This is a genomic window from Plantactinospora sp. GCM10030261 (genome assembly GCF_042666615.1).
Lineage (GTDB): Bacteria > Actinomycetota > Actinomycetes > Mycobacteriales > Micromonosporaceae > KBS50.
Genome location: NZ_JBHTDD010000037.1, coordinates 1 through 54,739 on the forward strand (window position 1 = coordinate 1; position 54,739 = coordinate 54,739).

Genomic DNA, 54,739 nt, shown 5'->3' on the forward strand with positions numbered 1-54,739 from the left:
TGACCCCCCCACCCACCCCGTCCCCCCCGCCCCCCACCGCCCACCCGTCCCCCCCCGTCGCCCACCCCGCCGATCTAGATCGACGGGACGGGCATCGACGGGACGGGCATCGACGGGACGGGCATCGACGGGACGGGCATCGACGGGGTGGGCGGCGACGGGGGTGGGTGGGCGGCGACGGGGGTCAACGGGTGCGACCTCGGTTGCCGGCCTTCGACGCCCTGGCCTTGGCCGGGCTACCGGCCTTGGACCGGGAACTGGCCTTCTTCGCCGGGGCACCGGCCCTGGACCGCCCGCCAGACGTGTTCGTGGCGCGCGCCTGCGCGGTCTTGCGGGTGCTGGCCTTCTGGAGCGCCTTGACCAGTTCCGGCTTGGTCATCCGCGACCGCCCGGGCAGGTTCAGCTTCCGGGCCACCGCCATCAGGTGCTCCTTCGGCGCGTTGGCGTCCACGCCGCCCGCCGTCGGCGCCCGCCGCGCCGGGCCGCCACCGGCCGCCTGCCGGTCACTCGGCCCCTTGCGCCCCTTGCGTTCCCAGTGGTCGCCCACCTTCTCAAACGCGTTCTTCACCGCCGCGAAGGCGGCGCGGTGCGCCCGCTCCCCCTCGCCGTACGTCTTGACCGCCGAGTCGTGGGTCTCGGCCCAGGTGCGCTGCGCCTTCGAGTCGGAGCGCCGCAGCGTGCTGGGCAGTACCTCGCGTCCGGGCATGCCGATCCCTCCTCACCCGTCCGATGGACTCCCCGGCGTTCCCGCCCCGGCCGACGGCAAACAACCGGCTCCGGTCAGCACGCCCTCGCACGCGCCGACCTGAGCTGCGTCACCGGACCGGCACGGTCCCCCCGTCCTGGCGCGGGATGGCGTTTAGCCGGCATACCGCCGGGTAGCGCAGCAGACATGGAACGTGGCAACAGCAAACACGGACCGCGCGTCGACGAGCAGATGAGCAATGAGGTCAGCGGCATGGTGCACGGCACCGCCGGCGGCCGGGCCGAGGAGTGGCACACCCCCGAGCCGTCCGGTGAGGACCAGCCGGAGGTCACCCGGGCACCGGACGGCCGTACCCGCAACGGCCCGCCGCAGGGGATGACAAGCGAAGAGGTCGAGGAGCGCAGCCGGCTGGGCCGCTTCATCACCCTCTCCGCGCTCCCGGGGGACCGCGCGTCGCTCCGGGAGAACGCCGAACGCAACGAGGCCCCGGCCGACGTGCTGGACGAGTTGGACCGGCTGCCCGAAGGCGTGCGGTTCCAGACCGTCTCGGAGGTGTGGGCCGCGTTGGGTCATAGCAACGAGTCGACCCGCTGGTAGAACGGTCGGGTATGCGCCCGCAGGAACGGCCGCCGGATCCCCATCGGATCCGGCGGCCGGGGCGTTTCACGTCCCCGACAGCCGGCCGTGTGTTCCCGGCGGCCGCGGTGTGCACGGCCGCCAGGGGTGTCACCGGCGATCCGCGGCAACGGTCACGCCGTCCGCGGCCGTACGGTCCACCTGCCCGTTTGGCTCACCGGCCATAGGGTACGGCTGAGGACATGACCGACAACGACCGAGCCGTATGGCGGGACGAGGAACAACTTCCGCTCAGTGACCTGGAACGGGCCATGGCCACCTCCGCCGAGGACGGCCAGGTTGACGACGTGACCGGCAACGACGCGGGCGCGGAGGCGGCGTTCGGGCACGGGCCGGAGGCCACCGACGAGACCCGGACCTCGTCGACGGAGCCCGGCGCGGTCGACGACAGCCGTCGGGAGCCCACCGACCCGGACCGCCCGTTCCGCCCGTCGACGACCGGCCGGTCCGGCCCGCACTGACTGCGCAGGAAAGGCTCCCGTGTTGGCAGCCCGGTGCAGATACGCGAACCTTCCGCGCCTCGGTTGTCTGGAAACTCAATGCTGATCATCGACAGGCCCGGTCCACACACGACGGCGCTCACCTGTATGGCTCACCGACGGACCGGTAGCCGCGAAGCGGCCAGGTAGAAGACGCACATCAGCAACGACAGCACGGTGAGCAGCGGGCCCAGCGCCTCCGGACCGTACCGACCGAGCAGCACTCCGATCCCGGCGGGTAGCAACGCGCCGCCAAGACCGGCGGCACCGATCTGCACCCCGATGGTCCGATCCGCGTGGCCGGCACCGACCCGATCCCTCGTGGTCAGGGTGATCAGGGGGAACACCGGCGCCGCCGCGAAGCCGATGACGGCCATACCGACCGCCGCCAACCAGCCCGGCCCGGGTACCGCGACCACCGCCGCGCCGGCCGCCATGCCGGCCAGACTTGCCCACAACACCCGTGTCGTAGGTCAGGTAGCCGACAGTGCCGGCGGTCAGCAGGAGGCCGACGGACTCGGTGGACACCGCGAAGTCGGCACTCATCGACGGCCAACCCACCCCGAGCAGACCGTCTGGCAGTCCGAGACTGACGAAGGCCAGATAGGCGAACAGCAGGAGAGACCCGCGTGGTGGCACCCGGGACGGCCGGCCCGCCGTGGTCACCGGGTCCCGGCCGAGGACGGCGTCCGACATGACCGGGCGCACCTCCGAGCTTCGCGTGACGGTTGGCCGGCGGGCCGATCCGACTCGCCACGAACGGACGGTACGGGGCCACGCCCCCGCCGACCGTCAGGGTCGCGAATTTGTACGATGGGTAGGACGGACGGCACGGTCGTCACGCGACACCGGATACTCGACCACGGAGAGTCGCCGACCCGCCGCGCACGATCACCATCTAACCGACAATTCACCCGGAAAATGGCCCGATCGGCTGACGGCATCCGACCCGAGAGCGGGCAGACTTGCCGGAATGCGACAGGGTTCCGGATTCTTCTCTGTGCGTCAGCGTCGCCTCGCGTGGCTGGGCTTCCTCTTGGCCGCCATGCAGGCGCCACTCTCCGCCCGCCTGGTGGCCGACGAGTCCTGGCTGTTCAGCGTCTGCGTCGCGCTGCTGGTGGCCACGGTCATTCTCGCCGACGACGCGGCGCGACGTCGTCCGGCGAGCGCGGACGCCACCGACAACTGAGACACCGTCCAGCGGGGCGCCGTCGTCACCGGCGGCAGGACCCGACGTGAGCCGTCGCCACCGGCGGCAGGACCCGACGTGAGCCGTCGCCACGGCACGTGAGAACCCGCCGTCCGGCCGAGGTCGTTCCGCCGTACGCGCAGGTAGCCTCAGTCACCATGACCAGCCCCGACGCTCGCCTGACGAGCCGGAAGCCGCGTCGACGGACGCACCCGGTGCTCGCCGCCATGCTGACCACGTTCGGCTCGGCGGGGCTGGCCGCCGCAGCGCGGCAACCGGCCCTGCTGGCCGCGGTCGACCAGCACGCCGCCGCGGTCCGCGATCGGCTCGCCCCGACCGCTGGGCGGCTGGACGGGACGCTCGGCCGGCCGGCCGTTCGCGCGTCCATCCTCGCCGCGTACGCCGAGGGTGTGCGGGACAGCGCCCTGGACCTGGGCTGGCGACCACCCGCGTCACCGGTGCGCTGGGTGGAGGCCGACTGGGTACTCACCCGACTGCTGGCCGTCTGCGCATTGGCGCAAGAGCCGGCGCCGATGCCGCCCGCCGCTCGCCGGCCGCGCGAGGCGGGTCAGGGCTGGCGGCCGGAGCCTTAGCTCCCGACCGCCAGCCGTCAACCGGGCGAACTCGGCACACCGGTCACAGCGACCCCGGCCAGCCCAGCACACCGGCCGCGGCGACCCCGGTGAACTCAGCGACCGGTCGACTCAACGCCCCGGCATGCCGGGACCGGTGGCCTCCGTGCCGCCGCTCTCGCCACCCCGGTATGTGCCCGGGGCTGACGTGCTCGTCGGCTCTCGCGCACCCGCGCCGGTCCGGTCGGCCATCTGCCGGTCGACGTCGCCGCGACCCGCCTCATAGGCCCGCCCGCGCCGCTGCCGGTTCTCCTCCTCGATCCGCTTCAGCCACCCGTCGGTCCGCTGCTGCATCGGGCGCACCAGTCCGCCGCCGACGCCCACGATCAGGATTCCGGCGATGGTGGCCAGCACGGCGATCAGGACCGGCGTGGTGACCGTCGTGGCGACGCCGACCTGGTTCAGGGCGGCGATCACACCCAGCGCGATGATGAAGACGGCGGCGACGTCGGCCAGCAGTCGACCGTACGACAGGCCGCCGAGCGCGCCGGTGACGAGATCCCGTACGGCGCTGGCGATGGCCGCCGCGATCACCACGATGACGATCGCGATGAAGGCCTGCGGTAGCCATCTGACCACCGAACTGATCAGGTCGCTTATCGGGTTCGGCCCCCAGATGCCGAACGCGAACTGCAGCGTGAACAGCAGCACCGCGTAGTAGGCGAGTCGGGCCAGGATGTCGCTCGCGTCGTACCGGGTGCGTTCGAGCATCCGGCCGACGCCGCCGCGCTCCACGGCCCGGTCGAAACCGACCCGTTCCAGCACCGCGTCGACACCCTTCAGGACGAGCCGGGCGATGATCCAACCGACGATCAAGATCACCAAGAAGCCGATGGCGCGCGGCACGAAGAGCACCGCCGCTCGCCAGAAGTCGTTCCACCCGGCCGCGATGTCCACCTGTTGAACCGCGACGGTTTCGGGCATGATGTCCCTCCTGTCACCTGGGCTGTGCGCCCGGCGCTTACCCGTCCTCGGCGCCGACAACCTGCTGGTGACGAGGGAAAACGACGGCCCGTGCCGTCCCGCGCCACGGCCTGCCGCCCATGGTCGTCCTGGCCGGTTAGGCTTCTGCCATGCCAGGTACGGCAGGGTCGGTCCCTGCGCCTTCCGCTCCGGCGCACGACGCGCCGGGTCGGGGCGCCCGCCAGCCGGCCACCCGCGCCTGGTCGGAGACGCCGCTCGGTGAGCCCGGCACCTGGCCTCCCGCGTTGCGCGCGGTGGTGGAGGCTACGCTGGCCGCCGCCGTCCCGATGGCCGTGGCCTACGGCGAACGTCACATCCTGGTCTACAATGACCGTTTCGCCGAGTTGCTCGGCCCCCGGCACCCCGACGCGTTCGGTCATCCGGCCGCCGATGTGTTCGCCGACGCCTGGCGCCATCCGGGCATCGGGGACCTGGTCGAACGGGCCTACCGCACGGGCGAGGCATGCCACGACTCCGATCAGGTCCTTCCCCTGGCGCCCACCGGCGGCGGCCGGCCCGGCTCGCGGGTCTTCACCCGGGGGTGCTCGCCGATCCGCGACGACGACGGCGCGGTGCTCGGAGTCCTGGTGGTCGCGGTGGAGACCGCGCCCCTGACCCGGCGGCTCGAGAACCTCAGCGCGTTGACCTCGGCGCTGTCCGGCACCCTGACCCTCAATGACGTCGCCCGCGCCGGGTTGCGCTATGCGATCGACTCGTTCGAAGCCGACCAGGTGGCCTTCGGGGTGGACGACGGCCCCGGTTGGCGGGTGGTCCGCCGGGTCCGCGGCGAACTGCTCGACGAGGTCGACGAACGGCTGCCCCCGCTCTGGCGCCGGCATCCGGCCGACTCCGAGGCTCCGCTCGTGACCACCGCGGGCACCGGTCGCGCCAGCTTCGAAAGCGACGGTCAGCCGCTGGCGCAGTCCGCCACGGACCGCCACGACGAGCGCATCAGGGCGCTGGCCGCGGTCCCGTTGCGCACACCGTCGCTGCGCGGCGCGCTCACCGTCGGTTACCGGGATTCCCATCCGTGGACGCCGTCCGAGCGGGCGCTGCTCGCCGCCGCCGCCGAACTCGTCGCCCAGGCCGCCGAACGGGCTCGCCGGTTCGAAAACCAGCACGGTACGGCGCAACTGCTGCAACGCAGCATGCTGCCGGAGTATCTGCCGGAACTGCCGCGGCTGCGGTTGGCCGCCCGGTACGAACCGGGCGTCGACGGCAACGCCGCCGGCGGCGACTTCTACGATGCGTTCCTGCTGCCGGGCGGGCAGCTCGCCGTGGTGCTCGGCGATGTGGTCGGTCATGACGTGCAGGCAGCCGCCCTCATGGGCCAGGTCCGGGCGGCGCTGCGCGCGCTCGCGCTCAACGATCCCGACCCGCCGGCCGTGCTGCGCGGCCTCGACCGGCTGGTGGGAAGCCTGGGCGCCGAGGCACGTAGCGATGAACTCTTCGTGACCGTGGCGTACGGGGTGATCGACCCCGCCGACGGCACCATGACGCTCTCCAGCGCGGGGCACCCCGCGCCACTGGTCCGGCGGACCGGCACCGACGGCCGGGCCCGCGCCGACTTCCTTGACGTACCCCCTGGTGCTCCGCTCGGTCTCGGCGGCCGGCGCATGGCGACGGACCTGCGACTGGCCCCCGGCGACACGCTCCTGCTCTACAGCGACGGTGTGGTCGAGCGCCGAGGTCAGGGGCTGACCGAGGGCTTCGCCGGGCTCGCCGGTGCGATCGCCGCGGCACCGGCCGGGGACCCCCGCACGCTGTGCGCGGTGGCGAGCACCGCCGTGCCGGGCGCCACCGACGATGACGTCGCGGTGCTGGCGGTCGAGCACGCGGTCACCCCGAGCCGGTCGGCGGCCATGGAGGTGCCGGCGGAACCCACCGCGCCGGGCCGGGTGCGGCACTGGATGACCGACCAGCTCACCGCCTGGCAGGTCCCCGACCAGGTGGTGGGGGCCGCGGTGCTGTGCACCAGCGAGCTGACCACGAACGCCCTGCTGCACGCCGGCACGGCGGCCCGGGTCGAGATCGACCTGAGCCCGGAACGCCTGCTCGTCTCGGTGGCCGACAGCGGCACCCGGGGCCGGGTGGTCCGGGCCCGCACCGAAGCGTTGAGCAGCCGTGGCCGGGGCCTGGGCCTGATCGAACAGCTCAGTGACGCGTGGGGAACCGACCCGACGGTACGCGGCTCAACGGTCTGGTTCGAGATGTTGATCCCGCCCGGTGACCGAGCCGCCGACCCGGACGGGTGAGAAAGGCATCGCCGGAAACCCGTCGGGTAGGAGATGGCGATGACGGCTAACCAATCCGCGGGAGTGCTGTTCGACGTCGACGGCACCCTTGTCGACACCACGTACCTCCACTCGGTGAGCTGGTGGCAGGCGTTTCGACAGTTCAGCCACGACGTACCGATGGCGAACATCCACCGGGCCATCGGGATGGGCTCCGACAAGCTGCTGGACCACCTGCTCGGGTCCGACCGGGACCGGTCCGCCGACGGCAAGGTCGTCGACGGACACAGCGCCCACTTCGCCACGTACTGGGATCGATTGCGGCCGCTGCCCGGCGCCGCCGACCTGGTACGCGCCTGCGCGGCTCGCGGCCTGAAGGTGGTGCTGGCCACCTCGGCGTCGGAGCCGGAGGCGGCGGCGCTGCGCGCCACGCTCGGCGTGGACGACGTGCTCACCGCGGTGACGTCGGCGGCGGACGCCGAGCAGAGCAAGCCCGCCCCGGACATCGTCGCCACCGCCCTCGCCAAGGCGGACCTGTCCGCCGATCGGGTGCTGTTCATCGGCGACTCTGTCTGGGACGTGCTCGCCGCGGCCCGGCTGGACATCGGTTGCGTGGCGCTGACCTGCGGCGGCACGGGTCGGGCGGAGCTGGCCGGGGCCGGGGCGACGGCCGTCTACGAGGATCCGGCGGACCTGCTGGCCTCATTGTCCGAGTCACCACTGGCCCGGCTCGGCTGATCCTTTCCCGGCGCGACCCGCCACCTCACCCGGCCCGCGACCCATCCCACACCGGCCGGCCGGTGTGAAAGCCCGTTGGTCCGGAAAAGAAATCACGATCACGATGATGGGTGGGATGGGGGCGGCGTGGATCCAGTCGATCTGGTGTTCGCGGTGGCGGGGGTGGGCGCGTTGCTCGCCGGGGTGCTGCCCCGGCTCGTCGAACGCCGCCCACTGTCCATGCCGATCGCCTTTCTCGGGCTCGGCATGCTCGTGTTCGGCCTGCCACTCGGCCTTCCCTGGCCCGATCCGCTGACCGACGCGAAGCTCGCCACCCACCTCACCGAGATCGGGGTGATCGTGGCCCTGATGGGTGCCGGTCTGAAGATCGATCGGCCCTTCGGGTGGCGGCGGTGGTCCTCGACGTGGCGGCTGCTCGCCATCACCATGCCGGTGTGCATCGCGGCGGTCGCCGTCCTCGGCTGGTGGTGGGCCGGGCTGGTGCCGGCGGCCGCCCTGCTACTGGGTGCCGCACTGGCTCCCACCGATCCGGTGCTCGCCTCCGACGTCCAGGTCGGTGAGCCGACCGAGACCGAGGACTCGGAGGACGAGGTGCGGTTCGCGCTCACCAGCGAGGCCGGGCTCAACGACGGGCTCGCCTTCCCGTTCGTCTACGCCGCGATCGCGATCGCCACGGTCGGCCTCGCGCCGGGCGGTTGGCTCGGCCACTGGTTGTCGATCGACGTGGCGTACAAGCTGGCCGTGGGCGTCGGGGGTGGCCTGCTGATCGGGTGGCTGCTCGGCAAGCTGTTCTTCCGGGCGCCGTCGGAGACCCTCCGGCTGGCTCGGCACGCCGAGGGCTTCCTCGCCCTGGCGGCCACCTTCCTGGCGTACGGGGTGGTGGAGGTGATCGGCGGCTACGGATTCCTGGCGGTGTTCGTGGCGGCTCGGGCGATCCGGTCCGCCGAGCGTTCCCACGAGTTCCACCAGGTGCTGCACGACTTCGCCGAACAGGTGGAACGACTGCTCACCGTCCTGCTCCTGCTGCTCTTCGGCGGCGCCGTGGTGGGCGGCCTGCTGGAGCCGCTGACCTGGCCGGCGGCCCTCGTCGGGCTGGCCCTGGTCCTGGTGGTCAGGCCGCTGGCCGGCTGGTTGTCGCTGCGCGGTGCGCCAGGGCGGCCAGCGGAACACTGGGTCATCGCCGCGTTCGGCATCCGCGGTGTCGGATCGTTCTACTACCTGGCGTACGCCACGTCGCACGCCGCCTTTCCGCAGGCCGACCTGCTGTGGGCCACAGTCGGACTGGTGGTGATCGTGTCGGTGGTGCTGCACGGTGTCGCCGCCACCCCGGTGATGCGGTGGCTGGACCGGCAGGGCGAGCGGACCGAGACGGCCGGCCAGCGGTTGGCCGGCTCCGCCGCGAGGGGCTGACCTGGCTGACCTCAGGACAGCCGGGCGGCCAGCGCCCGACCCAGGTCGCGGCCCGAGCGCCAGGCGGTCTGCACCCGAGGCTTGCCGAACGCGTCCCCGGCCAGGCCGATGTTGTCGTCGTCGAGGTGGTACGGCACGGTTCCGGCCGGAGTCCGTTCGGGCCGGGCGTACGTCCACCGGTGCACGAACACGTGCTCCGCCTTCGGCAGGCCGAGCAGCTCGCGTACCGCCGCCTCGCCGGCACCGGCCGCGGACGTCGGCTGCGGGAGGTGGCTCTGGGCGAACTCGGCAGTCGTGTGTGCGACAAGCACCGGAGCCCGGTCGCCGCGCCGGTCGCCGTCGTCCCAGACCGAGCTGAGCACCGGATGGTCGTTGACGAACGCACCCGCGAAGTCGTCCCAGCACCGCTCGGTGTAGCGCAGCACCACGGCGAGGGCGGGCTGCCAGCGCTGCGCCTGAGCGGCGGCCAGTGCCGTCCCCAGCCCTGGGTCGAGCAGCCAGGCGGCCTGCGGTCCGGGCATCGCCAGCACCACCGCCTCGACCGGCTCGCCGTCCACCCGCGGCCCCGGCTCGACCATGCTGACCAGCCGATCGGTGGTCACCGGCAACTGGCTCGCCAGATCGGTGACCAACGAGCGGAGCCCGGTGGGGGCGCTCCACCGCATCGGGCCGGTCTCGGCGCGCCGGCCGGTCGACTCGTACACCTGGAAGGCGTCGGTCCACTGCCGGGCCAGGCCCGTCCGCCGCCAGCGGTCCACCACCTCGGCGAAGTCCGGGTCGTCGACGGTGAAATAGGCGGCACCGAGATCCGCCGGGCGGCCGTCGAACCGCCGGCTCGCCATCCGGCCTCCCGGCACGCGCCCCCGCTCCCGCACGCCGACGGGTATTCCGGCGGCGGCCAGCTCACCGGCGCAGGCAAGCCCCGCGATGCCGGCGCCCACCACCACCACACCAGCCCGGCCATCGTTCATTCGAGCGATCTTAGAGGTCGGGTGAGCAGAGGCGGTGGAGGACGAGGCGCGCCCCGCCGGTCACCTCGGCAGCCGGTGCAGCGTCGTCCGGCGCAGCGACCCGTCGGTGACCTCGGCGGTGAGATAGGTGGCGTACGGCTGTGCGCGCCGGTCGGTGGGCGAGCCGGGATTGAGCAGCCGCAGGCCGTTCGGTGCCACGGTGTCCCACGGGATGTGCGAATGGCCGAAGACCAGTACGTCGACATCGGGAAAGCGGTCCGCGCACCGCTCCTCCCGTCGCTGTTTCGGCCCGGTCTCGTGCACCACGGCCAGGCGCACACCGGCCAACTCGGCGCGCGCCACCTCGGGCAGCCGGGCGCGCAGGTCGGGACCGTCGTTGTTGCCGTACACGCCGATCAGCCGGCGGCTGCGGGCGGCGAGGACGTCGAGCAGCGTTATGTCGACCCAGTCGCCCGCGTGGATCACCACGTCGGCGGCCTCGACGGCTGACCACAACGAGGCGGGCAGGTCGCGGGCCCGCTTCGGCACATGGGTGTCGGCGGTGATGAGCAGACGCACGCCGTCATTCTCCGGTACCGGACGGACGCCCTGGCCAGCGGCGCCGCGACGCACCGGACCGGCAGCCGTTGTCGACAACCTCGCGAAGGCGCGGAGACGGATCAGCGTGTGCCGCCCTAAACCGGCAGGGTGACCGGCCGAGCCATGGCGGCGAGGCGGCCATGGGCGAGGGCGACCGAGTGGCGACGGGACGTTACCGCCGCGCGGTGCCGGGAATCCCCCAGCGACGAAGGAGGCAGCTCATGACCAGGAACACCACGCCGGGTTGGGTGCCTGGACGGTCGCGGACGGGTAGTACCAGCACGTTTCCTCCGGGGCCCAGTGGGCGGCCCGCCGGCCCGCCCAGCGGCGACGGTCGACCGGAGGCGAGCCGGCCGAGCGTCACCATCGGCTCGTTCCCGGACTACGCCTCGGCCCAACGGGCGGTCGACCACCTGGCCGACAACCGGTTCCCCGTGGAGCACACGGCGATCGTCGGGACGAACCTGCGTCTCGTGGAAACGGTCCTGGGCCGGTTGGATACCGGCCGGGCGGCCCTGGCCGGAGCCGGTACGGGCGCCTGGTTCGGTTTGTTCATCGGCCTGTTGTTCGGCATCTTCACGGCCGGCAACTGGCTGGCCATCATCGTCGTCGCGCTGGTGATCGGCGCCGTGTGGGGAGCGATCTTCGGCGCCATCGCCCACTCGATGACCGGGGGTCGCCGGGACTTCAGCTCCGCCAGCACGCTGCAGGCCAGCGAGTACGCGGTGACCGCGGACGCGGATTTCGCCGAGCAGGCCCGGCAGATGCTGGCTCGGCTGAACCCGCAGCCGTTACCGCCCGAGCAGACCGCTCATTGATCGACAAACGTGGGCGAGGGCTGTGCCGCACGGGTCGCAGCCCTCGGCCACGGATCAGACACGTTCGCCGGCTCGGATCGGGTCCGTCAACCAGTTCTCCCGCGGCGCCAGCGGGCACGCCCAGCGGTCGTCGTACGCACAGCTCGGGTTGTAGCCGTAGTTGAAGTCCAGTCGGATCCGCTCCCCCGGCAGGACGGCCACCCCGCGCCCGAAGGTGCCCTTCACCGTGTCGGTCAGGTAGCGCCCACCGCCGTATGACTCCTTCCCGCAGGTCGCGTCCCGGAACGGCAGGAACAGGCCGCCCCCGTACGCCTCGATCCACCACAGCGTGAGCGGACCCCACGGGGTCTCCGCCACCCCGACCCGGCGGTAGGTGATGACGCCGTCCGGCCCGCCGGTGTCGATCGACTCGGTTCCGGTGGCGGGTCGCAGCGGCACCTCCACCACGGCTGCCGGTTCGGGTGGGAAATACGGCAGCCCGGTGAAGTCGGCCCGGCCGGCCACCGGTGACTGGGGGTGCTCGGCGAACAGCCGGTCCCGCGCCGCGCGGAACTCCGCGAGGCCCAGATCGGACACGTACAGCCGCGCCACCCGTTCCCGCCAGTCGGCCAGCTCAAGATCCTTCATCCGGACACGGTACCTCGCCAGCGTCATCGTCGACCGTACCTTCAAATTCTGAACACCTTTCCTGAAGCACTCGTGATGGTCGGGAATAGGCAGCGCACGGAACAGCTTCTTGAAATTTGAAAGGAGTGCTACCGTGGCGCCATGACGGAAAGCCTGAGCCCGACCGAACTCGCCTGTTGGCGGGCATACATCGAGTCGAGCCAGCGGCTGCTCACCCAGATCGAGGACGAGCTTCGCGCGACCAGCACGCTGAGCTTTGCCGACTACCACGTTCTGGTGCTGCTCTCCGAGGCACCCGGGCAGCGACTCCGGATGGGCGAGTTGGCCGGTCGGCTCGTCTTCTCGCCCAGCCGCCTCACGTACCAGATCTCGGCGATGCAGCGTCGCGGCCTGGTCGTCCGGCAGGCCTGCCCGGCGGACCGGCGTGGCCAGGAGGCGGTGCTCACCGCCGCCGGCCTGATGGCACTGCGGGAGGCCGCGCCGCACCACCTGGCGTCCGTCCGGACGCACCTGATGGACGACCTCGACGAGAGCGAGGTCGCCGTCCTCACCCGCGTCTTCCAACGGCTCGGCGACCGGCTGCGGACCACCCACTCCGCCGCGCCGACTCACGGTTAGGAGTTGCCCCATGCCCGCCATCACCGTCGACGACGTCCTGGTCCTGCCCCGGCTCCCCCGGCAGGACCCGGCCACCACCAGCTTCCGGCCGGTCCGCCGGCTGCTCACTGCCCCCAGCGGGTACGAGGGGGAGGGCTTCCCGGTCCGCCGGGCCTTCGCCGGAGTGCCGATGTCGGAGCTGGACCCGTTCATCCACCTCGACCAGATGGGCGAGGTCGACTACGCGCCCGGCGAGCCGAAGGGCACCGCCTGGCACCCGCACCGGGGCTTCGAGACGGTGACGTACATGATCGACGGCATCATGGACCACCAGGACTCGACCGGCGGCGGTGGCACGATCACCAACGGCGACACGCAGTGGATGACAGCGGGCAGTGGCCTGCTGCACATCGAGGCGCCGCCGGAGCACCTGGTGACCAGCGGTGGCCTGTTCCACGGCCTGCAGCTGTGGGTCAACCTGCCCCGGGTGGCCAAGATGAGCCCGCCGCGTTATCAGGACATCCGGGGTCGGGAGGCGGCCCTGGTGACCACGCCGGACGGCGGCGCCCTGGTCCGGGTGATCGCCGGCGAGATCGGCGGTCATCGTGGCCCCGGCTCGACGCACACGCCGATCACGATCAGCCACGTCACGGTGCAGCCCGGCGCCGAGGTCGACCTGCCCTGGCGGTCCGACTTCAACGCGCTGGTCTACGTGCTGGGCGGCAAGGGCACCGTCGGCACCGGCCGGCGTCCGGTACACACCGGGCAACTCGCGGTGTACGGGTCGGGCGAGGCGATCCGGTTCGCCGCCGCCGACCGGCAGGACGCGCACACCGCGGCGCTGGACGTGTACGTTATGGGCGGGCTGCCGATCCGGGAACCGGTGGCGCACTACGGGCCGTTCGTGATGAACACCCGGGCCGAGCTGATCCAGGCCGTCGAGGACTACCAGGCCGGGCGTCTCGGTGTGGTCCCCGCCGAACGAATGCCGCACGCCGACCGCTGAGGCACGGAAGAGCCCCCTTTTCGGTTAAAAAGGGGCTCTTCCGTGCGAGGACCTCAGGTGGTAACGAAAATGCCGGCCACCCCGAGAAGCACCATCACCAGCATGGCGAGCATGAATCCCCGCTCGCCCTCCACGGCGTCGTGGTGCTGCGCGGAGTCCGACTGCTGTGGCGTCTCCGTGGTCATCCTGGCCTCCCCAGCCTCGGTGGTCACTCCAGGGCAGGACGACCGGCGCCGCGCCCACAGGCCGGGTCGCGGGGCTTGCGAGCCGGCGTGCGGACCGGGGTCGACCGTCCTACGGTGAGGTATTCCCGACCTCGAAGGGGCTGCACGTGGCGATCGAGGAATGGTTCCTCTCCGCGCGGGAACGCGCCAACCCCGCATCCGGGATACCCACCTGGAGCCGGGGAAACCTCGCGGTCCCGCGGATCCATGGGGCCGAGTACTTTGACCGATTGGTTACCGAGGTGGCCGAGTTGTCCGCTGGTGACCACCTCTTCTTCACCGACTGGCGCGGCGATCCCGACGAGCGCCTGCGTCCCGACGGCCCCACCGTCGGGGAACTGTTCGCCGCCGCCGCCCGACGTGGCGTCATCGTGAAGGGACTGATCTGGCGGTCCCACCTCGACCAGTTCCAGTACAGCCACGAGGAGAACCGGAACCTCAGCGAGACGATCTCCGAAGCTGGCGGCGAGGTGCTGCTGGACCAGCGGGTACGCCGCCTCGGGTCGCATCACCAGAAGCTGGTCGTGCTCCGCCATCCCGCCGCACCGGAACGCGACGTGGCGTTCGCTGGTGGGATCGACCTCTGCCACAGCCGGCGGGACAACTCCGACCACCGTGGCGACCCCCAGCCGGTGCGGATGTCTCCCCGCTACGGCGACCGGCCGCCCTGGCATGACGTGCAGCTCGAGTTGCGCGGGCCGGTGGTGGGCGCGCTGGATACCTCGTTCCGGGAGCGCTGGACCGACCCGATGCCGCTGGACTCGGAGAATCCGGTGGCTTACCTGCGAGATCGGTGGCGCGGCGCGGATCTGCATCCTGACCCGCTGCCGGACCAACCGGCGGATCCGCCCGAGTGCGGCCCGCACGCCGTTCAGGTGCTGCGCACCTATCCCTCGGTGCGACCGTCGTACCCGTTCGCCCCCGACGGCGAGCGCAGCATCGCCCGCGGTTACACAAAGGCCGTTCGCCGCGCCCGCCGACTGATCTACCTGGAGGACCAGTACCTGTGGTCCCGGGAGGTGGCCGAGTTGTTCGCCGAGGCGCTGCGGACCAATCCCGAACTGCACCTGGTGGCGGTGGTGCCGCGGTATCCGGACGTCGACGGCCGGTTCGCGCTCCCGCCCAACCAGGTGGGGCGGGAACTGGCCCTCGAACTGTGCGGCCGGGCCGGCGGTGACCGGGTTCACGTGTTCGACGTGGAGAACCACGCCGGCACCCCGGTCTACGTGCACGCGAAGGTCTGCGTCGTGGACGACGTCTGGGCGAGCGTGGGCAGCGACAACTTCAACCGACGGTCGTGGACCCACGACAGCGAGCTGTCCTGTGCGGTACTCGACGACACCGCGGACGATCGGGAGCCGACGGACCCGGCGGGTCTCGGCGACGGTGCCCGCCGGTACGCCCGCGACCTGCGGTTGCGGCTGTGGCGGGAACACCTCGACCGGGCGCCCGACGGCAGCGAGGACACCGACCTGATCAATCCGGACCGGGCGGTGGCGGCGATCACGGCCGCCGCGCGGGCCCTCCAGGAGTGGCACGAGGGTGGTCGACGCGGCCCGCGGCCACCCGGCCGGCTCCGGCCGCACCAGCCCGAGCGGCTCGGCTGGGCCACCAAGCTGTGGGCATTGCCCGCGTATCGGATGGTGTACGACCCGGACGGGCGACCGGTGCGGGCCCGCCTTCGTCGAACCTGGTGAGCCCGGATCTCTCCGCTAACAAAAGATCTTGTGACCTTTTTGTGCAAGAATTATCCCTATGAGTAATTTATCCATCAGCCTTTCGGCTAGATTTCTGCGACCCGATCAGGCTAAGGTGACACTCGAACGGCCAACTGAAGCTTGCCAAACGCACCACCTTTTTCGTGCATCGGCGGACGAGGTGCAGGGAGGACCACCATGACCGCAACGATCACCGAGCAGACCACGGCCAGCCCGGTCGCGGCACCGACCCAGGAGCCGAGCACCGACAGTGCCACCGAACTGCTCAAGGCGATGGCGGCGCTGCCGGCGCAGCACCCGTCGCGGGCCACGCTGCGGGCGAGGGCCATCGAGGCGTGGTTGCCGCTGGCCCAGCACCTGGCCCACCGCTACAGCGGCCGGGGTGAGCCCAGCGACGACCTGGTGCAGACCGCCTCCGTCGGCCTGATCAAGGCGGTGGACAAGTTCGACCCCGAGCGCGGCGTCGACTTCGCCGGGTACGCCATCCCCACCATCATCGGTGAGCTGAAGCGACACTTCCGCGACCGGACCTGGGACATCCGGGTCCCCCGCCGGCTCCAGGAGCTGCGCCTGAGCATCTCCGAGGCGAACAGCTCGCTGCTGCAGACGCTGGGCCGCTCCCCGACGGTCGCCGACATCGCCGCCCACCTGAAGATCACCGAGGAAGAGGTCCTGGAGGGCCTGGAGGGCGCGCGGGCCTACAACGCCGTGTCGCTGTCCACTCCGACCGGTGACGGTGAGCGCGCCACCGAACTGGGCGACATGCTGGGCGGCGAGGACGGCGAGTTCGAGCTGGCCGAGCTGCGCGTCGCCCTCGGCCCGGCGCTGGCCACGCTGGACGAGCGGGAGCAGAAGATCCTCACGCTCCGCTTCTACGGGAACCTGACCCAGTCGCAGATCGCCGACCAGATCGGCGTGTCCCAGATGCACGTCTCCCGCCTGCTCGCCCGCGCCCTCACCAAGCTGCGCGGCCAGCTCGCGAACACCTACTGACCGACGCCCGAGGGGCCGGACCGTTCATTCGGTCCGGCCCCTCGGCATGTCCACCCCCGGGGTGGTTGGTCCGGGTCGATCATGGGGGGACGGGGGGTGGGGGGTCAGGGTTCGGGGGGTGTGTCGTCGGCGACTACGTCGGCCACCACGACGGTGATGTTGTCTGGTCCGCCGGCCCGCAGCGCCAGGTCGACCAACCGCTTGGCGCACGACGAACGGTCCGGGTACGAGGTGATCACCTCGACCAAGGTGTCCGAGCGCACCACGTTCGTCAGTCCGTCGCTGCACAACAGCCAGCGGTCGCCGGCCAGCGGTTCGACCGTACGGTAGGCGGCGTTCACCGTCTCGCCCTGCAACGCCTGCGTGACCACCGCCCGCCTCGGGTGGCTGCTGGCCTGCTCGGCGGTGATGACGCCCTCGTCGACCAGCATCTGGACGAACGTGTCGTCCCTGGTGACCTGCGTGAACGTGTCCCCGCGGAGCAGGTACGCGCGAGAGTCGCCGATGTGCGCCAGCGCGGCGCAGGTGCCGGTGTCGGAGAACAGCAGCGCGGTCAGGGTGGTGCCCATCCCCTGCCGCCCCGGGTCCTCCTCGACGGCCTCCCGGATCCGGGCGCTCGCCACCTCCACCGCCCCCTGTAGAGCGATGACGAGAGCGTCGTCGGGAGTCGGCACGTCCAGACCGGCGATCGCCTCGATGGTGATCTTGCTGGCCAGGTCGCCCGCCGCCATCCCACCCATCCCATCGGCGACGGCGATCAACCACGGCCCGGCGTGCACCGAGTCCTGGTTCCCACTCCGCACCAGTCCGCGGTCGCTCACCGCCGCCGAACGCAGCTTGAGGGTCATGGCAGGCAGCCTGCCATCACGAGGCCCCGTTGTCTCTAGTCGATCAGCGCGGGTCGCCCGGCGATCCATGGAATAGTCACCTCCATCCATCATGCTGGTCCTGGTAGCCGTCCGGCGCACCGGGGATCCGGATCGGCGGGTGGGCGCCGAGGCATCACCCAGTTGAGCGCCGTCTCCTCCACGGGCCAGCCGTGTACCCGCACCGCGCTGAACGGGATCGCCGCGGTCTCGGTGCACAGCACCTGACCGCGTACCCGTTCGTTGGGCACGAACCGGACGGTACCGCGCCGGTCGAGCACAATGGTCATCCGGTCGTTCACCGTGATGACCTGTCCCAGCACCATCTCACCCGACGTCGACGCCGCCGGGTCGCCCACCTCGATCGCGGCGCCGGGCAGGATCGGCGCGCGGAGGAAGACCGCCCCCATCACCAACGGCGCGACGACCGCCACCAGGTAGGCCGCCACCTGGGTCACCGCCGGCGCGGCGCGCGCCGGGATCGGCCCGGTGAGCGCCGGCCCGGCCGCGGGCGGCACGGCCAGCAGCAGGGCGGTCACCGCCTCGCCGGCACGCACGGCGGCCGCGATGGCCGGACCGAGTACGAGGTACGCGCCCGCCGCGGCCAGCACCGGCAGCACGACGCAGAACACCCTTGCGCGCACCCGACCGTCGGGGTACAGGTGCCGGGTGCGCAGCGCCATCAGCCACACGGCGAGCATCAACAGCATCGGCAGGAACCGCAACTGCCAGGTGAGCGCCGCGAGCGCCACCGCCGCCGCGTAGACCCACCCGGGGGTACGGGTCACGGCCGCGGCCACCAGGGACCGCTCCGGATTGAACCGCTCGGGTGCGCTCACCCGCAGCAGCGAGCCGAGAACGCCCAGCACCAGCACACCGAGCGGGAACGCCCACACCAGCGCGATGAGCAAGGCGCTGAGCAGCCCGAGCGGGCTGACGTACTGGACCAGTAGCAGCATGGTCGACATGTCCTGGCGACTGAGCTGCCACAGCCGCAGGACCAGCAGCAGCACCGGAAAAGTCGGCAGCAGCGTCAGCAGCCACTGCTGCGCCGGCCGGGCGCCCGCCGGGCGATCCCGGCCGTCCGACCGGGCGGTGGGGCCTCCCGGGCCAGCCTCTCCCACGGCCACTGCCGCACCTCCACCTTCCGGGGATCGGGCTGCCGGTCCACCGCCACCTGTTGCGGCAGGCTGGCCGGCTGTTCCCAGCGCAGATGCCGGTCGAAGGCGTCCTCCCAGCGGCGGTCCTGCGGATCGGCCGCCGAGGTGTACAACGCGAGGTCGACCAGGTCGCGCAGCGCCGTGTTGCCGCCGGTGTTGATGCCGTAGAACTCCTGCGCGTCCTCGCCGATGTCCCACAGGCGCAGCGGTTTCTCGTTCCGCAGCGGCCACGGGTCCTGCGGCCGGTGCGCGACGAAGCCGGCCAGGATCGCGGCGTCCGTGGTCACCGCGTCGACCCGACCGTCGAACAGGTCCTGCACGCACTCGCTGACGCGATTCTTGCTGCTCACGTCGGCGCCGAGGCCCCGCAGATTGGCCTCCGAGGTGGAGGTGGTCAGCGTGCAGACCTTCCGCCCGCGCAGGGCGCCGAGGTTCGCCACCGGTCGCATGTCGTCCTCGCGGGTCAGCACGGTCTGCTCGGTGCTCAGGTACGGCGCGGAGAACGTCGCGCCCTGCCGGGTCCGCTGGTCGGTGACGCTGTAGGAGGCGATCACCAGGTCGACCGTGACGAATCCGGACCCGTCGCGGGCCTGCCGGCGCGAGCGGTCCTCGCTCTCGATCGGCAGCAGCCGCACCGAGGCGCGGTCGAACCCGAGCTCCGCGGCGACCAGCAGGGCGATGTCGATGTCGAAGCCGACGAAACTGCCGTCCGGCAACTGCTGCGCGATGCCGGGCTGGTCGTCCTTGACCCCGATGAGCAGTTGCTGCCGCCCGGTCAGCCCGGCCCGGTCGAGCAACTCCTGCCGGGTGGGCGGGCCAGTCGCGGTGACCAACCGGGTCACCGCGACGGCCGCCACGACGACCACGACGACCAGGGCCACCAACCGGAGCACCCGGGGCCACGACACCGGTCGACCCCGCGCCGCGGCCAGATCGCCACTCTGGTCGGCCCGGTCGCGCGCCGAACCGGCCGACTCGCCGTCCTGGCTCACCTCTGCCCCCACCTCACGTCGCTCGCGACCACTCATTGTGGCGGACGGAAAGCCGTCAGCAACACCCACGCGCACCTGATCCGGTCAGGTGTGGACGGTCGCCAGACCAGCGGCAGCACGGGCGGATTCCGGACCATCGGCAGCACGGGTGGATTCCGTGGCCGCGGACCACCGGGAGCGGGTCCGTGGCCGGTACTGGCAGGATGGCCGGATGATCAACGATGATGGCGACGCCGAACTGCCGGGCGCTGGATTCGGCACCGGCGAGTCGTGTCCGCACCACGCGCCGGACACCGGGACCACCGAGGACACCGGCACGGAAGACGTGATCCGCGCCGGTACACCCGCGGACGTACACACTGTGCTGGCACTGCAGGACGCGGCCACCGAGTGGCTGGCGGCCCAGGGCCGGACCGGTCAGTGGGGCACCCGGCCGCATTCGATAAGTCCGCGCCGGATCGCCCACGCCACCGGCTGGGCCGAGAGCGGTGGCCTGTACCTCGCGTCGCGGTCGGGTCGAGTGGTCGGCGCGCTGGCGGTCGGCGACGCCGTACCGTACGTCTCACCGGCCACCGAGCCGGAGCTCTACATCAACCTGCTGGTCGCCGATCCGCGCCGGCGGGGATCCGGGACCGGCGCCCGGCTCCTCAGGTACGCGGCCCGGCTCGCCGAACGGCGCGGGGTGCGGCTGCTGCGGGTGGACTGCTACGCGGGCGACGACCAGGCCCTGGTCCGCTACTACGAGCGGCAGGGGTTCACCGCGACGGAGCCGTTCACGGTCGAGTTGCCGGACCGTCGCTGGCCGGGCCAGGTCCTGGAACGTCGGCTGCCCTGACCCCGCCTGCCGGCCCGGGACTGCCACCCGCGATCGGGCGATCAGCCGTGGTTCATGTGGTACGCAGCTTCGGCAGCACCTCGGAACCGAACGCCTCGATGAACTCGCGCTGCTGCTGGCCTACGTGGTGCAGGTAGATCTCGTCGAAGCCGAGGTCGGCGTACCCGCTCAGGACCTCGGCGTGCCGGCCGAGGTCGGACGAGATGTTGACCACCTCGGCGACCTGCTCCGGTGCCACCCGCTCGGAGACCACGTCGAAGTGGTCGACCATGTCCAGGTCCCAGCAGACCGGCGGCGCGAAGATGTTGCTGCGCCACTGGTCGTACGCCAGCCGGGCGGCCTCCTCCTCGTCCGGCGCCCAGCTCAGGTGTACCTGTAGGTGCAGCTTGCCCCGGCCGCCGGCCCCCCGGTACGCCTCCACCATCCGGCGCAGCCGCTCGGTCGGGGCGTTGACGGTGATCAGGCCGTCGGCCCACTCGGCGCACCACCGGGCGGTGGCCTCGCTGACCGCCGCGCCGATCAGAGCCGGCGGCTGCTCGGGGCGGGTCCACAGCCGGGCCCGGTCCACCCGGACCAGCCCGTCGTGGCTGACCTCCTCGCCGGCGAGGAGCGCCCGGATCACGTCGACGCTCTCGCGCAACCGGGCGGTGCGGACGTCCTTGCGCGGCCACCGGTCCCCGGTGATGTGCTCGTTGCTGGCCTCACCCGAGCCCAGCGCCGCCCAGAACCGCCCGGGGTACATCGCGGCCAGGGTGCCGATGGCCTGCGCGATGATCGCCGGGTGGTACCGCTGCCCCGGCGCGTTCACCACCCCGAACGGGAGCGAGGTGGCCTGGAGGGCGGCGCCCAGCCAGGACCAGGCGAACCCCGACTGGCCCTGCCGGGTGCTCCACGGGGAGAAGTGGTCCGACGACATGGCGGCGTCGAAGCCGGCGCGCTCGGCGCGTACCACCGCGTCGAGCAGTTGGGTGGGGTGGATCTGTTCATGCGAGGCGTGGATCCCGTACGTCGTCATGCTGGCACTTCGTACCCCTGGCGACCGTCCGCTAAGCCGACCGGGCCACTTACTCGGTGTGCGCGCCAGCGTCCGCGCCCGCCGTGCCCTCCCCCATCCAGACCGTCTTGATGTTGCAGAACTCCCGGATCCCCCAGGCGGACAGTTCGCGGCCATAGCCCGAGTTCTTCACCCCGCCGAACGGCAGATGCGGGTACGACGTGGTCATGCCGTTGACGAACACGCTTCCGGCGTCCAGGTCGACGGCGAACCTCTCCTGCTCCGCCTCGTCCCGCGTCCACACGTTGGAGCCGAGGCCGAAACTGGTGCCGTTGGCCAGTTCGATCGCCTCCTCGTACGACGCCACCCGATACATCCCGGCCACCGGCCCGAAGACCTCCTCGGACCACATCCGCATGTTCGGGGTCAGGTCGGCGACCACCGTGGGCGGATAGAACCACCCGGCACCGTCCGGCCGCTGGCCACCGCAGAGCACCCGGGCGCCCTTGGCCACCGCGTCGCGGACCTGTTCCTCGACGTCGGTGCGGCCCTGCTCGGTGGCGAGCGGACCCACATCGGTCGCGTCGTCCAACGGGTCGCCCATCCGCAACGCCGACATCGTCGCGACGAACGCCTCGGTGAAGGCGTCGTAGACGTCGGCGTGCACGATGAACCGCTTCGCGGCGATGCAGGACTGCCCGTTGTTCTGGCAGCGGGCGGTGGCTGCCACCTCGGCGGCCCGGTCGACGTCGGCCGACGGCATCACCACGAACGGGTCGCTGCCGCCGAGTTCCAGCACGGTCTTCTTCAACTCCCGACCGGCGACCTCGGCCACCGAACGGCCGGCCCGCTCGCTGCCGGTAAGCGTCGCGGCCCGAACCCGCGGATCGATCAACACCCGCTCCACCTGCTTGGAGCCGATCAGCAAGGGCTCGAACGCGCCCTCCGGAAACCCCGCGGTGCGGAACAGCTCACCGAGGAAGAGCGCGGTCTGCGGCACGTTGGACGCATGCTTGAGCAGCCCGACGTTGCCCGCCATCAGGGCCGGCGCGGCGAACCGGATCACCTGCCAGAGCGGGAAGTTCCACGGCATCACGGCGAGCACCGGGCCGATCGGCTGATAGCGGGTGAACGCCCGGGTCGCCGAGACGGCCGCCGCGTCGGCCGGTTCGTCGGCCATGAACTCCGCCGCGTGCTCGGCGTAGAACCGGCAGGCCGCCGCGCATTTGGCCACCTCGGCCTTAGCGGCGGCGAGCGTCTTGCCCATCTCGAAGGTCACCATGCGGGCGATGTCGTCGGCGTCGGCGTCGAGCCGGTCGGCGGCCGCGACCATCCACCCGGCACGCTGGGCGAAGCTCGTTCGGCGCAGCTTCCGGTACGCCGCGTCGGCGCGCCCGATCGCCTGGTCGATCTGCTCTTCGGTGTGCTCGTCGAAGGCGCGGAGGGTTTCGCCGGTGGCGGGGTTCACACTTGCCATGAACATCTCGTACTCCCGTGTCGAATGGCCCGTCACTCGAAGATCGAGTGACGGGTGCCCTCCGGTTCGGCCCGCCGTCGCGCGGCCCGCCGGCGCTGGATCACCACCAGGTCGACCACCGCGGTCGCGGCGATGACGAACAGCAGCGCCGCCGGCACCCAGTAACCGGCCCGCGCGGTGAGTACGCCGAACAGCACGCTGAGCACCAGGCCGATGGAGGCGAGAATCAGCCGCATGTTCAGTGCGCTGTAGGCGTGTCCCACCGTCCCCCGGGCCCCTCGGGGTTGCTGTTTCGCTGCCATGCCTCGGCACTACCCGGAAACCGCCCGGATAACCTGTCCGGCGCACGTCCCGACCCTTCCGACACCACGCCTTTCTCGCATAGAGTAACCGAGATGTCGCGTACCGTTGACTCCGGGGAGTCGGATGCCGCGCCGCTGGAGCACCGCCATCACCGCCGTGGCGCTCGCCGTGGCCGCCCTCGCCTGCGAGGGCTCGGGACCCGGCGAGCCGTCCCCCGATCCGAGCCGGTCCCGACCGGCCCGTTCGGCGTCGATGGCCGCCCTCGGCGACTCGATCACCACTGGGTACGGCTCCTGTGTCGCCCTCGTCTCGTGTCCGCGCAACTCCTGGTCGACCGGCACCGGGACCAGGGTGAACAGCCTCTATGAGCGGCTCGCCGACACCGACGCGGACCGCCGTTTGACGGCGCACAACGAGGCCGCGCCGGGCAGCCGGGTGGCGGCGCTGCCGGACCAGGCGAGCGGGGCGGTCCGGCACAAGGCCGACTACGTGACGGTGCTGATCGGCGCCAACGACGCCTGCCGGCCGACAATCCAGGAGATGACAAGCGTGGCCACCTTCCGGGCCGAGCTGACCCAGGCGTTCCAGGTGCTCAGGAAGGGCCGGCCGAAGGCGCGGGTGCTCGTGGTCAGCATCCCCGACCTGCACCGCCTGTGGGAGGTGGGACGCACCGACCGGCTCGCCGTCCGGGTCTGGTCACACGGCGTCTGCCCGGCGCTGCTGGCCAACCCGACCTCGACGGCGACGGTGGACGTACGGCGGCGGGCGGCGTTCGCGGCCCGGATCGACGCGTACAACAGGGAGTTGGCGGCGGCCTGCGAGCGGTACGGACCCCGGTGTACCTATGACGGCGGCGCGGCCCACCGGATTCCGGTGACTCTGGACAAGGTCAACCCGCTGGACTTCTTCCACCCGGACGCCGACGGGCAGAACGCCCTGGCCGCGGCCGCGTGGGCGGCCTGGCGCCGGGCGCTGTAGCCAGAAGCGCCGGAGTCATCGCGACCCGGAACCAGTTCGCCAAGGCCGGAGCCGCCACGACCGCCTCGGTCAGGGCCGACGCTGCTCGGGCGCGGAACGGCCCCCGCCATACATCTCTCGCGCCCGGCGGGCCAACTCGGTGGTGGCCGAGGAGTTGGCCCAGGTGCCCAGGAGGATGGCGGCACCGGGAACCGCCTTGGCGAACAATCTTCTGGCCGCCCGTATCCCGGCCATCCTGGCGAGCCGGACACCCAACCGCAGGAACGCCTGCCCCATGGGCGCCCCGGAGCGAGCGAACACCGTCCCCGCCCGCTCCCGCCCCGCGGCCACTCCCAGCGCCAACCGCGCGGCCTCGGCGACCTTGTGTACCCGCTGCAGGACCAGCAGGTCGGTGGCCCGCTCCGGCACGGTCGGGTCCACTCCGTAGGCGGCGGCGATGTGCAGCACCATCCGCGCCTGGTTCCACGCCAGCACGCCGATGTCGACGATCGCGCCGGGCAGGCCGGCGGCGCCGGATACCGCACCGGAGAGCCGGGCCAGGTTGACGAACCGCTTGACGGCCAGCCGGGCCAGCTCCTCTGGGGGCAGCTCGGGTCGTTGGGCACGGACCCGCGCGGCCCAGGCGGAGGCCTCCGGGCCGAGGCGGCGCACCGCCTCCAGGGCGAGGTGCTCCGGAGCGTACTGCGGATCGTCCCGCATCTTGTCCCACAAGCCGGACGGCGGTCCGATCGGCTCGGCGTCCGGTTCCGGCGGTGCGGAGCCGGGGTCGGTGGTCGGTGTTGCCTCGTCACCGGGTCGGGTGGTGTCGGTCACGGACGGCCTCCCTGGCTCGGACGGTCGGACGCCCGCCATGGTGCGGCACGGGCGCCAGTGGGACGCGCGGGCGGCCTACCGGGGCCGGCGCTTCTGCGAGAACCGGCCGGCGATCTGCCGCAGCTTCGCCTGGTTCTGCGGCTTCGCCATCTCCCGACGGCCACGGTCGATCAGCTGCTGGCCACGCGGCGAGCGCAGGAACAGGGTGATTCGCTGCAAGATGGACATTGACTGTCCTCCGATCAGTACGGGGGTGGGCCTGTCCAGGAATACCCTGCGCCGTCCTCGACCACACCCGACACAGTCCAGCATGACCGATCCGCGCCACCGCGCGGCCCGGGCAGCCACGCGGCGAGCCTGGCTGCGGGGCGCCGGACCAGCGTGATCGCCCGGCCGAGGCCGGGCGATCACGGCCGCCGATCAGGCCCAGCCGGGGACGATCGCGTCCACCACCTCGGTCGCCCTGGCCTCGTGCCTGGCGTACGCGTAGGGGAACGCGGACACCTGCACCGCCTGCGCGGCATCGGTGAGGGCCAGCCGATGCCAGCCGGGCACCTGCCGCAACGCGACGAGGAACTGGGTGGTGGCGTACGCCGGCTGCATCAGCCGGCGTACCGGGCCCCACCCGGTGCTCGGGCGCTGCTGGAACAGGCCCACCGAGTCATGGTCCCAGCCGATGGCCTGATGAGGGTAGTTCTGCGACTCGGGCAGCACCCCGCTGGCGTAGTTGTAGAGGTTGCTCTCCTGCATGGCGGTGGCGACCGCGATGATCAGCGCACGACGCGGCATGCCCATGTCCCGACCGGTACGCACGATGGCCTTGGCGTTGTTCATCTGGGCCACGGTGAGCCCCGCCACCGGCCCGGGATCGATTGTGTGTTCGATCTTGGTTGGCCCGGTGGACCCGGCGGGGATGTCCGGATCGGGGCTGGCCGTCGAGGTCGGATCACCGGTCGCCGGAGCGGTCGCCGACGGTTCGCCAGTGGCGGTCGTCGGTCCGCCGGCGGAGGTCGTCGGTTCGCCGGCCGACGTCGCCGGTTCGCCAGCGGAGGCCGCTGGTCCGCCGGACGCCGGTCCCGGATCACCGGTGGCCGACGGGGTCGCGGCCGGACCGAAGCTCACCGGCTCGATGCCGCCGCGGGCCGCCCGCTCGGCGCTGGCCTGGACGAACGTCGCCAGGCCGAGGCAGCCCACCAGCCCGACCACGGCGGCGCGCCGGCGGTTCGGGCGGTCGACGAGTCCCGCGAGGCGGCTCCGGACCGGCCGGTGCCGGGTCGCCGGGGCGGTCGGTGTCCGGCGGGCGTACGGGAGGGTCCGGTCCCCCGGGGACCGCCACTCTGCGTCGTGAAGGGGGTCGTCATTCCGCATTCGACGAGGCTAGACAGACGAACGAGCCAATCACTGTGGGTGATCATGTGGTCCTGCCCACACTCGCCGGAGGGTTCCGGATCCTGGTGACGAAACAGCTCAGAACGCCGCATCTGGCGACCGGCGTGGTGATCGCGGGGTGGAATGGACGAAGATGGCCGCAGCGTTCTGCACGAAGGGTGGGCGTCGCCCCGACGCGACCCTTCGGCGTTGAGGAGGTCCTGACCGGTGCGTGATCCGCACGAGCTGTACGAACTGGCCGACGACCTGCCCGAACTGGGGCAACCGGTGCTGATCCAGGCACTAACCGGTTTCGTCGATGCCGGAAACGCCACCCGGCTGGCCCGCCAGCACCTGCGTTCCACCCTGGACGGGCAACTCATCGCCACGTTCGACGCGGACCAGTTGATCGACTACCGGTCGCGCCGGCCCGTCATGATCTTCGTCGAGGACCACTGGGAGCGGTACGAGGACCCCCGACTCGAACTGCGGATGCTCTCCGACGACGCCGGTACGCCGTTCCTCCTGCTGGCCGGCCCCGAACCGGACATCCAGTGGGAGCGGTTCGTGGCCGCCGTGATCGCGCTTATCGACCGGCTCGGCGTCCGGCTCACCGTGGGCCTCAACTCGATCCCGATGGCCGTACCGCACACCCGGCCCGGCGGGGTGACCGCGCACGCGACCCGCAAGGAGCTGATCGCCGGGCACGAGCCCTGGCTGCAGCGGGTGCAGGTGCCAGGCAGCGCCGGTCATCTGCTGGAGTTCCGCCTCGGCGAGCGGGGCCGGGACGCGATGGGCTTCGCCGCCCACGTGCCGCACTATGTCGCCCAGACCGAGTACCCCACCGCCGCCGAGCTGCTACTCACGTCGGTCTCCCGCAGCACCGGATTGCTGCTTCCCACGGACGCGCTGCGATCGGCCGCCGAACTGGTCCGGGCCGACATCGACCGGCAGATCGCCGAGACCGAGGAGGCCAGCACGCTGGTGAAGGCGCTCGAGGAGCAGTACGACGCGTTCGCCCGCGGGCGTTCCACGGAGAATTTGCTGGAGGCGCAGACCGGACCGCTGCCGACCGCCGACGAACTGGGCGCCGAGCTGGAACGGTTCCTGGCCGAACAGAACCGCGGCGACCAGACCGGCGGCTGACGCGCGGCGGGGCGGAATCGCGGCGCGGCGCCACATCGGGCAGGCTGTCCGCATGCGGTTGGCAACCTGGAACGTGAACTCGGTGAAGGCCCGGCTGCCCCGGCTGGTCGACTGGCTCGCCGACGTCCGGCCCGACGTGGTGTGCCTGCAGGAGACCAAGTGCCCGGACGGTGCCTTCCCGGTGGCCGAGGTCGGCGAGCTGGGCTACACGGTGGCCAGCCACAGCGACGGTCGCTGGAACGGGGTGGCGGTGCTGTCCCGGGTCGGGCTAGACGACGTCGTGGTCGGGTTCCCGGGAGAGCCGGGCTTCCCGCTGCCCGAGGCCCGCGCGATCTCGGCCACCTGCGCGGGGGTCCGGGTCTGGTCGGTGTACGTCCCGAACGGGCGGACCCCCGACTCCCCGCACTACGAGTACAAGCTGGCCTGGCTGGCGGCGCTGCGGGATGTCCTCGACTCGGAGCTGAAGTCCGGGCTCCCGCTGGCGGTCTGTGGTGACTTCAACGTCGCCCCCACCGACGCCGACGTCTGGGATCCGGCCCTGTTCGTCGACTCCACCCACGTCACACCGGCCGAGCGGCAGGCCCTCGCCGAGTTGCGGGACCTGGGCCTGGTCGACGTCGTCCCGACCCCGATGAAGGGACCGCACCCATTCACGTACTGGGACTACCGGGCCGGGATGTTCCACCAGAACAAGGGGATGCGGATCGATCTCGTCTACGCCACGGATTCGATCGCGAGCCGGGTCACCGGCGCGTACGTGGATCGCGAGGCCCGCAAGGGCAAGGGGCCGTCGGACCACGCGCCGATCGTGGTCGACGCCGATCTCGACGTGGCGGGAACCGGCTGACGGCTACGCCCCGGCTACGAGAGATCGGGGACCGTGGTCAACAGCCAGGCGAGCGGTTGGGCCTGGCCGGGGTCGGGCTGATACTCGCCGGTGTCCGGGTCGAGGGTGTGCCGGTGCACGGTGGTGCCACTGTCGCGCTCCACGATCCAGTACCGGGGAATGCCAGCCTTGGCGTACTCGGCCTTTTTGGTGATCCGGTCGACGATCTCGGAACCTCGGGACACCACCTCGACGGCCAGCAGCAACCCGTCCGTTCCGGCGTAGCTCGACCGCGCCGGGCGCGGCGGACGTCCCGCCGCCCACACCGTCAGGTCCGGCACCCGTCCACCGCCGACGTCGATTCCGCAGTCCGTCACGACCTGGTCGGGGCCGAATCCATGGGTCAGGAACCAGGCGAACATCCGGGACACCAGCAGCGCATGATCGGGATCGGCGGGGGGCACGACCGACAACACTCCCTCGACGCTGAGCTCGTAACGGTGGTTCTCGTCGGCCGCCGCCATCACGGCGAGATCGTCCAGCGTCACCTGGGTCGGCATCTGCGCACCCACGGCCTCGGCACTCATCATGCCCCCACCTGCCTCGCCCACCCGTTCAGCCACACCGCGACCCCCCATCGGAGCCACCGCGCGGAGCTTGGCTAACCGGCAGCCCTCTCGACGGTCACAAGTGCACACAACATACCGACTCTGCGGTCACAGGTTCACACAACATACCGACCCGACGGCTGCCGTACCGTCGGCACCGCAGTTCACGACACACCGCCCGTAGGCTGGATCGCATGGCAGTCGTGAAGATCAACGCGATCGAGGTGCCGACCGGCGCCGGACCGGAGTTGGAACGGCGGTTCGCCGCCCGGCAGCGGTCGATGGTGGACACCCCCGGTTTCCTCGGCTTCGAGATGTTGCGGCCGGTCGCCGGGGAGACCCGGTACTTCGTCTACACCCGCTGGGAGAACGAGGAGGCATACCGGGCCTGGGCGGACGGGCCGGCCCGGCAGGCGCACGCCCCGAGCGGCCCCGGGCACCGGCCGGTGGCCACCGGCGCGACGCTTATGGAGTTCGAGATCGTGCCGATCGCACCCGACGAGTGACCGCCCGAGAACCCGCCCGTCCTGACTGAGAACCCGCCTGTCCTGACTGTGCGGTTCGGGTGTCCGCCTCGCTTGTAGCCCAACATCGACTCGATATCGGCGAAGTAGGGGTGTCCGGAGGCCGCCGACCCCGCAACATTTCCGACATTGAGTCGATCTCACCAGCCCCGGTCGTGACGCCAGCGGTCGCGCACCGTGGACAGCCACCCGGGCGACCACGGGTCCTCGCCACGGGTCCGGTGGGTGTCAAGCGAGCCAGGGCGTCTCCGTCGCAGAACCCGAGTAGGCACATCCTCAGGGCTTGCGGACGCTGACCAGTGACGCGAAGGCAATGATGTTGTCGGCGTACCCGATGCCGCCGCCCCGCCACTCACCACCGCAGGTGATCAGGCGCAGCCCCGGCCGGCGGTAGTCGCCGTACACGCGCTCGGCCGGCAGTTGGCCCTTGTCGAACCGCTCCACCGAGTTCACCTCGAAGATCGCCGTCGACCGGTCCTCCCGGACAATCTCGATCTTGGCACCGGCGGGCAGCTTCGGCAGGCCGTGGAAGACCGACGGGCCGGTCCTGGTGTCGGCGTGCCCCACGATGATGGCCGGGCCGAACTGACCCGGGGTCGGGCCGTCCTCGTACCAGCCGGCCTGGTTGTGCCGGTCGAGGTCGGGGACGGCGATGCTCCCGTCGTCGGCCAGCCCCACCTGCATCACCGGCGCCGCCACTTTGATCGACTTGATCGTCATCCGGACCGGCTTGCTGGGCTTCAGCACCGGAAACTCGCGCGGTGGTTCCTTGCTGCCGCCGCCCAGCCAGGAGAACGGTCCGCCGGTCGCCTGGCCGAGCCCGGCACCGGTGGCGAAGATGCCGAGCAGCAGCAGGATCACCGAGGCCGGTCCGAACCAGCGCCGCCGGCGGACCGGGCGCCGCTGACGCGTACCGAGGCTGAGGCCGGCGGGCCGCGGACCGGATCGGCCGGACCAGCGGGCATGCCGTGGACCGGACCGGACGGACCAGCGGGCATGCCGTGGACCGGACCGGACGGGTTGCCCGGCTGCCGGCCGGCCGCCGTACCGAACCGCGGACATGGCGCTCGTCAGCGGGGGCCGAAGGACGCGGACCGTTGCCGCAGGGCGAGCACGCCCAGCACGCCGCCCAGCACGAGGGTCGCCAGCCCGCCCGCGATCAACAAACCGCCCGGGTTGTCCCCGGCGGTGCCCCCGAAACCGGTGGCCGGCCCCCGGGTGGGTCGGATGCCACCGACCACGATCAGCGACGCCGTGGCGTTGTTGCCGTCGGGGCAGCGGAGCCGGACCCGGTAGGTGTCCGCCTTCGTCCCCTCCGGCACCATGGCCGTCGCGGTGAGGACGCCGTCCTGCGGCTGGGCGGTGACCGTGCCGAACGCCTGGGACTCGACCGTCGCGGGCTGCCGGTTGTCCCGGCAACTGGCCCGGATGCCGACCAGGTCGCCGGCCTCCGTCGTGCTCGGGGTGAGCTGGACGTAGACGTCAGCGGCCCGGACCGGACCGGCCATCGGCACCAGCGCGGCCAGTCCCAGGGTCACCCCGATCATGACGGCGGACCACCTGGCGGCCGGGGGCCTCGACACCGGCCCGACGGCCTGTGTCGAAGCCCCTGGGTGCGGCGCTGACTCCATAGGCCCTCCTGGCGCCGTGGGACGGGCCGATTCCATGCCGGGGGCTCCCGTCCACCGTACGGGGAAATCTTCTCATCCCACGGCGCGATAGGCTCGTCGTCCTGTGACCTCCACCGACCGGAATTCCGCAAGCGGCCCCGCCGACCAGCCGGGCGTCGCGAGAGCGCCGATCCGGACGTTCCACCCCAGGCGCGGCCGGCTCAGCGGGCGCCATGTGGACGCCCTGGACCGCCTCGGACCGGCGTTCCGGCTGCCGGTTCCCGAGGATCCAGCAACCACCGCCGCCACCGACCCGAACCCGGCCACCACCGACCCCACCGCCGCGGCGGCGACCGCCCCGGACCCGGCCACCGCCCCGGACCCGGTGGCCGAGCCGGTCGACCTGCCGGCGCTGTTCGGTCGGCGGGCGCCGGTGGTGCTGGAGATCGGTTCCGGGATGGGTGAGGCGACCGCCGCCATGGCCGCCGCCGACCCGGACCGGGACTACCTGGCGGCCGAGGTGCACACCCCGGGCATCGCGAACCTGCTCGCCATGATCGACCGACGGGGTCTGACGAACGTCCGGGTCGCCGACGGCGACGCCCTGGTCCTGCTCCGGCTGCTCCCCCCGGCCAGCCTGGCCGCGATCCACCTGTTCTTTCCGGACCCGTGGCCCAAGACCCGGCACCACAAGCGGCGGCTGATCCAGCCCGGCAACGTCGCGCTGCTGCGGGACCGGCTGGAGCCGGACGGTAGGTTGCTGTGCGCCACCGACAGCCACGACTACGCCAACGCCATGCGGGAGACCCTGACCGCCGATCCCGAGCTGGTCAACGCGTACGCCGGCTTCGCGCCGCGGCCCGACGACCGGCCGGTGACCAAGTTCGAACGGCGGGCGCTCGCCGCCCGACGCCCGGTCTTCGACCTGGTCTTCGTACGGAAGGGAGCTGGCCCGGTTGGCGGCGACCGGTCCGGGCAGGGCAGGATTGACCGGCGATGACGCTCACCGACCAGATCCCGGCCGACGCCGATGCCGACTCCCTCTTCGACGCGTTCACCGGCTGGGCGAACGGGCAGGGGTTGGCCCTCTATCCGCACCAGGAGGAGGCGGTCATCGAGATCGTCTCCGGGGCCAACGTCATCCTGAACACGCCGACCGGGTCCGGTAAGAGCCTGGTCGCGACGGCCGCCCACTTCACCGCGCTGACCGAGAACCGGGTCTCCTTCTACACCGCGCCGATCAAGGCCCTGGTGTCGGAGAAGTTCTTCGCGCTCTGCGAGGTCTTCGGGGCGCACAACGTCGGCATGCTGACCGGCGACGCCAGCGTCAACGAGGACGCGCCGATCATCTGCTGCACGGCCGAGATCCTGGCGAACATCGCGCTCCGCGAGGGTGGCCGGGCCGACGTCGGCCTGGTGATCATGGACGAGTTCCACTTCTACGCCGAGCCGGACCGGGGCTGGGCGTGGCAGGTGCCGCTGATCGAGCTACCCCAGGCGCAGTTCGTGCTGATGTCGGCCACCCTCGGCGACGTCAAGCGCTTCGAGGAGGACCTCTCCCGGCGTACCGGCCGGTCCACCGCCGTCGTCCGCTCGGCCCAGCGGCCTGTTCCGCTGATGTTCTCGTACGCGATGACGCCGATGCACGAGACGCTTGAGGAACTGCTCAGCACCAAACAGGCGCCGATCTACGTCGTGCACTTCACCCAGGCGGCGGCACTGGAACGGGCGCAGGCGCTGATGAGCGTGAACGTCGCGACCCGGGCCGAGAAGGACATGATCGCCGAGGCGATCGGCAACTTCCGGTTCACCGCGGGCTTCGGGCGTACCCTGTCCCGCCTGGTCCGGCACGGCATCGGCGTGCACCACGCGGGCATGCTGCCGAAGTACCGCCGGCTGGTAGAGACCCTCGCCCAGGCCGGCCTACTCAAGGTCATCTGCGGGACGGACACCCTCGGGGTGGGCATCAACGTGCCGATCCGGACCGTGCTGTTCACCGGCCTGTCGAAGTACGACGGGGTGAAGACCCGACTGCTCAAGGCTCGCGAGTTCCACCAGATCGCCGGTCGGGCTGGCCGGGCCGGGTTCGACACCATGGGCACCGTCGTGGTGCAGGCGCCCGAGCACGTCATCGACAACGAGAAGGCACTCGCCAAAGCCGGCGACGACCCGAAGAAGCGGCGCAAGGTGGTGCGCAAGAAGCCGCCGGAGGGGTCGATCGGCTGGGGTCAGCCCACCTTCGAACGTCTCGTCGCCGCCGAGCCGGAGCCACTCACCTCCAGCTTCCAGGTCAGCCACTCGATGCTGCTGAACGTCATCGCCCGACCGGGTGACGCGTTCGCGGCGATGCGACACCTGCTCACCGACAACCACGAGGAACGCGCGGCCCAGCGCAGACACATCCGCCGGGCCATCGCCATCTACCGGGCGCTGCTGGCCGGCGGCGTGGTGGAGCAGCTCGCCGAGCCGGACGACACCGGTCGGCGGGTCCGGCTCACCGTCGACCTCCAGTACGACTTCGCCCTCAATCAGCCGCTGTCGCCGCTCGCGCTGGCCGCGATCGAGCTGCTCGACAAGGAGTCGCCGGCGTACCCGCTGGACGTTCTCTCGGTGATCGAGTCCATCCTGGACGATCCTCGGCAGGTGCTGTCCGCGCAGCAGTTCAAGGCCCGCGGTGAGGCGGTCGCCGCGATGAAGGCCGACGGCATCGAGTACGAGCAGCGGCTCGAACTGCTCGACGAGGTGACCCACCCGAAGCCGCTCGCGGAGCTGCTGGACGCCGCGTACGAGATGTACCGGCGCGGTCACCCGTGGGTCGCCGACTACGGCCTCTCCCCCAAGTCGGTGGTCCGCGACATGTACGAGCGGGCGATGACCTTCACCGAGTACGTAGCCTTCTACAGCCTGTCCCGGTCCGAGGGGCTGGTGCTGCGCTACCTCGCCGACGCGTACAAGACCCTGCGGCAGACCGTCCCCGAGGACGCCCGGACCGAGGACCTCACCGACCTGATCGAGTGGCTCGGCGAGCTGGTCCGGCAGGTGGACTCCAGTCTGATCGACGAGTGGGAGCGGCTGCGCAACCCGTCCGACGTGGCGGAGGTGGCGGCCAACCGGCTCGACGAGCGGCCGCCAGCGGTCACCCGCAACCCGCGTGCCTTCCGCGTGCTGGTCCGCAACGCGATGTTCCGCCGGGTCGAGCTGGCCGCGTTGCGCCGCTGGGACGTCCTGGGCGAACTGGACTCCGACGCCGGCTGGGACGCCGACGCCTGGGCCGACGCGCTGGAGCCGTACTTCGAGGCGTACGAGGATCTGGGGACCGGCCCGAACGCCCGGGGACCCGCGCTGCTCATGATCGACCAGGGTCGGGACCGGTGGACGGTCCGGCAGATCTTCGACGACCCGGAGGGCGACCACGACTGGGGCATCAGCGCCGAGGTCGACCTGGCGGCGTCCGACGAGGTCGGGGCCGCGGTCATCCGGATCACCGACGTCGGCCAGCTCTGACCAGCAAAATGATCGTCGTACGGAAGGGGTGTGCTGTCCCGGCGTGTCACCACCGGAACCTGGCAACGATCATGGTCCGTCAGGACGGGAGAGCTGACGGGTCGGGCCAGGGCTCGGGGGCGCGGGTCAGGCGGGGGCGCCATCGGTGGGTTCGGTGAGCAACGGCGCCTCGGTGCGGGGCAGCAGCCGGCCGGCCTTCCAGGCGACCCCCACCCCGGCCGCGAGCAGCAGCAGGGCCCCGACCGTCTGGAGCGCCGCGACGATGAGTCCACCCACCCCGAGCAGCGGTGCGGCAATCATCATGAGTACGCCGTCGGAGGCGCCGAAGACCTGCGACCTGGCCACGGCGAGCCCGGCCAGTCCCCAGCCGAGACTGAACACCGTGCCGCCGACAAAGGCCAGCGCCCGCGCGTACCCCGGCCCGGCCGCGTACGCCAACGGCATCAGCAGCGCCCCGAACAGGGCGAGCAGCAGCGCGGCGGTGGCGGTCCCCCGGCTGCGGTTGGTGGCCAGCAGGCTGGTGAGCGCGAGCAGGGCGAGCAGTCCGAGCCAGGTGGCCAGCACCAGGCCGAGCGCCCGCAGGCTGCCGCCGGTGGCCAGGGAGGTCGACCGGCGCAGATCGTCACCGCGCGCGGTGACCAGTCCGAACAGCACCGCGTAGCCGGGCAGTAGCCAGACGACGTTGCGGGCGAACCGGCGCAACGCCCACAGCCAGATCATGTTCGGCGCCGGCGGGGCCGGATTCCGTTCGTCGAAGAATGGCAGCAGGTTGAGGCCGACCCGGCGGATCACCCGGACCGGGCGGACCAGCGAGGTGGCAATCCTCGCGTGGGCTGCGGCCGGCCCCTCGGCACGCTGCGGAGTCTCGTCCATTCCGCCTCCCCTCGCACCGCGCCCCGTCGGACGCTGGCAACACCCCGCCCCGGGCGCCGTCGACAGCGCGACGTCGTGGGCGGCGACGACGCGACGTCGCGGGCGCCGGCAGCCCCGCACGGGTACGCGAAACGGCGCCCCGTCGCCGCGGATCGGTCCCTGGTCCGATCCTGGCAGGCGACGGGACGCCGTACGGAAGGTTCACCGATTCCGGTGCCGCCACGCGGCACCGGCGGTGTCACAACCGCTGGGTGCGCTCCGAATCCGCAGTGTTGATCACGACCGTGTCGTCGGTCGCGGTCCCGTCGGTGGCAGGGACCTTCTCGGGGGCCGGGACCCCCTCGGCGACCGCGGCGCTCGGCGGGATGGGCGCCCCGGCGGACAGCTGCTGGGTGCGCTGGCTACCCGAGCTGACCTGCTCCTCCGCCGCGCGCACCTCGGAGTTGACCTCGCGGGCCGCGGCCGCCGCCGCCTCGGCCGCCTCGTGCGCCTCGCGCTCCACGGCACTCGAGTCGACATCCGCGGACGGCGCGTCGCCGGCCATCCGCTGCAGGCCGCCCAGCGCGCCGCCCATGCCCTCCAGCGCCTTGGTCAGCTCGGCCGGCACGATCCACACCTTGTTGGCCGTGCCGTTGGCGATCTGCGGCAGGGCCTGGAGGTACTGGTAGGCCAGCACCTTCTGGCTGGGGTTGGCGGTGTGGATCGCGTCGAAGACGGTCCGGATCGCCTTGGCCTGGCCCTCGGCCTGCAGGATCCGGGCCTGCCGGTCACCGTCGGCACGCAGCACCGCCGCCTGCTTCTCACCCTCGGCGGACAGGATCTGCGACTGCTTGTGCCCTTCGGCGTTCAGGATGGCGGCGCGGCGGTCCCGCTCGGCCCGCATCTGCTTCTCCATCGAGTCGCGGATGCTGGGCGGGGGCTCGATCGCCTTGATCTCGACCCGGGTCACCTTGATGCCCCACCGGCCGGTGGTCTCGTCGAGCACCCCGGACAGGTGCCTGTTGATCTCCTCGCGGCTGGTCAGCGCCCGCTCCAGGTCCAGCGATCCGATGACGTTGCGCAGCGTGGTGACCGTGAGCTGCTCGATGGCCTGGAGGAAGTTCGAGATCTCGTACGTCGCCCGAACCGGGTCGACCACCTTGAAGTAGAGGACCGTGTCGATGGAGACCACCAGGTTGTCCGAGGTGATCACCGGCTGCGGCGGGAAGCTGACCACCTGCTCCCGCATGTCGACCTTGGTCCGCACCGCGTCGACGAACGGCACCAGCAGGTTCAGGCCGGGAGTCAGCGTGCGCTTGTACTTCCCGAGCCGCTCCACCACGTCCATCCGCTGCTGCGGAACGATCCGGACGGCCCGAGCCAGCGTTATCACCACGATCAGGGCCACGGCGGCAAGGAGCACCGCGGTCACAGTCCCCATATTCGATCACCTTTCCAATCCGGGTAGCTCCCCGGAGGTTGACAAATCATCCCGCCAAACCATGGCGGTCACACCCTTTATCTCGATCACACGGACCTGCTCACCCGGCTCGTAGCTCTGGGTGGCGTCGAAGGCCCGAGCACCCCACAACTCGCCGCCGATCTTGACGCGGCCGCCGTTCGCGTCGACCCGGTCCAGCACGATCGCGGTCTCGTCGGTGATCGCCGTCATGCCGAACGGCCCCTCGTCCCCGGCCGCCGAGTCGCTCTGACGTCGCAGACTGGGCCGTACGCCAAGCACTGTGACGGCCGACACCAGGGCGAACACGATCGCCTGCACGGCGAACGGGGCACCCAGTGCCGCCGCGCCGGCCGCCGCGAACGCACCGACCGAGAACATGATCAGGAAAAGCGTCGTGGTGAAAATCTCCGCGATCGCCAGCGCGGCACCCAGCACGATCCAGATCAGCGCTCCCATGTACCAAGGGTGACATGCCCGCGCACGTCCGGCGACCCGTGAAGATCAGAGGTGCGGATAGGGTTGGTCCAGGAACAGCCAGGAGGAGACGCGATGCCCCTGCTCCCGGAGACCACCCGCCGCCTCGACGCACGCGTCACCGAGGCCCAGTCCACCGGTCGGGCCCCCTCGCTGATCCTCGGGCTGGTACGGGACGGTTCGCTGGCCCACGTCGCCGCCGCAGGTGCGGAACCCGTGCCCGATCCGGACACCCAGTACCGGATCGGGTCGATCAGCAAGACAATGACCGCGGTCCTTGTCATGCGGCTGCGCGACGCCGGTCGACTCGACCTCGACGACCGGCTCGACAGGCACCTGCCCGGCACCCCGGTCGGTCGGGTGACCCTCCGGCAACTCCTCGGTCACGCCTCCGGCCTGCAGCGCGAGCCGGACGGCGACTGGTGGGAACGCGCCGAGGGCGCCGACCTGGACACGCTGCTGGCCGGGCTCACCCCGGCCAAGCTCACCCATCCGCCGCACCGGGTCTACCACTACTCCAACCTCGCCTACGGCCTGCTGGGCGGCGTCCTGGAACGCCTCACCGGCGAACCCTGGTGGGAACTGGTCCGCGCCGAGCTACTCGGCCCGCTGGGCATGACGCGCACCACGTACCAGGCCACCGAGCCGTTCGCCCGCGGGTACGTCGTCCACCCGTGGCACGACACGCTGCGCGAGGAGCCCCGCACCGACACCGGCGCGATGGCCCCCGCCGGTCAACTCTGGTCCACCGTCACCGACCTCGCCCGGTGGGCCGCCTTCCTGGCCGACCCCGACGCGGCCATCCTGGCGCCCGCCACCCTCATCGAGATGTGCGTCCCCGTGATCATCGACCCGGACACCTGGCGCGGCGGTCACGGGCTGGGCATCGAGCTGACCCGCTCCGGCGAGCGGATCTACGCCGGGCACGGTGGGTCGATGCCCGGCTACGTCGCCACCATCAGCGTGCACCGCCCGTCGCGCACCGGGATCGTCGGCTACGCCAACGCGTACGGGCTGCGCGGCGGTCACCTCGGCACCCTCGGCGTCGACCTGCTCGACCTGGTGCTGGACGCGGACCCGGTGGCCGAGCCGGCCTGGCGGCCATCCGCCGACGAGGTCCCGACCGAGATCGCCGACCTCACCGGTCGCTGGTGGTGGATGGGCCGGGCGTACGACGCGACCTGGGACGCCACCGCGGCGGAACTCGTGTTCAGCTCGACCGGCCGGGCGCCGTGGCGCTTCGGCCGGCTGGACGCCGACCGGTGGCGGGGCCGCACCGGGATGAACGACGGCGAGGTGCTCGCCGTCCGCCGCGACGCCGCCGGCCGGCCGGACACGCTGGACATCGCCACCTTCGTGCTCACCCGACACCCGGACCGGATCGACTGACCGCACGCCCAGAGCGCACGACGACGGTGGCCGACTACCGGCCACCCCAGCTATCCGGCTGTCGTCGCGGTCCGGACGACTCGACGCAGGGTGTCTTCGAGCTCGGTGGTGCAGCGCTCCCGACGATCGCCGCAGGGTCGGAGAACGCCTCGGTTGTCGGCGTCGTACAGCGCGATGAGTTCATCGGCCAGCAGCGGCGGGACAGCGGCGCTGACCAGCGCGTCGTGCCAGCTGGGTCGCGGGAGCGTGACCACGTCGACCGCCCTGCCGAGCATCGCGCCCAGCAGCTCGGCGACCTGGCGTTCGGTGTAGCTCGGCGCCGCCAGGTCGACGACCTCGCTGACCGCCGGCGGCAAGGTCAGCGCCCGGGCGGCAGCAGCGCCGACGTCCTGGGTCGCGACCATTGGTATGGCTACGTCGGCGGAGTCGCCGAAGACCGGGTACGTGCCGGTGCCGGTCACGGCGTCGAGCACGGATTCGACCTTCTCCTGGAAATGCGGTGCGCGGATCGCGGTCAGCAGCACACCGGACTCGCGCAGGCGGTTCTCCAGGTGGTGCAGCCAGCGAATCGGTCCGGTGCCGTCGGGCAGCTCGGCCCCGACCGAGGACAGCATCACGACATGGGGAACGTCGCTGGCCGCGACCGCGGCGGCGATCGAGTCGGCCATGCCGCGGTGGTCGGCACCCGTGAAGGTCGCCACGGTCGGCAGCATGACGAAGGCGCCGCGGCAGCCCACGAGCGCGGCGGCCAGCGCCGTCCGGTCGGTGAGGTCGGCTACGGCGACCTCGGCGCCAAGGTCGGACCATTGTTGCGCCTTGCCTGGGTCACGGACGATGACTCGAACCGGCGCCCCCGCCGTCAGCAGCGCCTGCGCGGTCGCGCCGCCGACGTGCCCCGTCGCTCCCGTGATCGCGTACATATCAGCCTCCTGTGTCGGTCTGGACGATCCCCCACAAGTGAATCGGTCCGCAGCGAGACGATCCATGTTTGCAAGGCTCGGTTGCCTGTCTGATCGTCTACGCTGTTCGGCCATGGACCCCCTCGGAGACCTTCTGGACGGCGTCCGCGCCCGCACCGCCGCGTTCTGTCGTGCCGTGCTGGAGCCACCGTGGGCGCTGCGGATCGCTGACGAGGCCCCCCTGGCTCTCGCCACCGCGCTGCGCGGCCACGCCTGGATAGTTCCCGATGGCGGCACGCCCACCCTGCTGAACCCCGGTGACGTGGCGATCGTCCAGGGGCCGGACCCCTACACGGTCGCCGACCATCCGGGCACCAGCGCGACACTCACTGTCCGCCCCGGCAACCAGTTGATCACCAATGACGGGACCGACGTCACCGCCGAGGCCCGACTGACCTCCGACACCAGCACGCTCGGTCCGCGCCACGACAACGGCAGACCGGACAGCTCGACCGTCCTGGCCAGCGGCACCTACCAGGTCTCCGGCGATGTCAGCGGCCGGCTGCTGGCTGCGCTACCGACAATCGTCCGGGTGCCCCGCGAGGACGTTCGGTCTCCCATCACGGCCCTGCTCGCCGAGGAGATCGCCAAGGACGAGCCGGGGCAGCAGGTCGTCCTCGACCGGCTGCTGGACCTGGCCCTCATCGCCGCCCTGCGCGCCTGGTTCGCCCGCCCGGGCGCCAACCCGCCCGGTTGGTACCGCGCGCACGGCGACCCGCTCGTCGGCCCGGCCCTGCGCCTCATCCACGAGGACCCGGCGCGGTCGTGGACCGTGGCCGCCCTTGCCGCCGCTACCGGTACGTCCCGGGCGGCGTTCGCCCGGCGGTTCACGACGCTCGTCGGACAACCCCCAATGGCCTATCTGACCCGGTGGCGAATCGATCTGGCCGCCGACGCGCTCCGTGCCACCGACGCCACCGTCGCCACCGTCGCCCGGCAGGTCGGTTACGCCAATGCTTTCGCCCTAACCGTTGCCTTCAAACGCGTCCGCGGCGTCACCCCTCGCCAGCACCGACACGATGCGACGATTGTCGGTCGACCCTGAGGCGTCGGCTGACCGACAGCACGGTGGTCGCACAATTCGGCCGTCGCCATACCCTCCGTCGGCCGGTAGCCTGACGCATCGACTGTCCACAGGTGCCGGTGTCGCTCGGTGCCGCCACGCCGACCGCCGCGGCGCAGAGGGAGGGCCGAGGGATCGCGCTGACGTCGCGTGCCCTGGCCGGGTCCGCCCGGCGGGGCGTACCGGAAGCCACGATCGCCTCCGTTTCCCGCCCGCACGGTTGGGCGATCCGTGCCGGCGTGGTGGTCGTGCTGGTCGAGGCGGGCTGGCTTCTCTTCGAGCTGCCCGCCGCGGCGCTGGCCAGCGACATCGGCGCGGTCGTCCTCGCCAGCATCGCCGCCTGCTGCTGCCTCGTCGTGGCCCGGCGCCGTCCCCAGGGTGTGTACCGGTTCTGGCGGCTGCTCGCGCTGACCATGGCGCTGGCCGCCGCGGGCCGGGCGGTGTGGACGGTCAGCCGGCTGGCCGGTGACGGGAGACTTCCGAACAACCTGTTGGTCGGCGGCATCTTCACCGCCGGCATCGTCTCCGGCACCGCCGCCCTGCTGAGTTGCGTCACTGCCCCGCCGACCGCCGTCGGGCGGCTGCGGGTACTGCTGGACGGCGTCATCGTCGGGCTGGCGCTGGTGCCGATCGGGTGGCTGATCGCCTTCCGTGAGGTCGCGGCCGCGCCGATGGCCGATCCCGTACGGACTCTCGGCCTGCTGTACCCGATGCTCGACCTGATGCAGTTGACCATCCTCGTGGCGGTCAGCGGGCCGTTGCGCCCGGTGTGGCGACCACTGACGGCCATCGGCTGCGCGCTCGCGCTGCGGGTCATCGCCGACACCGTCTACATCTCGCTCGTCGCCCGGGACAGCTACCTCCCGGGACACCCGATCGATCTGTGCTGGCCGGTGAGCTACCTGCTGATGGCGCTCGCCACCGGAGACCGGGCCGCTCCCGCGATGGACTCGGCCCGGGACGGCATCGAGGACCGGCCGGTCCTGCCCTGGTGGCGGCTGGCACTGCCGTACCTGCCGGTGGGCGGCGCCATCGTGGCGATGGTGCTGGCCCGGCACCTGGACGGGCACGTCGCTCCGCCGGTATTCCTGTCCGGGATGGCGTTGCTGGCGGCGCTGGCCATCCGGCAGGGGTTGGCCGCGTACGAGACCACCGAACTCGCCCACCGGCTGCGCCGGCTCGCGTACACCGATCAGCTCACCGGACTGCCGAACCGGCTGCGGTTCACCCGGCGGCTTCGCCGGGCATTGCGTGGCCGGCTGCCGGTCGCCGTCCTGCTGCTGGACCTCGACGGGTTCAAGCAGGTGAACGACCGGTTCGGGCACGCCAGCGGGGACAGCCTGCTGGTGAACGTGGCGGATCGAATGCGGGCGGTCGTCGGCGACCGGGCGATGATCTCCCGGATCGGCGGTGACGAGTTCGCCGTGCTGCTCGGGCCCGACCGCGGGGAGCCCCCGGATCGGCTCGCCGAGCGGCTGCTCGCCGCGCTCCGCCCCGGCCCGCTGGAACGGACCGGCACGCTGCACTCGTCAGCCAGCATCGGCATCGCCGAGTACGGCCCGCAGCACACCGGTCACACGGACCTGCTGCGCGACGCCGACATCGCGATGTACGCCGCGAAGGCGGCCGGCAAGTCCGCGTACCGGATCTGCACGCCGGCCCTCCGGGAGGCCGCGGTGAGCCGGGCCGAGCTGATCGCGGACCTGCGTCGCGCCGTCGACGAAGGAGGACAACTGCGGCTGGAGTTCCAGCCGATCGTCGAGCTGGCCACCGGTGCCGTGCGCGGCGCGGAGGCACTGGTCCGGTGGCGGCATCCCCGGCTGGGCACGCTGCCGCCCGGCCGGTTCCTGCCGCTGGCCGAGGAGACGGGACTGATCGTGGCCGTCGACCGCTGGGTGATCCGGGCGGCGTGCCGGGCGGCGGCGGACTGGCAGGACGTGGCGCCGGACGCCACCGTCTCGGTGAACGTCGCGGCGGTGCACCTGCGCCGCGCCGACCTCGCCGCCACGGTCGCCAACGCCACCGTCGAGGCCGGGTTGGACCCGCACGCGCTGACGGTGGAACTGACCGAGTCGGCACTCATCGAGGACACGGAGACCGTGCTGGACCGGCTCCGTGACCTGCGGGCGCTGGGGGTGCGGATCGCCATCGACGACTTCGGTACCGGCTACTCGTCGCTCAACTACCTGCACCGCATCCCGGCCACCGAACTGAAGATCGACCAGTCGTTCGTCCGCCGGCTGGATGCCGGACGCATGGCCAACCCGGCGGCACCCGGCACCCACCAGAGCCCGACCGCTGGTTGCGGCGGCGGCCCGGCGGTTCCCAGCGCCGACGGTCGGGCGTACGCGACCGTCGAGATGGTGCGACGGCTGGCCACCGCCTTCGGTCTCGGCGTGGTGGCCGAAGGCGTGGAGACCGACGCCCAGCACGCCGCCGTGGCCGCCATCGGCTGTACGCGCGGCCAGGGCTACCGGTACGGCCGACCGGGCACTGTGGCCGACCTGCGCCGCGCGATGCGGACCGGACACGCCGACGGGGCGTGAGCGGACCGGACGCGCCGGCGGGGCGTGAGCGGACCGGACGCGCCGACGGGGCGTGAGCGGACCGGACGCGCAGGCGCGGGGGCGGGCGCGGACCGGACGCGCCGGCGCGGCCATCCGACGGTCGCGCGTTCGCTGACGGTCAGTCCGCCGGCACGGTCACGAAGTCGATGAGCCGCTCCATCGCGTTGATCAACGGAGTCTCGACGTCCGCGAAGCTGTCCACCTTGGACAAGATGTGTCGCCACATGGTGGCCGGGTCGGCGACGCCGAGCGCCGCGCACACCCCTTCCTTCCACGGCCGGCCCGGCGGCACCACCGGCCACGCCCGAATGCCCAGGGCCGCCGGCCGGACCGCCTGCCACACGTCGACGTAGGGATGACCGGTGACCAGCACGTCCGGCGAGGTGACAGCAGCCACGATCCGGCTCTCCTTGCTGCCGGCGACGAGGTGGTCGACAAGCACCCCGAGGCGCCGGTGCGGGGCGGGTGCGAACTCGCCGACCCGGGCGGCCAGATCGTCGATGCCCTCCAGCGGCTCCACCACCACTCCCTCGACCCGCAGGTCGTCGCCCCAGATGCGCTCGACCAGAGCGGCGTCGTGGACGCCCTCCACCCAGATCCGGCTGGCCCGCGCGACCCGGGCTCGGAGTCCGCCCACCGCCACCGACCCGGAGGCGGTGCGCCGGCGCGGCGGCGGCACCGCCCGGGTTGCCGGCCGGCGCAGCGTCACCGGTTCCCCGTCGAGCAGGAAGGCCGCGGGCAGCAACGGGAAGTTACGGCGGCGACCGTGCCGGTCCTCCAGCACCACCGCACCGCTGTCGAACCCGACAACCGCCCCGCAGAAGCCGGAATCGGCATCCTCGACCACCAGGTCGGGTTCGGCGTCAACCTCCGGGATCACCCGGCGCCGCCGCCAGTCCCCGGCCAGCACGTCCTCGCCGTATCTGCGCCCCATGCGGGGCGACGCTAGCGGCTCCCCCGCCGCGAGTCCGCCCGACGCGCCGACGCGATCGGTTGCTGATCAGGCGTGTCACCGCCTCCCGGGCGTCCCGTCCGCCCCGTCCGCCGCACCGGCCAGCCACGCCCCGTCGACCCGAGACAGCGTCGGACCGAGCACGTACGCTTGCCTGCATGTCTGCTCCAACGGGCGAGGCGACGCTGGCTCCCCGCCGGTCCAGTCGGTTCGTGACCTGGGTACGCGCCTGGCGGGCCGGTCTGGTCCCGTACGACGACGTGGCCGACGCGATAGCTGGCGGCGAGGAACATCTCGTCGCGGACGCGCCCGGCACCTGGACGGACGTGCCGCTCAACGAGGCGCTGCCGACGCTGTCCCGGCTCTCGCCGGACGAGATACGGCTGGTGCTGCCCGCCCCCGGGGATCCCCGTGGACTTCCCGGTCCGGGCGACTTCGCCGGCGCCGCGCTGCTCGCCGGGGAGGCGGTCGTGGCCGGCGGGTTGGGGTTGATCCCACAGGTCCGCACGCACACGTCCGGCTCCGGGGTGACCTTCGAGACGGTGCTGTGGCGGGTCTATCCGCTGCCCTCGGACGCGCCGAACGCGACCCTGACGCTACCCGGCGCGGCCGAGGCGGAGGCGGAGTTGGCCACCGCGCTCGCCGAGACCACGGCGGCCCTGACCCGGCTCGACGTCGCCCAGTGGCGGCCCGAGTTGGCCGGTGCGCTCGCCGCGCTGCGGCGGCCGGACGGAGCTACCGACCTGCCACCGGGCTACGATCCCCGCGCCCGCCGGCTGTTCGCCCGGGCCGCCGTGCTGGACCGGGTGTTGGCGCTGGCCGGTGAGGCGGCGCCCGGCGGCGCGGTCAACGGCTACGAGGCACAGCAGCGCGACGCGGCGCTCCGGCCACTCACCCACGCCTGCCGGCAGGCCCTTGTCGCCGCCTGCAACGCTCCGCTGCGGCCGTAGCCGACCGTCTCCGGGATCGCGCGGGGGTGGGCAGCCCCACCGTCACGTGTCCCGTGGATCGCCGGTCGGGATGTCGAGAACGGCGAGGAAGGCGCTTGCCGCGGGCGTCCGGCCGGTGCCGGTCCACACGACGTACTCGACGCGGACCGGCGCGTCGGTGACCTCAATGGTCACCACACCGGCGAGTTGTGGCGCGTAGGCGGCGGGAAGCATCGCTACGCCGAGGTTCTGCCCGACGAGTCGGTCGATGAAGTCCGCGGTGGTGACCTCGAAGGCGACGTCACGGCTGAGCCCGGCACCCGCGAAGGCCTGGTCGGACTGGGCGCGCCCGGCCGTCCCGGCCGGCAGGTCCACGAACACCTCGGATGACAGCCGGTGCAGGTCGACCGCTGGTTCGCCGGCGAGCGGGTGCTCCGGCGCGACCACGGCGACGAGCCGGTCCCGGCCGAGTTCGTGGGCGGTCACGCCGTCCGGCTGTGACGTGGTCGGCAACCCGAGGAAGGCCACGTCGAGAATCCCCTGCCTGACCTGCTCGACGAGATCCTCGCTCGCGCCCACGCGAAGGCTGATGCGCACCTGCGGGTGCCGCTGGCGAAAGTCCCCGAGCGCGCGCGGGACGTCGACCGCGGCGACCGTGGGGATGAGGCCCACGGCGAGGCGTCCGCGCACCTCCCCGACCGCCGCGGCGACCTCGGCGGCGGCCCGTTCGGCGGCGTCCAGGCACTCACGGGCGGCCGGAAGGAACGCCGCTCCGGCCGGCGTCAGCCGCACCCGCCGGCTGGTACGCGCGAAGAGTTTCGCACCCAGTTCCCGTTCCAGGCGGGCGATCTGGTGGCTGAGCGCGGACTGGACGACCAGGCAGCGCTCGGCGGCGCGGGTGAAGCTGTTCGTCTCGGCGACAGCGAGGACGTAACGGATCTGCTGGAGTTCCACAGACCAATCATGAATTGAGATTGTTCCTGTGACAATCATGTGTTGGATTCATGGATGGGTCCGGGCGAGACTGCGAGGCATGCCACGTCCAGCCCTCCGGTGGGGCCCCACAGTCGGCGGTCGCGCAACCCTGGCGCGTACCGCCGCGACCGCGATCGCCCCGTCGGTGTGGGGCACGACGTACGTCGTCACCACCGAGCTTCTCCCGCCGGGACATCCGTTGTTCGCGGGCCTGCTGCGAGCGTTACCCGCCGGCCTGGTCGCGCTGGTGATCGCCCGGACGCTGCCCCGCGGTGTCTGGTGGGCGCGGGCCACGGCGCTCGGGGTGCTGAACATCGGGCTGTTCCTGCCGCTGCTGTTCGTCGCGGCCGAACGCCTACCGGGTGGGGTGGCCGCCACCCTGACGGCCACCCAGCCGCTCGGCGTCGCCGTCCTGGCCGTGACAGTCCTGCGCGAGAGCCCGTCCGTGTGGCGCTTCGCCTGGGGCGCGATCGGTGCGGTCGGCGTGGGCCTGGTCGTGATCGGTCCGGAGGCGAGATTCGGCGCCGTCGGCATCGTCGCCGGTCTTGCCTGCGCCGCCACGATGGCGTTCGGGATCACGCTCACCAAACGGTGGGGACGTCCCGCCGGGGTGGGCCCGACCGCGTTCGCCGGGTGGCAACTCACCGCCGGCGGCCTGTTCCTGCTGCCCGTGACCCTCCTCGTCGAGGGATCACCGCCCGCCATCGACGCCGCGGCGGCCCTCGGCTACCTCTGGCTCGGCCTGGTCGGCGGCCTGGTCACCTACGTTCTCTGGTTCCGCGGCATCACCAGCCTGCCGGTGACAAACGTCGCCGTTCTGGGGCTCCTCTCCCCGCTTGTCGCCGCCGCGCTCGGCGCCGTCCTGCTCGGGCAGACCCTTGGCCCGATCCAACTCGCGGGATTCGCGCTCTCTCTGGCCGCCATCGTCGCGGGACAGCTCCCCGCGCCGACGCGGTCACCCGTTCTCACCTCGAAAGGAACGTCTCAATGAGAATCACCGTCGTCGGAGCCGCCGGCATGGTCGGCTCGCGCGTCGTCAGCGAAGCCGCGAACCGGGGGCACGAGCCCGTCGCGGTGACCCGGAAGGAACGGGACGCACTGCCGGCCGGAGTGACCGCCGCCCAGGGGGACGCGGACGATACCGAGCGGATGAGCGAGCTGTTCCGCGACACCGACGCGGTCGTGGCGGCCACCCGCCCGGCCCCCGGACACGAGCACACCCTCCCGGCGACGACGACGGCGCTGCTCGACGCGGTCGCACGGGCGGGGACGCGGATCCTCGTCGTCGGCGGCGCCGCGCCCCTGCGGGTCCCCGGACGGCCCGACCGGCTCGTCGTCGACAGCCCGGAGTACGTCCCGCCGGCGTACCGCGCCATCGCCGCCGCCAGCGCCGCCCAACTGGACGCCTGCCGGGCGCACCCGGCCGACTGGGTCTATCTCAGCCCGCCCGCCATCCTCGAACCCGGCCCCCGCACCGGGCGGTACCGGCGCGGAACCAGCACCCTGATCACCACGACCGACGGCACGTCCCGGATCTCCGTGGAGGACCTCGCCGTCGCGGTGCTCGACGAAATCGACAACCCGAGCGCGGACCGGCACTTCACCGTCGGCTATTAGCCCGACCGGACCGCCGCGGCGGTGCAGACACCGGCGGCGAATCCGCCGCCGGTGTCAGAGCCGCTCGATCTCGGTGAGGTCGATGTCGATGTCGAACGGCAGGCCGACCTGGATCCGGTCGTGATAGATGCCGGTGAGGGCATACGTGTGGGTGGCCGGGTCGAGCTCGTACACGTACACCGCGACCTTCCCGCCGGAGATGTCCTCGACCCGCCAGAAGTGCCGGATGCCGGCCCGTGCGTACAGCGTGGGCTTGCGGTCCCGGTCCCGCTCCTCCGAGTCGGGCGAGACGACCTCGACCACCAGGTCGACGGCATCCGGGGGATACCACGTCTGGTCGGGGCTCGTCTCCGCATCGGCGGCGACCACCAGCACATCCGGCTCGAGTCGCTGGCGGAGCCCGAGCGTCACGCACATCTCCCGCCGCACCCGCAGGTTCTTCGGCACCGTGCGCCGCAGCCCCTGAACCAACAGGTCGAGCGCGAGCGTGTGGAAGACCTTCTGTGGGCTCACGAGAACGAGGCTCCCGTCGATCAGCTCGGTGTGCGGCGGAAGGTTGGGGAGCCGGTCCAGGTCGTCGGCCGTGTAGCCACCCGGCGGTGGCGTCGGCCACTCGAACGCCGCTTGGGCACCCATGCACTCTCCCACGGTCGAACTGATACGCCACAGCCTAGCCGCTGTCCGCGACGGCGGGCGGCAGGCCGGCCGCCGTCCGGCCCGGATCAGATTTCGTCGACCAGGTCGGCCACCGAATCCACGATCCGGGACGGCCGGTACGGATAGCGCTCCGCCTCGGCGCGGGTGCTGATCCCGGTGAGCACCAGCACGGTCTCCATGCCGGCCTCCAGGCCACAGAGGATGTCGGTGTCCATCCGGTCACCGATCATCAGCGTGCTCTCCGAGTGCGCCTCGATGGCGTTCAGCGCCGAGCGCATCATCATCGGGTTCGGCTTGCCGACGAAGTACGGCTCGACCCCGGTCGCCTTCGAGATCATCGCGGCGACCGAGCCGGCGGCCGGCAACGCGCCCTCGGCGGACGGCCCGGTCGGATCCGGATTGGTGCAGATGAACCGGGCGCCGCCGTCGATCAACCGGACCGCCTTGGTGATCGCCTCGAAGCTGTACGTCCGGGTCTCCCCCAGCACCACGTAGTCCGGGGCGAAATCGGACAGGATGTAGCCGACGGCGTGCATCGCGGTCGTCAACCCCGCCTCGCCGATCACGTACGCCGACCCGCCCGGCCGTTGATCGGTGAGGAACTGGGCGGTGGCCAGCGCCGCCGTCCAGATCGACTGCTCCGGCACGTCGAAACCCATCCGGGTCAGCCGGGCCTGGAGATCGCGGGGCGTGTAGATGGAATTGTTGGTCAGCACCAGGAAGGGCTTGCCGGAGGCGCGCAGCCGGCTGATGAACTCGGGCGCGCCCGGCACCGGCTGGCCCTCGTGCACGAGCACACCGTCCATGTCGGTAAGCCAGGCCTCGGCGGGCTTTCGGTCTCTCATCTGGCTACCTCGCCGTCGGGGTGGGTGCTCGGACGCGGGGCGTCCACGGATCCGGTGCCGGTCACCGGCGCCGGGGCGGCACGCAGCAACCGGCCGGACAGGTGTCCCAGACGGGCAGCGTACCGAGCCTCCGGCGCGCCGCCGTGTCGGCCGCGTTAACCACCGGGTCCGGCCCGGTAGTCGCCGGGTCCAGCCCGGCAACCGGCGACTCCAGCCCGGCAGCCGCCGGCTCCAGCCGCTCGGTCACCAACTCCCGGATCATGGTGACGAATCGGGGATCGGTGCCCGGCGTGTCCGCCCGCACGTAGTCGAGGCCGAGTTGCTTGGCGGTGCCGGCGGCCTCGGTGTCCAGGTCCCACACCACCTCCAGGTGGTCGGAGACGAACCCGATCGGGCTCACCACGACCGCTTGTACGCCGTCGGCGGCCAGCGCCGCCAGGTGGTCGTTGATGTCCGGCTCCAGCCACGGCACCTGCGGCGGGCCGGACCGGCTCTGCCACACCAGGTCGTACGCCAGGTCGGGAGCCGCGGCGGCGTGCACCAGAGCCGCGGTCTCGCGCAGTTGTGCCTCGTACCGGCCACCGTTCGGGCCGGCGGTGGCGGCCATCGAGGTGGGGATGGAGTGCGCGGTGAAGACCAGCCGGGCCTCCGCGCGACGCTCCGCCGGGAGCGCGGCCAGGGCCTCCCGAACGGCGTCGGCGTGCGGCTCGACGAACCCGGGGTGGTCCCAGAACTGCCGCAGCTTGTCGATAACGGGCGCGCCGGAGCCACCCGCCGCCCGCGCCGCGGCGATGTCCTCCTGGTACTGCCGGCAGGACGAGTATCCGCCGTACGCGCTCGTGACGAAGGCGAGCGCCGAACGGATCCCGTCGTCGCGCATCTGGGCCACCGTGTCGGCAAGCATCGGGTGCCAGTTCCGGTTGCCCCAGTAGACGGGCAGGTCCAGGCCGTGCTCGGCGAAATCGGCGCGCAGCGCGTCGAGCAGGTCCCGGTTCTGCTGGTTGATCGGCGAGACGCCACCGAAGTGCTGGTAGTGCTCGGCGACCTCGGCCAGCCGCTCCGGCGGCACCCCGCGCCCCCGGGTCACGTTCTCCAGGAACGGCAGCACGTCGTCCGGACGTTCCGGACCGCCGAACGAGACCAGCACCACCGCGTCGTACGCCATGGGGCCATTCTTCCCGCCCGCTCGCCCGCGCTGCCGGCGGGCCCGGTGTCGGCTGCGTCACCGGCACGCCCGGTTCCCTCGCCGGCCGCCCCGACCTCGACGGGCGTTCCGCACCGGTCGGAACGCACCGGTCCGCCGGGCGAACCGCCCGGAAGACCGATGCGCTCCGCATCTGGGGTCGTGCGCGGAACCGGCCGAGACTGCCTTCATGAGCGCAAACGTCGTCATTCCTCGTCCGAACCAACAGTCACCAAGCGTCGTACGAAGGATGCTGGACCGCTGGCCGGCGGCGCTCGGGCTCGCCCTGGCCCTACTCCAGCTCGCCACCGATGACCCGGACAGTCCGACCGGCGGGCTCATGGTGCTGATGGTGGCGACGACCGCCTATGTCGTCATCGCCGCGCTCGTCCGGCCAAGCTGGTCCTGGGCGGTGGTCGGAGTGCTGTCGGCCGTGGTGCTGGCCACCGGGCTCACCTCGGCCGGGCCGGCCGTCGAGCTGGGGTCGCTTGTCGCGATCAGCGGCGCGGCGATCGTCACCGGCTTCGTCCGCCGTACCTGGACGAGGGCCGACCTCTACCGGTGGCAACCCTATGCCGCCGTCGCCTTCCTCGCACTCAGCCTCGGCGCGCTCTGGTTCGCCCCGGAAACCGGACGCGTACTGATCGCGGTCGGACTCATCGGGCACGCCCTCTGGGACCTCGCGCACTGGCGGCGGCATCAGGTCGTGTCCCGGTCCTTGGCCGAGTGGTGTCTCGCCCTGGACTTCACCCTCGGAGCCGGGGTCCTCGTGCTTACCCTGTGGCCGAACGTCTTCTGATCTTTCAGGCGCCGAGGGCGTGGTAGCCGCCGTCGACGTGCACCACCTCGCCGGTGGTGGCCGGGAACCAGTCGGAGAGCAGCGCCAGCACGGCGCGGGCGGCCGGCTCCTGGTCGGCCAGGTCCCAACCCAGCGGGGCTCGGTCGGCCCAGGCGTCCTCGAACTGCTCGAACCCGGGGATCGACCGGGCGGCCATGGTGCGCAGCGGGCCTGCGGACACCAGGTTGCTGCGGATCCCCCGGCGGCCCAGGTGCAGCGCCAGGTAGCGGGAGGCGGACTCCAGGCCGGCCTTTGCCACGCCCATCCAGTCGTACACCGGCCACGCCTTGGTGCCGTCGAAGGTGAGGCCGACCACGGCCCCGCCGGGGCCCATGAGCGGCAGAGCCGCGGTGGCCAGCGCCTTGTACGAGTAGGTGGAGACGTGCAGCGCGGTGGCCACGTCGTCCCAGGGCGCGTCGAGGAACCCGCCGCCGAGGCAGCTCTGCGGGGCGAAGCCGATGGAGTGCACCACCCCGTCCAGCCCGTCGACGTGTTCGCGGACCCGGTCGGCCAGGCCGGCGAGGTGGTCGGCGTTTGTCACGTCGAGTTCGATGACGGGCGCCGGTTCGGGCAGCCGCTTCGCGATCCGCTCCACAAGCGACAGCCGGCCGAAGCCGGTGAGCACGACGGTGGCGCCGTTCTCCTGGGCGAGCTTGGCGACCGAGAAGGCGATCGACTGGTCAGTGATGACACCGGTGACGAGCAGCCGCTTACCGGCCAGCATTCCGGACATGCAGGGGTTCCTCCGTTGTCTCCGTGACCGTGGTGACAGAACCGGGTCGGGCGTCAGTGGCCCATCCCCAGGCCGCCGTCGACCGGGATGACGGCGCCGGAAATGTAGCCCGCGGCGTCGCTGGCCAGCCAGGTCACCACGCCGGCGACCTCATCCGGCTCGGCGAACCGGCCAGCCGGGATCGACTTGCGGTACTCCTCCCGGAGCTGGTCGGACAGGCCCGCCGTCATGTCGGTCCGGATGTACCCGGGAGCGACCACGTTCGCGGTCACGTTGCGGGTGCCCAACTCCCGGGTGAGCGAGCGCGCCATGCCGACCAGGCCGGCCTTGCTCGCGGCGTAGTTGACCTGGCCCGGCGAGCCCGACAGTCCGACCACCGAGGAGATGAAGATCATCCGACCCCAGCGTCCCCGCACCATCCTGGTCGCCGCCCGCCTGGCGCAGCGGAACGATCCCGTCAGGTTGGTGTCCACCACCCGGGTGAACTGGTCCTCGGACATCCTCATGACAAGCGTGTCGTCGGTGATGCCGGCGTTGGCCACCAGCACCTCCACCGGACCCAGCTCGGCCTCCACGGTGCCGAAGGCGGCGTCCACCGCTGCCGCGTCGGTGACGTCACAGCGCACCCCGAACAGGCCCTCCGGCGGCTCGCCGCTCCGGTGGGTGATCGCCACCCGGTCGCCCTGCTTGGCGAAGGCCCGGGCGACGGCCAACCCGATCCCCCGGTTGCCCCCGGTCACCAGCACTGTTCGGGCCACTGCCGCTCCTCGTGATCGTGCGGACGGTCGCGATGGAGACTAGGCGCTACCCGTAGGTAACGGCGAACGCGGGGCGCGTCATACCCGGGTACGGGTCCGAGATCAGACCGGGGTGGCACGCCGAGCCGCCCGGTCCGCCGTACCGTCCAGGAGATGGACCAGCGCTCCGATCCGGTACGTCTCGCCCTGCGCGACCTGGGTGCGCTGCTGGCCGGTCCCGACCGGCCGGCGAGCCCGTCAACCCCCCGCCGCGGCTGGCGCTGGTGGCAGGCCGTGTTCGTGCCGGTGGTGCTGCTGCTCCTGGTCAGCCTGACGTTCGCCGGGTCCGAATACCTGAAGGGCAACCGCGACATCCCCGAATCGTGGTCGCTGCTCCTGTCGCTCGGCGCGACGGTGCCGGCCGCCGTGGCACTGCGCTACCCGCTGTGGGCGTGGCGGCTCGCGTACCCGTTCCTCTACCTGGGCACGGTGGACACCCGCCCGCACGAGGCGTGGCCGTGGCAACCCGTGCAGATCATCTTCTTCCTGCTCGTGCTGCTGCTGCTCGCCGCCCGGGTCCGGCCGGGGATGGCCGTCTGGGCCGGCGTACTGAGCCTGCCGCCGGTCTACCTGTTCACCGCGAACACCGCCAACGCGCACGGCGTGGTGGTGCTGTTCGCGGCGTTGCTGACCGTCGGCGGGCTGATCCGGCGGGTCCGGCTGTCGAAGCGGGCCCTGCGCGAGCAGACCGAGCTGAGCGAGCTGGAGAAGGCGCGCCGGGCCGTGCTGGAGGAACGCGCCCGGATCGCCCGGGAGATGCACGACGTGGTGGCCCACCACATGTCGATGATCGCGGTCCAGGCGGAGACCGCCCCTTACCGGCTCGCCGACCTGCCCGAGCCGGCCCGGGCCGAGTTCGTCGCGGTCGCCGGCGCCGCCCGGGCCGCGCTCACCGACATGCGCCGGCTGCTGGGCGTGCTGCGCAACGCCGACAACACCCCGCAGACCGCCCCGCAGCCGGGCCTCGCCGACCTGCCCGAGCTGGTCGCCAACGCTCGGCGGGCCGGAATGACGGTCACCGTCGGCGAGCCGTTGCCCGACGGCCGGGAGCCGGCCGTGCCGGATCCGGTCGCGCTTGCCGCGTACCGGATCACGCAGGAAGCGCTGGCCAACGCGGCCCGGCACGCGCCCGGCGGCGCGGTCCGGCTCGCGGTCCGCGCCACCGCCACGGAGCTGGCGGTACGGATCGACAACGCGCTGCCCGACCCGGCGCCGCCGCCCGGACCGGTGGGTCACGGCCTCACCGGGATGCGGGAGCGGGCGGTGCTGCTCGGCGGCACGTTCTCCGCCGGCCCCACCACCGACGGGTTCACCGTCGACGCCCACCTACCCTACGAACCGGAGGAGGGCGACACATGATCAAGGTGCTCATCGCGGACGACCAGGCGATGGTGCGGCAGGGCTTCGGGGCGCTGCTCGCCGCGCAGCCGGACCTGCTGGTCGTCGGCGACGCCGCCAACGGCGCCGAGGCCGTCACGGCAGCCCGCCGGTTCGATCCCGACGTGGTGCTGATGGACGTCCGGATGCCGGTGCTGGACGGCCTGGCCGCCACCCGGCAACTCGTCGGCGACGGTCCGGGCGACCGTCCCCGGGTGCTCATCCTCACCACCTTCGACCTGGACGACTACGTCTACGCCGCGCTGCGGGCCGGGGCCAGCGGCTTCCTGCTCAAGGACGCCCCGGCCGCAGATCTGGTGCAGGCGGTCCGGGTGGTGGCCGCCGGGGACGCGCTGCTGGCCCCGGCGGTGACCCGCCGGTTGATCGCCGAGTTCGCCGCCCGGCCGACGCCCGACCGGCCCCGGCCGGTGTCGCTGGCCGGGCTGACCGACCGGGAGACCGAGGTGCTGCGGCTGATCGCGCGCGGCCGATCCAACACCGAGATCGCCGCCGACCTGGTCGTCGCCGAACAGACGGTCAAGACAC

The 54,739-nt window shown here is 72.0% G+C and carries 57 protein-coding genes and 1 pseudogene (1 of these 58 cut by a window edge); 28 read left to right on the forward strand and 30 right to left on the reverse strand.

Translation table 11 applies throughout. The features are described from left to right. Positions 1–283: 283 nt before the first annotated feature. Positions 284–706 (reverse strand): annotated as a pseudogene (locus tag ACFQUZ_RS29060) (ChaB family protein); the annotation flags it as partial. A gap of 186 nt (positions 707–892) precedes the next feature. On the opposite strand from ACFQUZ_RS29060, the gene ACFQUZ_RS29065 reads away from it, so the two are divergent. Continuing rightward, a complete protein-coding gene (locus ACFQUZ_RS29065; RefSeq protein ID WP_377447909.1) occupies positions 893–1,303 on the forward strand; it encodes a DUF2795 domain-containing protein in 411 nt (136 codons plus the stop codon). A gap of 221 nt (positions 1,304–1,524) precedes the next feature. Beyond that, a complete protein-coding gene (locus ACFQUZ_RS29070) occupies positions 1,525–1,803 on the forward strand; it encodes a hypothetical protein (RefSeq protein WP_377447911.1) in 279 nt (92 codons plus the stop codon). A 131-nt stretch (positions 1,804–1,934) separates the two neighbouring features. Here ACFQUZ_RS29070 and ACFQUZ_RS29075 read toward each other — a convergent pair whose 3' ends face one another. Further along, positions 1,935–2,282: a hypothetical protein gene (locus ACFQUZ_RS29075; RefSeq protein ID WP_377447913.1), complete on the reverse strand. Its 348-nt coding sequence runs from the start codon at positions 2,280–2,282 to the stop codon at positions 1,935–1,937. 512 nt (positions 2,283–2,794) lie between these two features. On the opposite strand from ACFQUZ_RS29075, the gene ACFQUZ_RS29080 reads away from it, so the two are divergent. Continuing rightward, positions 2,795–3,010 carry a hypothetical protein gene (locus ACFQUZ_RS29080; RefSeq protein WP_377447915.1) on the forward strand — a complete coding sequence of 72 codons (216 nt, stop codon included), beginning with the start codon at positions 2,795–2,797 and terminating at the stop codon, positions 3,008–3,010. 158 nt (positions 3,011–3,168) lie between these two features. After that, the gene (locus ACFQUZ_RS29085; RefSeq protein ID WP_377447916.1) at positions 3,169–3,603 is read left to right on the forward strand and encodes a DUF6401 family natural product biosynthesis protein; all 435 of its coding nucleotides are present in this window, start codon (positions 3,169–3,171) and stop codon (positions 3,601–3,603) included. Between the two features lie 111 nt (positions 3,604–3,714). Here the strand turns inward: ACFQUZ_RS29085 and ACFQUZ_RS29090 are convergent, their stop codons facing one another. Next, positions 3,715–4,566 (reverse strand): hypothetical protein, encoded by an 852-nt coding sequence (locus ACFQUZ_RS29090; protein WP_377447917.1) that lies wholly within the window; start codon positions 4,564–4,566, stop codon positions 3,715–3,717. A 149-nt stretch (positions 4,567–4,715) separates the two neighbouring features. On the opposite strand from ACFQUZ_RS29090, the gene ACFQUZ_RS29095 reads away from it, so the two are divergent. From ACFQUZ_RS29095 to ACFQUZ_RS29105, 3 genes are all read left to right on the forward strand, one after another. Then, positions 4,716–6,860 (forward strand): SpoIIE family protein phosphatase, encoded by a 2,145-nt coding sequence (locus tag ACFQUZ_RS29095; protein WP_377447918.1) that lies wholly within the window; start codon positions 4,716–4,718, stop codon positions 6,858–6,860. 39 nt (positions 6,861–6,899) lie between these two features. Continuing rightward, positions 6,900–7,577 carry an HAD family hydrolase gene (locus ACFQUZ_RS29100; protein WP_377447920.1) on the forward strand — a complete coding sequence of 226 codons (678 nt, stop codon included), beginning with the start codon at positions 6,900–6,902 and terminating at the stop codon, positions 7,575–7,577. Positions 7,578–7,703: 126 nt separating this feature from the next. Then, the gene (locus tag ACFQUZ_RS29105) at positions 7,704–8,987 is read left to right on the forward strand and encodes a cation:proton antiporter (protein WP_377447922.1); all 1,284 of its coding nucleotides are present in this window, start codon (positions 7,704–7,706) and stop codon (positions 8,985–8,987) included. A gap of 11 nt (positions 8,988–8,998) precedes the next feature. Here ACFQUZ_RS29105 and ACFQUZ_RS29110 read toward each other — a convergent pair whose 3' ends face one another. Both ACFQUZ_RS29110 and ACFQUZ_RS29115 read right to left on the reverse strand, forming a co-directional pair. Next, positions 8,999–9,937 carry an NAD(P)/FAD-dependent oxidoreductase gene (locus ACFQUZ_RS29110; protein ID WP_377448017.1) on the reverse strand — a complete coding sequence of 313 codons (939 nt, stop codon included), beginning with the start codon at positions 9,935–9,937 and terminating at the stop codon, positions 8,999–9,001. An 81-nt stretch (positions 9,938–10,018) separates the two neighbouring features. After that, positions 10,019–10,516, reverse strand: a complete 498-nt coding sequence (locus ACFQUZ_RS29115) for a metallophosphoesterase family protein (protein ID WP_377447924.1) — start codon at positions 10,514–10,516, stop codon at positions 10,019–10,021. 242 nt (positions 10,517–10,758) lie between these two features. Here ACFQUZ_RS29115 and ACFQUZ_RS29120 point away from each other — a divergent pair, with 242 nt between their 5' ends. Beyond that, positions 10,759–11,355: a general stress protein gene (locus ACFQUZ_RS29120; RefSeq protein ID WP_377447926.1), complete on the forward strand. Its 597-nt coding sequence runs from the start codon at positions 10,759–10,761 to the stop codon at positions 11,353–11,355. Between the two features lie 54 nt (positions 11,356–11,409). On the opposite strand, the gene ACFQUZ_RS29125 is transcribed toward ACFQUZ_RS29120, so the two are convergent. Then, the gene (locus ACFQUZ_RS29125; RefSeq protein WP_377447928.1) at positions 11,410–11,982 is read right to left on the reverse strand and encodes a DUF1684 domain-containing protein; all 573 of its coding nucleotides are present in this window, start codon (positions 11,980–11,982) and stop codon (positions 11,410–11,412) included. Between the two features lie 141 nt (positions 11,983–12,123). Here ACFQUZ_RS29125 and ACFQUZ_RS29130 point away from each other — a divergent pair, with 141 nt between their 5' ends. Further along, positions 12,124–12,600, forward strand: coding sequence for a MarR family winged helix-turn-helix transcriptional regulator (locus tag ACFQUZ_RS29130; protein WP_377447929.1), 477 nt, complete (start codon positions 12,124–12,126; stop codon positions 12,598–12,600). A 10-nt stretch (positions 12,601–12,610) separates the two neighbouring features. After that, a complete protein-coding gene (locus tag ACFQUZ_RS29135; RefSeq protein WP_377447931.1) occupies positions 12,611–13,585 on the forward strand; it encodes a pirin family protein in 975 nt (324 codons plus the stop codon). A 53-nt stretch (positions 13,586–13,638) separates the two neighbouring features. On the opposite strand, the gene ACFQUZ_RS29140 is transcribed toward ACFQUZ_RS29135, so the two are convergent. Continuing rightward, a complete protein-coding gene (locus tag ACFQUZ_RS29140; RefSeq protein ID WP_377447933.1) occupies positions 13,639–13,770 on the reverse strand; it encodes a hypothetical protein in 132 nt (43 codons plus the stop codon). Between the two features lie 146 nt (positions 13,771–13,916). Between ACFQUZ_RS29140 and ACFQUZ_RS29145 the strand changes: the two genes are divergently transcribed. Next, entirely contained in the window at positions 13,917–15,506 is a 1,590-nt protein-coding gene (locus tag ACFQUZ_RS29145; RefSeq protein WP_377447935.1) for a phospholipase D family protein, read from the forward strand. Between the two features lie 294 nt (positions 15,507–15,800). Continuing rightward, a complete protein-coding gene (locus tag ACFQUZ_RS29150) occupies positions 15,801–16,520 on the forward strand; it encodes a SigB/SigF/SigG family RNA polymerase sigma factor (RefSeq protein WP_377448019.1) in 720 nt (239 codons plus the stop codon). Positions 16,521–16,624: 104 nt separating this feature from the next. Here ACFQUZ_RS29150 and ACFQUZ_RS29155 read toward each other — a convergent pair whose 3' ends face one another. From ACFQUZ_RS29155 to ACFQUZ_RS29165, 3 genes are all read right to left on the reverse strand, one after another. After that, a complete protein-coding gene (locus ACFQUZ_RS29155) occupies positions 16,625–17,368 on the reverse strand; it encodes a PP2C family protein-serine/threonine phosphatase (protein WP_377447937.1) in 744 nt (247 codons plus the stop codon). Between the two features lie 89 nt (positions 17,369–17,457). Next, the gene (locus tag ACFQUZ_RS29160) at positions 17,458–18,510 is read right to left on the reverse strand and encodes a hypothetical protein (RefSeq protein ID WP_377447939.1); all 1,053 of its coding nucleotides are present in this window, start codon (positions 18,508–18,510) and stop codon (positions 17,458–17,460) included. Beyond that, positions 18,420–19,538, reverse strand: a complete 1,119-nt coding sequence (locus tag ACFQUZ_RS29165) for a transporter substrate-binding domain-containing protein (RefSeq protein ID WP_377447941.1) — start codon at positions 19,536–19,538, stop codon at positions 18,420–18,422. Before ACFQUZ_RS29165 ends, ACFQUZ_RS29160 begins: the two co-directional genes overlap by 91 nt. A gap of 211 nt (positions 19,539–19,749) precedes the next feature. On the opposite strand from ACFQUZ_RS29165, the gene ACFQUZ_RS29170 reads away from it, so the two are divergent. Beyond that, positions 19,750–20,373: a GNAT family N-acetyltransferase gene (locus ACFQUZ_RS29170; RefSeq protein WP_377447943.1), complete on the forward strand. Its 624-nt coding sequence runs from the start codon at positions 19,750–19,752 to the stop codon at positions 20,371–20,373. A gap of 52 nt (positions 20,374–20,425) precedes the next feature. Here ACFQUZ_RS29170 and ACFQUZ_RS29175 read toward each other — a convergent pair whose 3' ends face one another. From ACFQUZ_RS29175 to ACFQUZ_RS29185, 3 genes are read right to left on the reverse strand one after another with little or no spacing between them, the layout of a single operon-like run. Next, on the reverse strand, positions 20,426–21,388 hold the full coding sequence (locus ACFQUZ_RS29175) for a TIGR03885 family FMN-dependent LLM class oxidoreductase (protein ID WP_377447945.1): 963 nt from the start codon (positions 21,386–21,388) through the stop codon (positions 20,426–20,428). A gap of 49 nt (positions 21,389–21,437) precedes the next feature. Beyond that, complete coding sequence (locus ACFQUZ_RS29180) at positions 21,438–22,850, reverse strand: NADP-dependent succinic semialdehyde dehydrogenase (RefSeq protein WP_377447947.1); 1,413 nt, start codon at positions 22,848–22,850, stop codon at positions 21,438–21,440. Positions 22,851–22,876: 26 nt separating this feature from the next. Beyond that, positions 22,877–23,146, reverse strand: coding sequence for a hypothetical protein (locus ACFQUZ_RS29185; RefSeq protein ID WP_377447949.1), 270 nt, complete (start codon positions 23,144–23,146; stop codon positions 22,877–22,879). A 124-nt stretch (positions 23,147–23,270) separates the two neighbouring features. Here ACFQUZ_RS29185 and ACFQUZ_RS29190 point away from each other — a divergent pair, with 124 nt between their 5' ends. Then, positions 23,271–24,125, forward strand: coding sequence for a GDSL-type esterase/lipase family protein (locus ACFQUZ_RS29190; RefSeq protein ID WP_377447951.1), 855 nt, complete (start codon positions 23,271–23,273; stop codon positions 24,123–24,125). A 69-nt stretch (positions 24,126–24,194) separates the two neighbouring features. Here ACFQUZ_RS29190 and ACFQUZ_RS29195 read toward each other — a convergent pair whose 3' ends face one another. The 3 genes from ACFQUZ_RS29195 to ACFQUZ_RS29205 all read right to left on the reverse strand — a co-directional run bounded on the left by ACFQUZ_RS29195 (position 24,195) and on the right by ACFQUZ_RS29205 (position 26,306). Next, entirely contained in the window at positions 24,195–24,938 is a 744-nt protein-coding gene (locus tag ACFQUZ_RS29195) for an EcsC family protein (RefSeq protein WP_377447953.1), read from the reverse strand. 75 nt (positions 24,939–25,013) lie between these two features. Further along, positions 25,014–25,166 (reverse strand): hypothetical protein, encoded by a 153-nt coding sequence (locus ACFQUZ_RS29200; protein WP_377447955.1) that lies wholly within the window; start codon positions 25,164–25,166, stop codon positions 25,014–25,016. Between the two features lie 192 nt (positions 25,167–25,358). Beyond that, entirely contained in the window at positions 25,359–26,306 is a 948-nt protein-coding gene (locus ACFQUZ_RS29205) for a peptidase M23 (protein WP_377447956.1), read from the reverse strand. A gap of 228 nt (positions 26,307–26,534) precedes the next feature. Here ACFQUZ_RS29205 and ACFQUZ_RS29210 point away from each other — a divergent pair, with 228 nt between their 5' ends. Further along, on the forward strand, positions 26,535–27,452 hold the full coding sequence (locus ACFQUZ_RS29210; protein WP_377447958.1) for a proteasome assembly chaperone family protein: 918 nt from the start codon (positions 26,535–26,537) through the stop codon (positions 27,450–27,452). 52 nt (positions 27,453–27,504) lie between these two features. Further along, positions 27,505–28,299 carry an exodeoxyribonuclease III gene (locus ACFQUZ_RS29215; protein ID WP_377447960.1) on the forward strand — a complete coding sequence of 265 codons (795 nt, stop codon included), beginning with the start codon at positions 27,505–27,507 and terminating at the stop codon, positions 28,297–28,299. Positions 28,300–28,313: 14 nt separating this feature from the next. Here ACFQUZ_RS29215 and ACFQUZ_RS29220 read toward each other — a convergent pair whose 3' ends face one another. Then, positions 28,314–28,868, reverse strand: coding sequence for a Uma2 family endonuclease (locus ACFQUZ_RS29220; protein WP_377447962.1), 555 nt, complete (start codon positions 28,866–28,868; stop codon positions 28,314–28,316). 212 nt (positions 28,869–29,080) lie between these two features. On the opposite strand from ACFQUZ_RS29220, the gene ACFQUZ_RS29225 reads away from it, so the two are divergent. Continuing rightward, positions 29,081–29,392 carry an antibiotic biosynthesis monooxygenase family protein gene (locus tag ACFQUZ_RS29225; protein ID WP_377447964.1) on the forward strand — a complete coding sequence of 104 codons (312 nt, stop codon included), beginning with the start codon at positions 29,081–29,083 and terminating at the stop codon, positions 29,390–29,392. A gap of 294 nt (positions 29,393–29,686) precedes the next feature. Here ACFQUZ_RS29225 and ACFQUZ_RS29230 read toward each other — a convergent pair whose 3' ends face one another. Beyond that, the gene (locus ACFQUZ_RS29230) at positions 29,687–30,271 is read right to left on the reverse strand and encodes a class F sortase (protein WP_377447966.1); all 585 of its coding nucleotides are present in this window, start codon (positions 30,269–30,271) and stop codon (positions 29,687–29,689) included. Positions 30,272–30,480: 209 nt separating this feature from the next. Further along, a complete protein-coding gene (locus ACFQUZ_RS29235; protein WP_377447968.1) occupies positions 30,481–30,957 on the reverse strand; it encodes a hypothetical protein in 477 nt (158 codons plus the stop codon). Between the two features lie 187 nt (positions 30,958–31,144). On the opposite strand from ACFQUZ_RS29235, the gene trmB reads away from it, so the two are divergent. Continuing rightward, positions 31,145–32,020 carry a tRNA (guanosine(46)-N7)-methyltransferase TrmB gene (trmB, locus tag ACFQUZ_RS29240; protein ID WP_377447970.1) on the forward strand — a complete coding sequence of 292 codons (876 nt, stop codon included), beginning with the start codon at positions 31,145–31,147 and terminating at the stop codon, positions 32,018–32,020. After that, the gene (locus ACFQUZ_RS29245; protein WP_377447972.1) at positions 32,017–34,524 is read left to right on the forward strand and encodes a DEAD/DEAH box helicase; all 2,508 of its coding nucleotides are present in this window, start codon (positions 32,017–32,019) and stop codon (positions 34,522–34,524) included. Before trmB ends, ACFQUZ_RS29245 begins: the two co-directional genes overlap by 4 nt. 126 nt (positions 34,525–34,650) lie before the next feature. On the opposite strand, the gene ACFQUZ_RS29250 is transcribed toward ACFQUZ_RS29245, so the two are convergent. From ACFQUZ_RS29250 to ACFQUZ_RS29260, 3 genes are all read right to left on the reverse strand, one after another. Continuing rightward, positions 34,651–35,397 (reverse strand): hypothetical protein, encoded by a 747-nt coding sequence (locus tag ACFQUZ_RS29250; RefSeq protein WP_377447974.1) that lies wholly within the window; start codon positions 35,395–35,397, stop codon positions 34,651–34,653. Between the two features lie 238 nt (positions 35,398–35,635). Further along, the gene (locus ACFQUZ_RS29255) at positions 35,636–36,817 is read right to left on the reverse strand and encodes an SPFH domain-containing protein (protein WP_377447976.1); all 1,182 of its coding nucleotides are present in this window, start codon (positions 36,815–36,817) and stop codon (positions 35,636–35,638) included. 6 nt (positions 36,818–36,823) lie between these two features. Further along, a complete protein-coding gene (locus ACFQUZ_RS29260) occupies positions 36,824–37,294 on the reverse strand; it encodes an NfeD family protein (protein ID WP_377447978.1) in 471 nt (156 codons plus the stop codon). A 93-nt stretch (positions 37,295–37,387) separates the two neighbouring features. On the opposite strand from ACFQUZ_RS29260, the gene ACFQUZ_RS29265 reads away from it, so the two are divergent. Further along, positions 37,388–38,701 (forward strand): serine hydrolase domain-containing protein, encoded by a 1,314-nt coding sequence (locus tag ACFQUZ_RS29265; protein WP_377447980.1) that lies wholly within the window; start codon positions 37,388–37,390, stop codon positions 38,699–38,701. 50 nt (positions 38,702–38,751) lie between these two features. Here ACFQUZ_RS29265 and ACFQUZ_RS29270 read toward each other — a convergent pair whose 3' ends face one another. Then, positions 38,752–39,621, reverse strand: a complete 870-nt coding sequence (locus ACFQUZ_RS29270) for an NmrA family NAD(P)-binding protein (RefSeq protein WP_377447982.1) — start codon at positions 39,619–39,621, stop codon at positions 38,752–38,754. Positions 39,622–39,733: 112 nt separating this feature from the next. Between ACFQUZ_RS29270 and ACFQUZ_RS29275 the strand changes: the two genes are divergently transcribed. Together ACFQUZ_RS29275 and ACFQUZ_RS29280 are read left to right on the forward strand one after the other, a co-directional pair. After that, positions 39,734–40,705 (forward strand): AraC family transcriptional regulator, encoded by a 972-nt coding sequence (locus ACFQUZ_RS29275; protein ID WP_377447984.1) that lies wholly within the window; start codon positions 39,734–39,736, stop codon positions 40,703–40,705. Positions 40,706–40,797: 92 nt separating this feature from the next. Next, positions 40,798–43,269 (forward strand): putative bifunctional diguanylate cyclase/phosphodiesterase, encoded by a 2,472-nt coding sequence (locus ACFQUZ_RS29280; RefSeq protein WP_377447986.1) that lies wholly within the window; start codon positions 40,798–40,800, stop codon positions 43,267–43,269. Between the two features lie 139 nt (positions 43,270–43,408). Here ACFQUZ_RS29280 and ACFQUZ_RS29285 read toward each other — a convergent pair whose 3' ends face one another. Continuing rightward, entirely contained in the window at positions 43,409–44,224 is an 816-nt protein-coding gene (locus tag ACFQUZ_RS29285; RefSeq protein WP_377447988.1) for a DUF3097 domain-containing protein, read from the reverse strand. 176 nt (positions 44,225–44,400) lie between these two features. Here ACFQUZ_RS29285 and ACFQUZ_RS29290 point away from each other — a divergent pair, with 176 nt between their 5' ends. Further along, positions 44,401–45,192: a hypothetical protein gene (locus tag ACFQUZ_RS29290; RefSeq protein ID WP_377447990.1), complete on the forward strand. Its 792-nt coding sequence runs from the start codon at positions 44,401–44,403 to the stop codon at positions 45,190–45,192. A gap of 42 nt (positions 45,193–45,234) precedes the next feature. On the opposite strand, the gene ACFQUZ_RS29295 is transcribed toward ACFQUZ_RS29290, so the two are convergent. Beyond that, positions 45,235–46,125 (reverse strand): LysR family transcriptional regulator, encoded by an 891-nt coding sequence (locus ACFQUZ_RS29295; RefSeq protein WP_377447992.1) that lies wholly within the window; start codon positions 46,123–46,125, stop codon positions 45,235–45,237. 79 nt (positions 46,126–46,204) lie between these two features. Between ACFQUZ_RS29295 and ACFQUZ_RS29300 the strand changes: the two genes are divergently transcribed. Both ACFQUZ_RS29300 and ACFQUZ_RS29305 read left to right on the forward strand, forming a co-directional pair. Beyond that, complete coding sequence (locus ACFQUZ_RS29300) at positions 46,205–47,137, forward strand: EamA family transporter (RefSeq protein ID WP_377447994.1); 933 nt, start codon at positions 46,205–46,207, stop codon at positions 47,135–47,137. Further along, the gene (locus tag ACFQUZ_RS29305) at positions 47,134–47,763 is read left to right on the forward strand and encodes an NAD(P)-dependent oxidoreductase (protein WP_377447996.1); all 630 of its coding nucleotides are present in this window, start codon (positions 47,134–47,136) and stop codon (positions 47,761–47,763) included. The genes ACFQUZ_RS29300 and ACFQUZ_RS29305 overlap by 4 nt, the downstream gene beginning before the upstream one ends. Positions 47,764–47,817: 54 nt before the next feature. Here the strand turns inward: ACFQUZ_RS29305 and ACFQUZ_RS29310 are convergent, their stop codons facing one another. The 3 genes from ACFQUZ_RS29310 to ACFQUZ_RS29320 form a co-directional block, all read right to left on the reverse strand. After that, the gene (locus ACFQUZ_RS29310; RefSeq protein ID WP_377447998.1) at positions 47,818–48,399 is read right to left on the reverse strand and encodes a Uma2 family endonuclease; all 582 of its coding nucleotides are present in this window, start codon (positions 48,397–48,399) and stop codon (positions 47,818–47,820) included. A gap of 86 nt (positions 48,400–48,485) precedes the next feature. Further along, complete coding sequence (locus tag ACFQUZ_RS29315; RefSeq protein WP_377448000.1) at positions 48,486–49,265, reverse strand: HAD-IIA family hydrolase; 780 nt, start codon at positions 49,263–49,265, stop codon at positions 48,486–48,488. A 61-nt stretch (positions 49,266–49,326) separates the two neighbouring features. Further along, positions 49,327–50,430: a ferrochelatase gene (locus tag ACFQUZ_RS29320; protein ID WP_377448002.1), complete on the reverse strand. Its 1,104-nt coding sequence runs from the start codon at positions 50,428–50,430 to the stop codon at positions 49,327–49,329. A 208-nt stretch (positions 50,431–50,638) separates the two neighbouring features. Here ACFQUZ_RS29320 and ACFQUZ_RS29325 point away from each other — a divergent pair, with 208 nt between their 5' ends. Then, a complete protein-coding gene (locus ACFQUZ_RS29325) occupies positions 50,639–51,247 on the forward strand; it encodes a hypothetical protein (RefSeq protein ID WP_377448004.1) in 609 nt (202 codons plus the stop codon). A gap of 4 nt (positions 51,248–51,251) precedes the next feature. Here ACFQUZ_RS29325 and fabI read toward each other — a convergent pair whose 3' ends face one another. Next, positions 51,252–52,019, reverse strand: coding sequence for an enoyl-ACP reductase FabI (fabI, locus tag ACFQUZ_RS29330; RefSeq protein WP_377448006.1), 768 nt, complete (start codon positions 52,017–52,019; stop codon positions 51,252–51,254). A gap of 53 nt (positions 52,020–52,072) precedes the next feature. Then, on the reverse strand, positions 52,073–52,777 hold the full coding sequence (fabG, locus tag ACFQUZ_RS29335) for a 3-oxoacyl-ACP reductase FabG (protein ID WP_377448008.1): 705 nt from the start codon (positions 52,775–52,777) through the stop codon (positions 52,073–52,075). 153 nt (positions 52,778–52,930) lie between these two features. On the opposite strand from fabG, the gene ACFQUZ_RS29340 reads away from it, so the two are divergent. Both ACFQUZ_RS29340 and ACFQUZ_RS29345 read left to right on the forward strand, forming a co-directional pair. Further along, complete coding sequence (locus ACFQUZ_RS29340) at positions 52,931–54,175, forward strand: sensor histidine kinase (RefSeq protein ID WP_377448009.1); 1,245 nt, start codon at positions 52,931–52,933, stop codon at positions 54,173–54,175. After that, positions 54,172–54,739, forward strand: the 5' portion of a protein-coding gene (locus ACFQUZ_RS29345) for a response regulator (protein ID WP_377448011.1). It continues 95 nt past the right edge of the window; 568 of the gene's 663 nt are visible here — the first part of the coding sequence; the start codon lies at positions 54,172–54,174; its stop codon lies beyond the right edge, outside the window. Before ACFQUZ_RS29340 ends, ACFQUZ_RS29345 begins: the two co-directional genes overlap by 4 nt.

Bases quoted from the DNA above. Each gene is read 5' to 3' on its own strand.
- ACFQUZ_RS29130 (WP_377447929.1), top strand. From the start codon at position 12,124: ATGACGGAAAGCCTGAGCCCGACCGAACTCGCCTGTTGGCGGGCATAC.
- ACFQUZ_RS29120 (WP_377447926.1), top strand. From the start codon at position 10,759: ATGACCAGGAACACCACGCCGGGTTGGGTGCCTGGACGGTCGCGGACG.
- ACFQUZ_RS29185 (WP_377447949.1), bottom strand. From the start codon at position 23,146: ATGGCAGCGAAACAGCAACCCCGAGGGGCCCGGGGGACGGTGGGACAC.
- ACFQUZ_RS29175 (WP_377447945.1), bottom strand. From the start codon at position 21,388: ATGACGACGTACGGGATCCACGCCTCGCATGAACAGATCCACCCCACC.
- ACFQUZ_RS29310 (WP_377447998.1), bottom strand. From the start codon at position 48,399: ATGGGTGCCCAAGCGGCGTTCGAGTGGCCGACGCCACCGCCGGGTGGC.
- ACFQUZ_RS29095 (WP_377447918.1), top strand. From the start codon at position 4,716: ATGCCAGGTACGGCAGGGTCGGTCCCTGCGCCTTCCGCTCCGGCGCAC.
- ACFQUZ_RS29155 (WP_377447937.1), bottom strand. From the start codon at position 17,368: ATGACCCTCAAGCTGCGTTCGGCGGCGGTGAGCGACCGCGGACTGGTG.
- ACFQUZ_RS29215 (WP_377447960.1), top strand. From the start codon at position 27,505: ATGCGGTTGGCAACCTGGAACGTGAACTCGGTGAAGGCCCGGCTGCCC.
- ACFQUZ_RS29250 (WP_377447974.1), bottom strand. From the start codon at position 35,397: ATGGACGAGACTCCGCAGCGTGCCGAGGGGCCGGCCGCAGCCCACGCG.
- ACFQUZ_RS29100 (WP_377447920.1), top strand. From the start codon at position 6,900: ATGACGGCTAACCAATCCGCGGGAGTGCTGTTCGACGTCGACGGCACC.
- ACFQUZ_RS29315 (WP_377448000.1), bottom strand. From the start codon at position 49,265: ATGAGAGACCGAAAGCCCGCCGAGGCCTGGCTTACCGACATGGACGGT.
- fabI (WP_377448006.1), bottom strand. From the start codon at position 52,019: ATGTCCGGAATGCTGGCCGGTAAGCGGCTGCTCGTCACCGGTGTCATC.
- ACFQUZ_RS29190 (WP_377447951.1), top strand. From the start codon at position 23,271: ATGCCGCGCCGCTGGAGCACCGCCATCACCGCCGTGGCGCTCGCCGTG.
- ACFQUZ_RS29260 (WP_377447978.1), bottom strand. From the start codon at position 37,294: ATGGGAGCGCTGATCTGGATCGTGCTGGGTGCCGCGCTGGCGATCGCG.
- ACFQUZ_RS29300 (WP_377447994.1), top strand. From the start codon at position 46,205: ATGCCACGTCCAGCCCTCCGGTGGGGCCCCACAGTCGGCGGTCGCGCA.
- ACFQUZ_RS29065 (WP_377447909.1), top strand. From the start codon at position 893: ATGGAACGTGGCAACAGCAAACACGGACCGCGCGTCGACGAGCAGATG.
- ACFQUZ_RS29085 (WP_377447916.1), top strand. From the start codon at position 3,169: ATGACCAGCCCCGACGCTCGCCTGACGAGCCGGAAGCCGCGTCGACGG.
- ACFQUZ_RS29235 (WP_377447968.1), bottom strand. From the start codon at position 30,957: ATGATCGGGGTGACCCTGGGACTGGCCGCGCTGGTGCCGATGGCCGGT.
- ACFQUZ_RS29305 (WP_377447996.1), top strand. From the start codon at position 47,134: ATGAGAATCACCGTCGTCGGAGCCGCCGGCATGGTCGGCTCGCGCGTC.
- ACFQUZ_RS29150 (WP_377448019.1), top strand. From the start codon at position 15,801: ATGGCGGCGCTGCCGGCGCAGCACCCGTCGCGGGCCACGCTGCGGGCG.
- ACFQUZ_RS29255 (WP_377447976.1), bottom strand. From the start codon at position 36,817: ATGGGGACTGTGACCGCGGTGCTCCTTGCCGCCGTGGCCCTGATCGTG.
- ACFQUZ_RS29340 (WP_377448009.1), top strand. From the start codon at position 52,931: ATGGACCAGCGCTCCGATCCGGTACGTCTCGCCCTGCGCGACCTGGGT.
- ACFQUZ_RS29200 (WP_377447955.1), bottom strand. From the start codon at position 25,166: ATGTCCATCTTGCAGCGAATCACCCTGTTCCTGCGCTCGCCGCGTGGC.
- ACFQUZ_RS29070 (WP_377447911.1), top strand. From the start codon at position 1,525: ATGACCGACAACGACCGAGCCGTATGGCGGGACGAGGAACAACTTCCG.
- ACFQUZ_RS29290 (WP_377447990.1), top strand. From the start codon at position 44,401: ATGTCTGCTCCAACGGGCGAGGCGACGCTGGCTCCCCGCCGGTCCAGT.
- ACFQUZ_RS29275 (WP_377447984.1), top strand. From the start codon at position 39,734: ATGGACCCCCTCGGAGACCTTCTGGACGGCGTCCGCGCCCGCACCGCC.
- ACFQUZ_RS29140 (WP_377447933.1), bottom strand. From the start codon at position 13,770: ATGACCACGGAGACGCCACAGCAGTCGGACTCCGCGCAGCACCACGAC.
- ACFQUZ_RS29135 (WP_377447931.1), top strand. From the start codon at position 12,611: ATGCCCGCCATCACCGTCGACGACGTCCTGGTCCTGCCCCGGCTCCCC.
- ACFQUZ_RS29325 (WP_377448004.1), top strand. From the start codon at position 50,639: ATGAGCGCAAACGTCGTCATTCCTCGTCCGAACCAACAGTCACCAAGC.
- ACFQUZ_RS29170 (WP_377447943.1), top strand. From the start codon at position 19,750: ATGATCAACGATGATGGCGACGCCGAACTGCCGGGCGCTGGATTCGGC.
- ACFQUZ_RS29125 (WP_377447928.1), bottom strand. From the start codon at position 11,982: ATGAAGGATCTTGAGCTGGCCGACTGGCGGGAACGGGTGGCGCGGCTG.
- ACFQUZ_RS29225 (WP_377447964.1), top strand. From the start codon at position 29,081: ATGGCAGTCGTGAAGATCAACGCGATCGAGGTGCCGACCGGCGCCGGA.
- ACFQUZ_RS29320 (WP_377448002.1), bottom strand. From the start codon at position 50,430: ATGGCGTACGACGCGGTGGTGCTGGTCTCGTTCGGCGGTCCGGAACGT.
- ACFQUZ_RS29265 (WP_377447980.1), top strand. From the start codon at position 37,388: ATGCCCCTGCTCCCGGAGACCACCCGCCGCCTCGACGCACGCGTCACC.
- ACFQUZ_RS29180 (WP_377447947.1), bottom strand. From the start codon at position 22,850: ATGTTCATGGCAAGTGTGAACCCCGCCACCGGCGAAACCCTCCGCGCC.
- ACFQUZ_RS29205 (WP_377447956.1), bottom strand. From the start codon at position 26,306: ATGCGGAATGACGACCCCCTTCACGACGCAGAGTGGCGGTCCCCGGGG.
- ACFQUZ_RS29245 (WP_377447972.1), top strand. From the start codon at position 32,017: ATGACGCTCACCGACCAGATCCCGGCCGACGCCGATGCCGACTCCCTC.
- ACFQUZ_RS29090 (WP_377447917.1), bottom strand. From the start codon at position 4,566: ATGCCCGAAACCGTCGCGGTTCAACAGGTGGACATCGCGGCCGGGTGG.
- ACFQUZ_RS29285 (WP_377447988.1), bottom strand. From the start codon at position 44,224: ATGGGGCGCAGATACGGCGAGGACGTGCTGGCCGGGGACTGGCGGCGG.
- ACFQUZ_RS29080 (WP_377447915.1), top strand. From the start codon at position 2,795: ATGCGACAGGGTTCCGGATTCTTCTCTGTGCGTCAGCGTCGCCTCGCG.
- ACFQUZ_RS29220 (WP_377447962.1), bottom strand. From the start codon at position 28,868: ATGATGAGTGCCGAGGCCGTGGGTGCGCAGATGCCGACCCAGGTGACG.
- ACFQUZ_RS29270 (WP_377447982.1), bottom strand. From the start codon at position 39,621: ATGTACGCGATCACGGGAGCGACGGGGCACGTCGGCGGCGCGACCGCG.